Consider the following 45,393-nt stretch of genomic DNA (forward strand, 5'->3'; position numbering starts at 1 on the left):
CCCCCTTGTGCAGGATTGTTCAGGACAGTTCCATGATCCGGACGTCCCGGTACGAGACCACATCGGTCGTGCCGTGCACCTGGAGGCCGATGTACCCGGACGCGAACCGCCGTCCGTCCGTGCCCGGGTCGTCCGAGCGCGGAGGGGTGAAGTCCTGGCCGCCGGCGTTGTCGAACTCGTTGATCAGCACGCCGTTGCGGTACACCGAGTAGTGCTGGTCGACCACCCGGATCTCGTAGTCGTTCCAGGTGCCCTTCTGGGTGACGCCGGCGCCGGCGAGTCCCACCCGGTCGAAGCCGTAGACCGAGCCCGTCTTGTACATGTCGCCGTCGGGCCGGTCGAGCACCTGCACCTCGTGCCCGTACTTGATGGCGACCCACTCCGGCCGCGTCTCCTCCGGGTGGCCGTGGACCCACGGGAACCGCACGAACACACCGGCGTTGGCGTTGCCCGTGCCCGGCGCGTCGTCACGCCACTGGAGCTTCAGCGAGTAGTCGCCGTACTTCCGCTCCGGGAACCACAGCATGCCCATCCCCGCGACCGTCGTGCTGCTGGTGATCGACCCGTCGCCGTTCGGTGTGAACGAACCGCCGCCCACCTGCTGCCACTTGGCGAAGGACGCCGCCGTCCCGTCGAGGATCGTGCGGTAGCCCTCGGTCTGGCCCGGCCTGCCGATACCGGACGCGCGGGCCGCCTCCTCGATCGCCGAGTCCTCGCGGTCGTCGACGGCACCGTCCTTGAGCAGCCGGTCCAGAACCGTCCGGACATGCTTGAGGAACAGGGCGTGCGACGTCCACTCCCGCTCGTCCTCGATCAACTCACCTATCCGGCAACGGCTGTTGGTGACCCGGTTGACCACCCCCGAGTCGACCGTGCCGACGATCACCGTCAACCGCTCGTCGTACTCGGGGCAGTTGGGCGCCGGAACCCCGCCGCCCGCCACGACCGTGAGGCTCACCGAGCGTGCGTCGCTGCTGTTGCCCGCCTTGTCACTCGCCCGGTAGGCCAGGGTGTGCGCCCCCGCTCGGTCGACGACCACCGGCGCGGTGTACGCCAGATAGGGTCCGCCGTCGAGCGAGTACTCGACCGTGGCGACACCCGAACCGCCGTGATCCGTCGCGCTGACGGTCACCCTGGCGCTGTTGACATAGGCGCCGTTCGCGTTCCGGGTGCCCTCGACGCTCACCCCGGTCACGGGCGGAACGGTGTCCTCGGCGGGCTGAGCCACCACGGTGAACGCGACGCTCTTCTCCGGGGAGACGTTGCCCGCCTTGTCGGTGGCGCGGTACCGGACACTGTGACTGCCGACCTGGTGGACCATCACCGGCCCGCTGTACGGCTGCCAACTCCCGCTGTTCACCGCGTACTCGACTGTGTTGACCCCGGACCCGGTGTCCGACGCGGAGACGGTGACCGTCGCCATGTCGAGATACGCCCCGGCCGGGTTCTGCTCACCGCTCACCGTCGCCGAGGTCTCCGGCGGCGCGGTGTCGTCCGTCGGCGGTGGGACCACCGTGAACGTGACGCTCTTCTCGGCGGCCGCGTTGCCCGCCTTGTCGAACGCCCGGTAGCGCACCGAATGACTGCCGACCTGGTCGATCACGACCGGTGCGGTGTACGGCTGCCAGGCGCCGTCCGTGCCGACCGCGTACTCGACCCGGTCGACACCGGAACCCTCGTCACTCGCGCCGATCGCCACGCTCGCCGAACCGACGTACGCACCTTGCGAGTTCTGCGCACCGGTGACGGTCGCCGAGGTCTCCGGGGCCGTCGTGTCGGCGCCGCCGCCCTCCGCGACCACGAGGATGCCCTGCATCTGGCCATGGCCCGGAATCGTGCAGTAGTAGCGGTAGCGGCCGGGGGCGAGCGTGACCTCGGCGGTGTGCCGGCCGCCCTGGTCGTCGTTCGGGTTGGCGAGGATGTTGAGCGGGACGTCGTTGTTGTACTCCGGGTCGGAGACGTCGAACGTCAACGTGTGCGGCATTCCCATGGTGTTGCCGGTCGCCGCACTGTTCTCGAAGACGATCGTCGTCGTACCCGCCACCGCGGTGGCCGGTACGGAGGCGTACTTGGTGATGTCGTCACCCGCCGTCCAGGTGAGCACCTGAGCAGCGGCGGCGGCCGGCGCGGCGGCGGGCTCCGCGGCGGTGCGCGCCCCTGCCGCCGATGTCAGCCCGAGGACCATGAACAGGGACGCCAACAGGGCCGTCCAGAGCTGCCTGCGTCTGCGCACTACTCCGCTCCCCTCGCGAGGTCGCCGGCCGCGGGCGTGGGGCCGCCGCCGGTGTAAGTGATCCGCCACAAAGCCGACTTGGCGTCCGAGGTGAAGAAGCCCCGGCCGTAGTCGAGGACGTAGAGCGCGCCGTCGGGGCCGAACTTCCAGTCCATGAGGTTCTTGATGCCGTCGTTGCCGACCGGCACGATCTTCTTCAACGACTCGGAGTGGACGGGCAGTCCGCCGTCGCCCTGGGTCTTCGGGTCGGTGAGCACCGCGTTGCGCGGCTGGTCGGCGTCGTAGAAGTCGCCGACGAACCACTTGCCGTCCCAGTAGGCCGGCCACTTGGTGGTGCTCGCGCTCGCCGCGTCGTAGCGGTACACCGGCCCGTTCATCGCGGCCTGGCCGCCGCCCTTCAGCCACGGCAGCAGATACGTGCTCTCGGCCTGCTTGTAGGAGGGGACACCGTTCGCGTCGCGCGGGAAGTCGGGGGCGCCGCCCTGGGGCGAGTACCAGATGTTGTTGCCGGTGACGGGCGGCAGGTTGACGAGTCCGTCGTTGTTCGGTGACTCGTTCTTCGGGTGGTCGCAGTCGTACCAGCCCAGCGGCTTCGTCGGATCGGGCAGATTGCGGTCCCGATAGGGCTGCTTGTTGCCCATGCAGTACGGCCAACCGCGGTTGCCCGCGCGGGTGATGGTGGCGAACGTGTCGTACTTCGCCGGGCCCCAGGTCGTCGAGGGCGCACTCGCGTCCGGACCGACCCAGCCCGCGTAAAGGGTGTCGGTCGCCTTGTCGACGGAGATACGGGCCGGGTTCCTGACCCCCATCACATAGATCTCGCCGCGCGTCTTTCCGCCGCCCTCGTCGGTCTCCCGGCCGGTGAAGAGGTTGCCCGCGGGAAGTGTGTACGTTCCGTCGGACTCCGGATGGATGCGCAGGATCTTGCCGTTGAGGTTGTTGGTGTTGCCGGCGGTGCGCCGCGCGTCCGCGAACGAGACGCCCTTGTAGGCGGGTTGGGGGTTGTTGCCGGAGTAACCGTCGCTGAACTGGCTGGAGTTGTTGTCACCGGTCGCGATGTACAGGTTGCCCTTGGAGTCCCAGGCCATCCCGCCGCCCGCATGGCAGCAACTGTGGATCTGCACCGGCCACTTGAGCAGCACCTTCTCGCTGTTCAGGTCGAGCCGGTTCGTCGCGAGGTCGAGCGTGAAGCGCGAGACGTACCGCTCGGCCATCCTCGTGTCGCGGTTGATCCGCGAGTGGGGCGTGTAGTGGAGATACACCCAGCCGTTGCGCTCGAAGGACGGATCCAGCTCGATGCCGAGCAGCCCCTCCTCGACCTTGATCAGCTCGTCTCCGCCGCCCTTGTTGCCGAAGACGGTCAACTCGCCTGCCAGAGTGACCTTTTTGGTCCTCGGGTCGTAGACGTGGATCTGCCCCGTGCCCTTGCCGACGGCCGGGTTGTTCCAGTCCGTGACCACCGGCTGGGAGGAGTCGGCGCCGCCCCGCCCGATGTAGAACACCCGCCCGTCGGGCGCGGTCACCAGCCCGTGCGGCTCACCGATCTGGTCGCTCCGCCCCGGCTGGTTGGGCACGGTCAGCCGCTCCGCCTTGTAACTGGCGTTGATGGTGGCCATGCAGTCGGCCTGCGCCAGCCGGGTCGTCCACAGCAGTGCCCCGCGCAGATGCCCGCGGAAGTCCACCTCGTCGTACGACGACACCGTGCCGCCCATGCCGGTGTAGAAGGAACGTCCGCCGTCGTAGTCACGGCACCAACTCACCGGGTGGTCCCAGCCGTTGGCGCTCGCACCGGGTTTGTACGTCGACTCGCGCACCCGGGCCACGGTGTGCACGTCACCGGAGGGGTTCTTCACCCAGTTCAGCCACTGGTCCGGCCGCTTCCACTGGACGGGCAGTTCCCTGGTGGCCGGATGCCGCCGGTCGCCGACCTCGACGGTGGCCCGCTGGACGGTTGTCGGGCTGGTGGCCGCCGGCCGGGCGCCCACCAGGCCGGTGAACCAGTCGGAGTACGGTTCCGCCCGGGCCGCGTTATGGATGCCGACGAAACCGCCGCCGGCCTCCATGTACGTCTCCAGCCCGGCCTCCTGCTCCGGGTCGAGGACGTCCCCGCCCCCCGTCAGGAAGACGATGGCGTTGAAGGTTCCGAGCCGGGGCCCGTCCGTGAACACGGAGGCGTCGTCCGTCGCCTCGACGTCGAAGCGCTGTTCCGCCGGGCCGGACAGCCCGATCCGCTCGATCGCCTCGATCCCGGCGTTGACGACCGGCGACTCGTCCCCGGCCGCCGCCGAACCGTGGAAGACGAGGACGCGTACCCCGCTGCCACCGGGCGGCGATGTGACGGACATCGTTGTCGCGGAGGGTTCGGGTGCCGGCCGGGCGCTCGCGGCGGGCCCCGACAGCAGCCCGGCGGTGACGACCGACGCGGCGACCGTGGCCGCCCAGGCCCGTCTCCGTCCGCTCCCGTTCCTTCCTCCGCTCCTCGCGCTCAACTCCCGTGAACGCCTGGATTCCTGATGCGATGTGAACCGCACGTGGCCACCCACCCCTCCTCGGTCACAGCAAACGCAAAGGAAGTTAGACCCCTTTGGGCGGCCCGCCAAGAGGTATGACCGGGATGGGACGAACTTTGTCCTGGGTGTGGATAAACGGTCTCCATGCCGCTACCGTCACACCCGTTCCTCTCGTTCCCGCTGCGCATCTTCCGTACCAGACTGGGGAGTTCGGCATGGACAGGCGTGACTTCAACCGGCGGGTGCTGCTGGGAGGCGCGGCCGTCGCGACATCGTTGTCCGTGGCGCCGGAGGCCGGTGGTGCGACCGCCGCTACCGCCGCACCCGCGAGGACCGCGCCGGCCGGCGGCGAGGTGCGACACCTCCAGCTGTACGCCGAGCGACTCCCCGACGGGCAGATGGGCTACGGCTTCGCGAAGGGTACGGCCTCGGTCCCCGGCCCGCTGATCGAGCTGAACGAGGGCGACACGGCGCACATCACCCTGGAGAACACGACGGACGTGGCCGTGAGCCTGCACGTCCACGGCCTGGACTACGAGATCTCCAGCGACGGCACGAAACTGAGCCGCAGCGACGTCGAACCCGGCGGAACCCGCACCTACACCTGGCGCACCCACGCCCCGGGCCGCCGCACGGACGGCACCTGGCGGGCGGGCAGCGCCGGTTATTGGCACTACCACGACCATGTCGTCGGCACCGAACACGGCACCGGCGGCATCCGCAAGGGCCTCTACGGCTCGGTGATCGTCCGACGCAAGGGGGACATCCTCCCGGACACCACGTACACGATCGTCTTCAACGACATGACGATCAACAACCGGCCCGGCCACCAGAGCCCGAACTTCGAGGCCACGGTGGGTGATCGCGTCGAGTTCGTGATGATCACCCACGGCGAGTACTACCACACCTTCCATATGCACGGTCACCGCTGGGCGGACAACCGCACCGGCCTGCTCACCGGCCCCGACGACCCGAGCCAGGTCCTCGACAACAAGATCGTGGGCCCGGCGGACTCCTTCGGTTTCCAGGTGATCGCGGGGGAGGGGGTCGGTGCGGGCGCGTGGATGTACCACTGCCATGTGCAGAGCCACTCGGACATGGGAATGGCGGGTCTCTTCCTGGTGCGCAGGGCGGACGGGACGATTCCGGGCTACGAGCCTCATGGGGCGAGCGGGACAGGAGAGGCGCGGTCGTCGCACGAGCACTGACGGGATCGGAGAGCGCTCTCATCCGGTGCCGGGCCGGGACTATCCTGATCGGCAACCGCCGGATGAGGAGCCCCGAAGTGACCGAGACCGCGTCGCGTCCCACCCTGGAGGCCGTGGCCGCGAGGGCCGGAGTCTCCCGGGCCACCGCGTCACGCGTCGTGAACGGCGGGGACGGTGTGCGCGAACCCCTCGTCGAACGGGTCAGACAGGCCGTGGAGGAACTCGGGTACGTGCCCAACCAGGCGGCCCGCTCCCTGGTGACGAGACGGCACGACGCCATCGCCGTCGTCATCGCCGAACCGGAGACCCGGGTCTTCGCAGACCCCTTCTTCGCTCTCCAGCTCCGGGGAATCAGCAAGGAGTTGACCGCCCACGACTCCCAACTCGTGCTGCTGCTCACCGAAGGCCGCGACGACCACACCCGGGTCGGCCGGTATCTCGCCGGCGGGCATGTCGACGGCGCCCTCGTCTTCTCCCTGCACCTCGACGACCCGCTGCCCGAACTGGTCCGGGGCGCGGGCGTGCCCACCGTGTTCGGCGGCCGGCCCGGCTGGAGCGACGGCACCCGCGACGCCGTGTACGTCGACAGCGACAACCGGGGCGGTGCCCGGACCGCCGTACGGCACCTCGTCGGCCTCGGGCGGACCCGGATCGCGCACATCACGGGCGCCCTCGACCAGACCTCGGCGGCGGACCGCCTCGACGGGTTCCGGGACGTCGTGCCCGACGCCGACCCACGGCTGATCGCCGAAGGCGACTTCACACCGGCGGGCGGGGAACGGGCGATGCGCCAACTCCTGGACCGGTGCCCGGACCTGGACGCCGTGTTCGCCGCCAACGACCTCACCGCCTCGGGCGCCCTGCGTGTCCTGCGCGAACGCGGACGGCGCGTGCCCGAGGACGTCGCCGTCGTCGGCTTCGACGACATGCTGCCGATCGCCGAACAGACCGACCCGCCGCTCACCACGGTCCGCCAGGACATCGAGGAGATGGGCAGGCTCATGGCCCGCCTACTGCTGCGCGACTTCGGCCCCTCGCGCCGGGCCGCCCCGACGGACGCGCCGCCCGGCCTGGTCCTGCCGACGACCCTGATCCGCCGCGCCTCGGCGTAGCGCTCCGCAGGGCGGCCGGTTCGCGTTCGGGGCTGTCGCGAGTGTCGTGGTCCGAGAGGGCTGGTTGCGTGGCCCTCTGCGCGCCCGCGAGGGGCTTGGCCCCTGGCGTCCTCGCGGGGGTGCTCTCCTCAGTTGTCATGGGTGTCGCGAGCTGAAGAGGGCTGGTCGCGTGGTCCGAGAGGGCTGGTTGCGTGGCTCTCTGCGCGCCCGCGAGGGGCTCGGCCCCTGGCGTCCTCGCGGGGGTGCTCTCCTCAGTTGTCATGGGTGTCGCGAGCTGAAGAGGGCTGGTCGCGCGGTCTGAGAGGGCTGGTTGCGTGGCCCTCTGCGCGCCCGCGAGGGGCTCGGCCCCTGGCGTCCTCGCGGGGGTGCTCTCCTCAGTTGTCATGGGTGTCGCGAGCTGAACAGGGCTGGCCACGTGGTCCGAGAGGGCTGGTTGCGTGGCCCTCTGCGTCCCCGCGAGGGGCTCGGCCCCTGGCGTCCTCGCGGGGGTGCTCTCCTCGGTTGTCACGGTGTCGCGAGCCGAAGAGGGATGGCGCGCGGCCTGAGAGGGCTGGTCGCGCGGCCCCTGCGCCCCCGTAAGGGCTGGACCCCCGCGCCTGTGCGGGGACACCCCCCTCACGTCTGTGCCGACGCGCTCCTGATCACCGCGAACCGCGCCCCGTACGGGTCCGTCAGTCTGGCGACGCGGCCGACGCCCTCGATGTCCGTGGCCGGCATCCGGACCTGCCCGCCGTGTGCCTGGGCCGTCGCCACCGTCGCGTCGGTGTCGGCGACCTCGAAGTACGGCAGCCAGTACGGCGTGGTCTCGATGCCCGTCGGGTCCTCGTCCACGTCGACGACGCCGCCGAACATCCCGTCGTCCCCGGTATCCGCCGGATTCACGCACGTGTACGAGCCGCCCGGGAACGGCACCGCCGAGGTCTCCAGGCCCAGCACGGTGGCGTAGAACGCGGCGACCTTGGGCACGTCCGTCGTGTAGAGCTCCACCCAGCACAGGGAACCGGGGTCGCCGGCCACCTCGAGACCCTTGATCCGGCCGGGCTGCCAGAGGCCGAAGACGGCGCCGGTGGTGTCGGTGAGGATGGCCATCCGGCCCGCGTCCATGACGTCCATGGGCGGCGCCGGTGTGCCGCCCCCGGCCTGCTCGGCAGCCTTGGCGGTGGCGTCGGCGTCCGGGGTCTGGAAGGACACCGTCCAGGACGGTGGGCCCTGTTCCTCGGCCATCTGCATGCCGCCCGCGGCGGTCCGCCCGTCCATCTGGAAGAAGCCGTACCCGCCGGCCTCGGGGCCCGCCGACCGGAAGTCCCAGCCGAAGAGCGCCCGGTAGAAGGTGGTGGCGCCCTCGATGTCGGGGGTGCCGAGATCGATCCAGTTCGGAGCGCCGGTCACGAAACGGGTGGTGAGCATCATTGCCCTCCTTCGTGGGCCCCGCCCGCTGCGAGGGACCCGTTGCCTGCTCTGCCGAGTCTCGCACCGCCCACTGACAATCGCTGCCGTAGCGCTTCCGCGGGCCGCCGGGTGCCGGCGTTCCGCGCGCCGCCGTGCGCTCGTACCTCCGGCGGGAGCATCATCGGGCGAACCGGCGGGACACCCCGGGCCGCTCGCCGGGCGGCTCCGACGGCCGTCGTTGTTGACCGGCGTTGATCGGACGTTGAGCGAACGTTTTTCGCAGTCCGGCACGCTCTCACGCATGTACTACGAGACGATCACCCCGATGGACAGCGCCTGGCAGGCGCAGGCCCTGTGTGCGCAGACCGGGGCCGACTTCTTCTTCCCCGAGCCGGGCAGCTCGGTCCGTGAGGCGAAGCGCATCTGCGGGATGTGCGAGATGCGCCCCGCCTGCCTGGAGTACGCACTCAGCAACGACGAACGCTTCGGCGTCTGGGGCGGCCTCTCCGAGAAGGAGCGGCTCCACCTCCGCCGCGCCTCGCACACCACCCTCTGACGTCCGGCGCGAGGGGCCGACAACACCGCGCCGCCACCCCGGGGCCGGCGTTCGGGACGCGGCGCAGGCCGGGGTGACGGCGTACGAGTGGGACGAGCCAGTGGTGTTCCGGGGGCCGGTCAGCCGGCGGCGCGGGCCGCCATACGGGCCTTGCGGGCCGCGAGCTTCACGTCGAACTTGGAGGCTTCCGCGTCCAGGCCGCCCATGAACATGCCCAGTTCCTCCTGAGCCTGCAGGCCCTCGGGACCGAGGTCGCCCATGTCCATGACCTTCAGGTGGCGCAGGACGGGCTGGAGCACGTCGTCGTGGTGGATGCGCATGTTGTAGACCTCGCCGATCGCCATCTGCGCGGCGGCCCGCTCGAAGCCGGGCATGCCGTGACCGGGCATCCGGAAGTTGACGATCACGTCCCGTACCGCCTGCATGGTCAGGTCGGGCGCGAGTTCGAAGGCGGCCTTCAGCAGGTTGCGGTAGAAGACCATGTGCAGGTTCTCGTCGGTCGCGATGCGGGCCAGCATGCGGTCGCACACGGGGTCGCCGGACTGGTGGCCGGTGTTGCGGTGCGAGACGCGGGTGGCCAGCTCCTGGAAGGCGACGTACGCCACCGAGTGCAGCATCGAGTGCCGGTTGTCCGACTCGAAGCCCTCGGCCATGTGCTGCATACGGAACGCTTCGAGCTTGTCCGGGTCGACCGCGCGGGAGGCGAGCAGGTAGTCGCGCATCACGATGCCGTGGCGGCCCTCCTCGGCCGTCCAGCGGTGCACCCAGGTGCCCCAGGCGCCGTCGCGGCCGAACAGGCTGGCGATCTCGTGGTGGTAGCTGGGGAGGTTGTCCTCGGTGAGAAGGTTGACGACCAGGGCGATCCGGCCCAGCTCGGTGACCTTGGACTGCTCCTTGTCCCAGGCCTCGCCGTCCTCGAAGATGCCGGGGAAGTTGCGGGCGTCGCTCCACGGCACGTACTCGTGCGGCATCCAGTCCTTGGCGACCTTCAGGTGACGGTTGAGCTCCGTCTCGACCACTTCCTCCAGGGCGTACAGCAGCCGAGCGTCGGTCCATTCGCTGGACGGGCTGCCGAGGTGCGGAGAAGTGATCGTCATGAATGCTCCAGAATGACGTGCGAGCGGGTGCGCGGACTGCAGGGGACTCGACCTACGGCATCGTAGGCTACGTTCCCGTAGGTTACGCCACCGTAGGTTAAGAGCGTTGTAAACATCCCTGATCAGCGGGTTCAAGCCAGGGTGCGGCGTGCCGCCCGGACCCGCAGGTCAAGGGCTGAACGAGTATCTCCGTCACCTGTCAGGCGTACAGCTCCCGCAACCGCACCGAGAGGCATGTCACACAGCCTTCGAGCTTCTCGAACTCGCTGATGTCGACGAGCACCGGCTCGTGCCCCAGACCGGCGAGCAACTCGGCCGTCTTCGGCGCGCTCGCCGCCATCAGCAGCTTCCCGCCGTCCAGCAGGACCACGTGCGCCCCGGACTCCTCCGGCACCGGCAGGAAGCGCGGGAAGAGGGTCGGGGTGTCCACCAGGGGCGCGTACCCGATGACGGTCCCGTCGGGCAGCGCGGTGACCGCCGACTTCAGGTGCAGCACCTTGCTCACCGGCACGGCGACGACCCGGGCACCGAGCGGTTCGAACACGGCTCTGAGCTGCTGCACCCCGGCGGCGTTGGTCCGCCCGCCCCGGCCGACGTAGAGGGTGTCGCCGACCTTGAGGACGTCACCACCCTCCAGGGTGCCCGGCTCCCAGACCCAGTTCACCGAGCAGCCGAGGCGGGCCACCGCCTCCTCGACACCGCCGGTCTCACCGCGCCGGGACTCGGCGCCGGGCCGCGCGATCAGCGCGACGTTCCGGTAGACCACAACCGCGTCCTCGACGAACACCGAGTCCGGGCAGTCGTCCTCCGGATCCACCTCGACGGTCTCCCAGCCGTGCGCGCGCAACGCCTCCGCGTACGCCTCCCACTGCCGGTCGGCGAGGTCGGCGTCGATCTCCTCACGCTCGATGTGCGTGACGAGACCCTCGGCCAGGCGCGGGCTGGGGCGGCGTATGAGGGCCTTCTTGCTGGGCACGAGGCGAACTCCGTATCGGAAGGGGGCGTCCGCGCACATCATGCAGGGCGGGCCTGTGCGGACAAAAGCCCCGGAGGTCATTCCGGTGGCCGTACCCCCGTGTCGATCAGCCCACCTCCTCCGGATCGATCTCCCTCAGCTCCCCGTCCAGCAGCAGCCACCGGGTGATCCCGATCGACTCCAGGAACGGCAGGTCGTGGCTGGCCACGATCAGTGCGCCCTCGTACGAGTCCAGAGCCGTCGTGAGCTGTCGCGCGCTCGCCATGTCCAGGTTGTTGGTCGGCTCGTCCAGCATCAGGAGCTGCGGCGCGGGCTCCGCCAGCATCAGGGCAGCCAGGGCGGCGCGGAACCGCTCGCCGCCCGACAGGGTCGCCGCCCGCTGGTCGGCGCGGGCACCCCGGAACAGGAAGCGGGCCAGCCGGGCGCGGACCCGGTTGTTGGTGGCGCCCGGGGCGAACCGGGCCACGTTCTGAGCGACGGTCAGGTCGTCGTCGAGCACATCGAGCCGCTGCGGCAGAAAACGCGGCGGTACGTGCGCCTGCGCCTCCCCGGAGACCGGGGCCAGCTCCCCGGCGATCGTCCGCAGCAGGGTCGTCTTCCCCGCCCCGTTGCGCCCGATCAGCGCGACCCGCTCGGGCCCGCGCAGATCGAAGGAGCCGACGCTCGCTCCGTACGCCAACTCCAGGTCCAGGAGCGTGAGTACGTTACGGCCCGGCGGCACCGCCGTGTACGGCAGGTCGACGCGGATCTCGTCGTCGTCCCGTACGGCGTCCACCGCCTCGTCCAGCCGCTCCTTCGCGCCGGCGAGCCGTTCCTCGTGCAGGATGCGGTGCTTGCCCGCCGACTCCTGGGCGGACCGTTTGCGCGCCCCCATGACGATCTTCGGCTCACGCTTCTGCTCGAACATCTTCTGCCCGTACTTCTTGCGGCGGGCCAACTTGACCTGGGCGTCGGCCAGTTCGCGTTTCTGCTTCTTCAGGTCGGCCTCGGCGACGCGCACCATGCGTGTCGCCGCCTCCTGTTCGGTGGCCAGCGCCTCCTCGTACGCCGAGAAGTTGCCGCCGTACCAGGTGACCTCTCCGGAGCGCAGGTCGGCGATCTGGTCGACCAGGTCCAGGAGTTCGCGGTCGTGGCTGACCACGATCATCACTCCGGGCCAGGACGAGACGGCCGTGTACAGGCGCCGTCGTGCGTACAGGTCGAGGTTGTTGGTCGGTTCGTCCAGCAGGAGCACGTCCGGACGGTCGAGGAGCAGCGCGGCCAGCCTCAGGAGGACAGCCTCGCCGCCCGAGACCTCGCCGACCGTGCGGTCCAGATCGATGTGGCCGAGCCCGAGTTCGCCGAGCGTGACCAGGGCGCGTTCTTCCACGTCCCAGTCGTCGCCGATCGTCTCGAAGTGCTCCTCGCCCACGTCACCCGTCTCGATGGCGTGCAGCGCCGCCCGCTGCGCGGAGATGCCGAGGACGTCCTCGACGCGCAGCGTGGTGTCGAGGGTGACGGACTGCGGGAGGTAGCCGACGTCGCCCGCGACGCGGACGGTGCCGTCGGCGGGCCGGAGCTGTCCGGCGATCAGCTTCAGCAGGGTTGATTTTCCTGATCCGTTGACACCGACGAGCCCGGTGCGGCCGGGACCCACGGCGACGTCGAGAGCGTCGAAGACGGCGGTGCCGTCGGGCCAGGCGAAGGACAGGGAGGTGACGGCGACGGAAGTGGTGGCTGACATGTGGCCTCGCGGTTGCTTGATTCGGTGGGGGCAAACGCGTGTCGAGACACCGACGGGCGGCGGGGAATCCTGGAGGCACGGACAAGGCCCTGTTCCGGAGGGAGGAACGGACGGCTCGCACACCGAGGTCGCACGCTGCGCGGACACACCACTGGAGGGTGTGCGGCGCGGTGTCTCAGGACCTCAGTAGAGCAACGTCCTTCTCCATTCGACGGCAACAGGACCGCTGCAAGCGTAGGAAGAGGCGTTTCGGGCTGTCAAAGCATTTAAAGCGGGGCTGCCACCGCCGCGGCGGCGGGAACACCTCTCACGGGACCTCTCACAGGGCGTCGCGCATCAGCTCCGCGAGGTCGCGGTCCAGGTCGGTCTGGAGGTGCTCCAGGCCGACGGGCACCAGCTCGGTGGTCGACGCCAGGAAGCGCCGCAGCTCGCCCGAGCGGACATGCACGACCGCGGTGCCCTCGGGGGCGTGGAACTCCAGGACCGTGCGGTCGTAGCCGTAGGGCCGCACCCGCACGTCGCCGTGGCCCTGCGGCTCCGTCAAACCGTCGGCGAGGAGCTCGCGGGCGAAGGTCCAGCAGACCTCCACGCCCTCCAGCGTGGCCGGCGCGGGGAAGGTCATCCGGACCGCGAACGGGTCGCTCCGGTCGTAGGTGAGCGTTGCGGGAATGCTCGTCACCCGCGGTGCGGCGGCGACGAGACGGGCCTGTACGAGCTGCTCGATGACGGTGAACAACGCCTTGCTCCCTTGTGACGGTTGGCCGGACTCCTGGATGGAACGGTCCGCACACTGAGAGAGACGCTGGAATGAGCCAATCAGTGCACCTGAATTTCTAGTGACCTCTGTCACCGAGTTCATTCACTGCTACCTTCGCCCGCCATGAGGATCATGGGGATGCAGCGACAGAACAGGCGTACGAGTCGGATGCGGCGGGCGATGGTGACAGGGGCCTACGGGGCCGCACTCGCCGCCGTCGCCGCCGGACTGGCGGCCCCCGCCCAGGCCGCACAGACCTACGAGGGGTCGGGCCCCGGACACCGGGCGCCGCACTGGGCGGCGAAGGACAGCGGCACCACGGACGTCCGCTTCCGCGGACTGGCCGCCGTCAGCCGGGGCACCGCCTGGCTCGCCGGTACCCAGGGCACCGTCCTGCGCACCACCGACGGGGGCAGGAGCTGGCGAAACGTCTCTCCGCCGGGCGCGGCCGAGCTCCAGTTCCGGGACATCGAGGCGTTCGACGCGCGGCGCGCCGTGGTCCTGGCCATCGGAGAAGGCGAGGACTCCCGCGTCTACCGCACCGACGACGGAGGCGGCACCTGGACCGAGTCCTTCCGCAACACCGACGCCAGGGCCTTCTACGACTGCCTCACCTTCTTCGACAGCCGCCACGGACTGGCGATGAGCGACCCGGTGGACGGCAGGTTCCGCATCCTCTCCACCGGCGACGGCGGACGCTCCTGGACCGTGCTGCCGAGCGACGGCATGCCGGCCGCGCTGGAGGGCGAGGCGGGCTTCGCGGCGAGCGGGCAGTGCCTGGTGAGCTCGGGGCCGCGTGACGTGTGGCTGGCCACCGGCGGGGGTGCACGCGCGCGTGTGCTGCACTCCGCCGACCGCGGGCTCACCTGGACGGCCTCCGACGCACCGATACCTGCGGGCGACCCGGCCCGCGGTGTCTTCGCGCTCGCCTTCCGCGACCGCACGCACGGACTCGCGGTCGGCGGTGACTACCGCGCCGACCAGACCTCACCGCGCGCGGGAGCGGTCACCACGGACGGCGGCCGCACCTGGACGGCGGCCGCCACCTCCCCGCCCGCCTACCGCTCCGGCGTCGCCTGGCTCCCGTACAGCCGCACGGCGGCGCTCGCGGTCGGCCCCACGGGCACCGACCTCACCACGGACGCGGGGCGCACCTGGAAGACCGTCGACACGGGCTCGTACGACACCGTGGACTGCGCGCCCGACCTCGGCTGCTGGGCCGCCGGTGAGAAGGGGCGGGTGGCACGGCTCGAATCGTGAGGCGCGGGTACCCGTTCACCGACACGAGCCCGAGAGGACAGCGCGAGCGAAGGAAGTGAACGGCCATGCCACGTGGTGCGAGCCCGAAGCGGGAACGTCAGTACGAGCACATCAAGGACAGCGCGCTGGACCGTGGCGAGAGCGAGAAGCGCGCCGAGGAGATCGCCGCGCGGACCGTCAACAAGGAACGCGCCCGCTCCGGCGAGTCGAAGACCGCCAGCCGTACGTCAACCCAGGACATGTCGGCCGGCAAGCGCGGCGGGCAGCGCTCGCACAAGGGCGCCCAGGGACCGACGTACGACCAGCTCTACCAGGAGGCCAGGAAGCGCAACGTCCAGGGCCGCTCGGACATGAACAAGGCGCAGCTGAAGAAGGCCCTCGGCGACAACTGAGGACAGGGGACCTGCGGCGGGGGGCCGGCCGACGGGCCCGTACGCTCGTCGTCACCATGGCGATCACGACGACCGTACCCATTCCGGCGGACTGGCCCGCGACCGAGGAGCGGGCCCGAGCGGTCCAGGACGAGCTACGGCTGCGGGTGGTCCTGGACGAGCCGGGCCCGCCGCCCGGAACCGGACACGTCACGGGCGTCGACGTGGCCTACGACGACGAGCGCGACCTGGTCGTGGCCGCCGCGGTCGTTCTCGACGCGGCGAGCCTGGACGTCGTCGCCGAGGCCACGGCCGCCGGGCACGTCCCGTTCCCCTACGTGCCCGGCCTGCTCGCGTTCCGGGAGATCCCGGCGGTCCTGGCCGCCCTGGAGGCGCTTCCCGTCCCACCCGGCATCGTCGTCTGCGACGGCTACGGGGTGGCCCACCCCCGCCGCTTCGGCCTCGCCAGCCACCTGGGCGTCCTCACCCGGCTCCCCACGATCGGCGTCGCGAAGAACCCCTTCGCGTTCACGTACGAGGAGCCGGGCGGCCGGCGCGGATCGGCGTCCCCGCTCCTGGCGGGCACGGAGGAGGTGGGCCGCGCCCTGCGCACCCGGGACGCGGTCAAACCGGTGTTCGTCTCGGTCGGCCACCGCGTCTCCCTCGACACGGCCTGCGCCCACACCCTCGCGCTCACCCCGGAGTACCGCCTCCCGGAGACGACCCGCCGGGCGGACGCCCTGTGCAGACGCGCCCTGAAGGAAGCGACCGACTGAGTGATCATCTGAGTACCTGATCTGAGTACTTGTACGGATGTCGGCAGGCCGGAGCTGTCGGCAGGCTGTGCCCATGACCACGCACCGAGCACCGAAGCCCGTCGCCAGCCCCGCCCAGCCCGTCGAGCGCGCCGTCACGGCGGCGCTGGTCGTCGCCGTCCTGGTGGGACTCGCCTGGATCGGCGGCATGATCTACACGGTCACGGGCTGGGCCCAGTAAGCCTCCGGAAGCCCGCCCGCGGCCCGGCCGGTCACCTGCTGGCCGCGACCCGGAACGTGATCCCAGCCTTGCGCAGGCGTTCGATCAGCGCGTCACCCATCGCCACGGCGGTGGTGACCTGCCCGGACGTCGCCGGGAGGTCGTCGAAGGCCAGGGAGAGCGCCGACTCGGCGAACATCTTCGCCGTCTCGTCGTAGCCGGGGTCGCCGCCCGCGACCTCCGTGAACACCCGCTGTCCACCGCCCTCGCCCACGAACCGCACCGAGAACCAGCTCTTCGCCCGGCGCTCCGCGCTCGGTCCGTCCCCCGGCTGCAGCCGCCCGGACAGCCAGCGCCGCGCGGGCGGCGCCTGGGCCGCCGCGAACACCGCGCCGGCGAAGGCGACCCCGCCCACCGCGAACGGCAGCCGTCGGACCGCCGCGTAGTGGCGGTACCGGAAATCGGGGCCGTAGCGTTCCAGCGCGCGTGCCGAACGCACCACGACCTGCGGGTCGATGGTGGGCAGCGGCAGCGCCCAGGCGCCGACCTCCCCGGCGAACCGGGGCGGGCCCGCGGGGGCGGTCGCCCGGCGGCCCAGCAGTCGCGGCTCATGGCGCCGTCGGTCGCGTGCGGCGGCCAGCATCCGGGGCCCCCGGGAGAACTGGTTGAGAGCCGAGGCGAACGTGCCGCCCGAGAACATCGCGTCGGAGCGCACGAACCCGTCCACCGTCAGGGGCACCCCCTCGGGCAGCTGCGCGACCGTGAAGTACGCGCCCAGATCGTGCGGGATCGAGTCGAAGCCGCAGGCGTGGACCAGCCGCGCGCCGGTCTCCCGCGCGCGTGTGTCGTGCCGGACGTACATCAGGTCGACGAACTCGGGCTCACCGCTGAGGTCGAGGTAGTCGGTGCCGGCGTCCGCGCAGGCGGCGACGAGCTCCTCGCCGTACGTCAGATAGGGGCCCACCGTCGTGGCCAGCACGCGCGCGTGCCCCGCGAGGGCGCGCAGCGAGTCCGGATCGGACACGTCCGCCCGCAACACCCCGATCTCGGCTGCCCCGCCCGTGCCCGCGAGGCGCTCGCGCAGCCGCTCCAGCTTGTCCGCGCTGCGGCCGGCGACCGCCCAGCGCAGACCCTCGGGCGCGTGCGCGGCGAGGTATTCGGCGGTGAGTGCGCCGACGAAGCCCGTGGCTCCGAACAGCACGATGTCGTACGGACGTTCCACCCTGCTCGACCTGCTCATGACACCCCTCATCGCGCGTCCCGCGCCGTTGTCGGTGGTCGAGGCTAGCGTGAGGGGGAGTGGAGTCCCGCAGCCGGGCGGTGTCCGGATCGGGGTGCTTGGCCAAGCGCTTGCTTAATCTGTGCCCGGCAAAGCCTTGTGCGGAGTCGAACGCGTTTCTAGCATCGCGAGTGTCACATCGGTTCGGTCACGGGAGCGGGGGCGCGATGTCAGTGGCGGGGACGGCGGGAAGCGGTCCGCTCACCGGAGTGCGCGTGGTCGAGCTGGCGGGCATCGGGCCCGGACCGTTCGCCGCGATGCTCCTCGCCGACCTGGGCGCCGACGTGGTCCGGGTGGACCGCCCGGGCGGCACAGGACTCGCCGTCGACCCCGAGTACGACGTGACCAACCGCAACAAACGGTCGGTGATCGTCGACCTGAAGGCAGCCGACGGCCCCTCCCGCGTCCTCGACCTGGCCGCCCGTGCCGACATCCTGGTCGAGGGCTACCGTCCAGGCGTCGCCGAGCGCCTCGGCATCGGCCCCGAGCCCTGTCACGCCCGCAACCCGAGGCTCGTCTACGGCCGGATGACCGGCTGGGGCCAGGAAGGGCCGCTCGCCCGCCGCTCCGGGCACGACATCGCCTACCTCGCCCCGACCGGCGTCCTCGGCATGATCGGCAACCCACAGGAACCGCCGCCCGTACCGGCCAACCTCCTCGGCGACTTCGCGGGAGGCTCCCTCTACCTCGTCGTCGGCGTGCTCGCCGCCCTCCACCACGCGCGCGCGACGGGTACCGGCCAGGTCGTGGACGCCGCGATCGTCGACGGCGCGGCCCACCTCGCCACGATGATCCACGGCATGCTCGCGGCGGGCGGCTGGCAGGACCGGCGCGGCGCCAACCTCCTCGACGGAGGCTGCCCGTACTACGGGACGTACGAGACCGCCGACGGCCGCTACATGGCGGTCGGCGCGCTCGAACCGCAGTTCTATAAGGAGTTCCTTGACCTGCTCGGCCTCCCGGAGCACGCTGCCGCCCGCAAGGACATCACCCGCTGGAACGACCTGCGCGAGGCCGTCACCGCCCGCTTCGCCACCCGTACGAGGGACGAGTGGACGGCCGTCTTCGAGGGCTCCGACGCCTGCGTGGCGCCCGTCCTCTCCCTGCGGGAGGCTCCGCACCACCCGCACCTGGCCGCCCGCGGCACCTTCACCGACCACGGCGGCATCACCCAGCCCGCCCCCGCGCCCCGTTTCTCCGTCAGCCACACGTCGATCCGCGGCGGCCCGGCGCGGCCCGGCGCCGACACGGCGGACGTGGCGCGCGACTGGGACGTGCCCCGACTCCTGCAGGATGGCGGCTGACCTCGGTCGACGCCCGCTCGCCCACCCTCCCCGAAAGGCCCACCAGTGAGCACCGAAGCGTACGTGTACGACGCGATCCGCACCCCGCGCGGACGCGGCAAGGCGAACGGAGCCCTGCACGGCACCAAGCCCGTCGATCTCGTCGTCGGCCTCATCCACGAGATCAGGAACCGCTTCCCCGACCTCGACCCGGCCGCGATCGACGACGTCGTGCTCGGCGTCGTCGGACCGGTCGGCGACCAGGGTTCCGACATCGCGCGGGTCGCCGCGGTCGTCGCCGGGCTGCCCGACACCGTGGCCGGCGTCCAGGAGAACCGCTTCTGTGCGTCGGGCCTGGAGGCCGTCAACATGGCCGCCGCCAAGGTGCGTTCGGGCTGGGAGGACCTCGTCCTCGCGGGGGGCGTCGAATCGATGTCACGGGTGCCGATGGCCTCGGACGGCGGCGCCTGGTTCAACGACCCGATGACCAACCTCGCCGTCAACTTCGTGCCGCAGGGCATCGGCGCCGACCTCATCGCCACCATCGAGGGCTTCTCACGGCGCGACGTCGACGAGTACGCGGCCCTGTCCCAGGAGCGCGCCGCGACGGCGACGAAGGAGGGCCGCTTCGAACGGTCCCTCGTCCCGGTGAAGGACCGCAACGGCCTCGTCGTCCTCGACCACGACGAGCACCTGCGCCCCGGCACCACCGCCGACTCCCTGGCGCGGCTCAAGCCGTCGTTCGCGGACATCGGCGACCTGGGCGGCTTCGACGCCGTGGCGCTCCAGACGTACCACTGGGTCGAGAAGATCGACCACGTCCACCACGCGGGCAACTCGTCCGGCATCGTGGACGGTGCCTCGCTGGTCGCCATCGGCTCGAAGGAGGTCGGCGAGCGCTACGGGCTGCGTCCGCGCGCGCGGATCGTCTGCGCCGCGGTCTCCGGCTCCGAGCCCACCATCATGCTCACCGGTCCGGCGCCCGCCACCCGCAAGGCCCTCGCCAAGGCCGGGCTGACCATCGACGACATCGACCTCGTCGAGATCAACGAGGCGTTCGCAGCCGTGGTCCTGCGCTTCGCACGGGACATGGGCCTGTCCCTCGACAAGATCAACGTCAACGGCGGCGCCATCGCGCTGGGCCACCCGCTGGGCGCCACCGGCGCGATGATCCTCGGCACGCTCGTCGACGAACTGGAGCGCCAGGACAAGCGGTACGGCCTCGCCACGCTGTGCGTGGGCGGCGGAATGGGCATCGCGACGATCGTCGAGCGGCTCTGACCTCCCGGCGACTTCCCGGCGACTTTTCGGCGGAATCAGCCGGGTCGGCCGAACCCGGCCAGTCGTTCACGGCCCCGGCTCCGGCGGCACCACGAGACTTCTGAGCTTCTACGGAGATCCCCGTCATGACACAGAGCACCACCATCCGCTGGGAACAGGACCGCACCGGTCTCGTCACCCTCGTCCTCGACGACCCGGCCCAGTCCGCGAACACCATGAACCAGGCGTTCCGCGACTCCCTCGCGGTGGTCACCGACCGCCTGGAGGCCGAGAAGGACACCATCCGCGGCATCATCATCACCTCCGCCAAGAAGACGTTCTTCGCGGGCGGCGACCTGCGCGACCTGATCCGGGTCACCCCCGAAACGGCCCAGGAACTGTTCGAGGGCGGCCTCGCCATCAAGCGCGACCTGCGCCGCATCGAGACCCTGGGCAAACCGGTGGTCGCGGCGATGAACGGCGCGGCCCTGGGCGGCGGTTACGAGCTCGCGCTGGCCTGTCACCACCGGGTCGCGCTCGACACACCGGGTACGAAGATCGGCTGCCCCGAGGTCACCCTCGGCCTGCTCCCCGGAGGTGGCGGAATCGTCCGTACGGTACGCATGCTGGGCATCGCCGACGCGCTGCTCAAGGTGCTCCTCCAGGGCACCCAGTACAGTCCCCAGCGCGCCTTGAAGAACGGCCTGATCGACGAAGTGGCCGCCACCCAGGCCGAGTTGATGGCCAAGGCCGTCGCCTTCATCGACGCCAACCCCGAGTCACAGCAGCCCTGGGACAAACCGGGCTACCGCATCCCGGGCGGCACCCCGGCCAGCCCCAGGTTCGCGGCGAACCTGCCCGCCTTCCCCGCCAACCTGCGCAAGCAGACGAACGGCGCGCCCTACCCCGCCCCGCGCGCCATCCTCGCGGCGGCCGTCGAGGGCGCCCAGGTCGACTTCGAGACCGCGCAGGTCATCGAGGCCCGCTACTTCGTGGAACTGGCCGCCGGGCAGACGTCGAAGAACATGATCCAGGCGTTCTTCTTCGACCTCCAGGCCGTCAACTCGGGCGCCAACCGCCCCAAGGGCGTCGAGCCGCGCCCGGTCCGCAAGGTGGCCGTCCTCGGCGCGGGGATGATGGGCGCGGGCATCGCGTACTCGTGCGCCCGCGCGGGCATCGACGTCGTCCTCAAGGACGTGTCGGCCGAAGCGGCGGCCCGGGGGAAGAACTACTCCGAGAAACTGTGTGCGAAGGCTGTCTCCAGGGGGCGTACGACCCAGGAGAAGGCGGACGAGCTGCTTGCCCGCATCACTCCGACCGCGGATCCGCAGGACGTGGCCGGCTGCGACGCGGTCATCGAGGCGGTCTTCGAGGACCCGGCCCTGAAGCACAAGGTGTTCCAGGAGATCCAGCACCTCGTCGAACCGGACGCCCTGCTGTGCTCCAACACCTCGACGCTGCCCATCTCCGCCCTCGCCGAAGGCGTCGAACGCCAGGCCGACTTCGTCGGACTGCACTTCTTCTCGCCGGTCGACAAGATGCCGCTCGTCGAGATCATCAAGGGCGAGCGGACGGGGGACGAGGCGCTGGCACGGGCCTTCGACCTGGTCCGCCAGATCAGGAAGACCCCGATCGTCGTCAACGACTCGCGCGGCTTCTTCACCTCACGGGTGATCGGGCACTTCATCAACGAGGGCGTGGCGATGGTCGGCGAGGGCATCGAGCCCGCGTCGATCGAACAGGCGGCGGCGCAGGCCGGCTACCCGGCGAAGGTGCTGTCCCTGATGGACGAACTGACGCTGACGCTGCCCCGCAAGATCCGGGCGGAGTCCAGGCGGGCGGTGGAGGAGGTCGGCGGTACGTGGACGACGCACCCCGCGGAGGCGGTGATCGACCGCATGGTGGACGAGTTCGGCCGCACCGGGCGGAGCGGCGGCGGGGGCTTCTACGAGTACGGGGAGGACGGCCGGCGGACCGGGCTGTGGCCGGGACTGCGGGAGCACTTCGGGCGTCAGGGCGCGGAAGGCGCGGAGGGCACGCGGATCCCCTTCAAGGACATGCAGGAACGCATGCTGTTCTCGGAGGCGCTGGACACGGTGAGGCTGCTGGAGGAGGGCGTGCTGACGTCGGTCGCCGACGCCAACATCGGCTCCATCTTCGGTATCGGATTCCCCGGGTGGACAGGCGGTGTCCTGCAGTACGTCAACGGCTACGAGGGCGGCCTGCCGGGCTTCGTGGCACGGGCACGTGAGCTGGCCGACCGGTACGGGGAGCGGTTCGCACCGCCGGCGCTGCTGCTGGAGAAGGCGGAGAAGGGGGAGGGGTTCGGGGACGGCTAGGGTTCCGCCCCCGCCGCCCCCGTCCTGGGGGCGGCGCCCCCAGACCCCCGCTACGGCCCTGAACGGGCCTCGTCCTCAAGCTCCCCCAGAGGGGGGACCCCCAGACGGGCTGAAGATGCCCGCCGGCGCTTGAGGGGTGCCGTGAGCGGCTGAGTGAGTAGCTCAACGTCGCCCCCACCCCACAGGCACTTCTCAGCCACCTCACGGTCGTTTCACACCCTCCTGCCCCTCAGCTGCCCTCTTCTGTACGGGAGTTGACCGAGGTACCGTCCGGCGCATGCCGATACGCACGCGCCTCAAGGCCTGGAGAACCCTCGCCACGGCGGCCACCGTCGCCCTCACGGCCGCCCTGCTCACCCCGGCCGTCGCCCACAGCACCCCACGTGAGCCACGGGAGAGCAGACCCGTCTACTCCTACGACAACGCGATCCGCGAGGCCGTCTGGGTGGACACCGGACTCGACGGTGACAGCGACGGGAAGACCGACCGGGTGGCCGTCGACATCGTTCGGCCGCGCGAACCCGCCGCGCAGGGCCGCAAGATACCCGTGATCATGGACGCCAGCCCCTACTACTCCTGCTGCGGACGCGGCAACGAGAGCCAGCGCAAGACGTACGACGCGAGGGGCAACGTCGTCCAGATGCCGCTGTTCTACGACAACTACTTCGTGCCGCGCGGCTACGCCTTCGTCGGTGTGGACCTGGCCGGTACCAACCGCTCCGACGGCTGCGTCGACGTCGGCGGACGCTCCGACGTCCAGTCCGCGGAGGCCGTCGTCGACTGGCTGAACGGCCGCGCCAGGGGCTACACGAGCCGCACCGGCACCGACCGGGCCAAGGCGACCTGGACCAACGGCAGGACGGGCATGATCGGCAAGTCCTACGACGGCACGATCGCCAACGGCGTCGCCGCCACCGGGGTCAAGGGTCTGAAGACGATCGTCCCGATCAGCGCCATCTCCTCCTGGTACGACTACTACTTCGCCCAGGGTGCCCCGCTCTACGACTCCGGCCCCGAATGGCTGTCGGACTACGTCGAGAGCCCAGCCGCCCGCGCCAAGTGCGCCGCCGTGCAGCAGAAGATCGTCGACGGAGCCCCTCGCACCGGCGACCGGACCTCGTTCTGGACGGAGCGGGACTACGCGAAGGACGCCCGGAAGGTCAGGGCCAGCGTCTTCGTCATCCACGGCCAGCAGGACCTCAACGTCCGCCCCAAGCACTTCGGCCAGTGGTGGGACGCCCTCGCGAAGCACGGCGTCGAGCGCAAGATCTGGCTCTCCCAGACCGGCCACGTCGACCCCTTCGACTTCCGCCGCGCCGCCTGGGCCGACACCCTGCACCGCTGGTTCGACCACGAACTCCTCGGCTACGACAACGGCATCGACGACGAGCCCATGGCCGACATCGAACGCCACCCCGACCAGTGGGTCACCTCGGCCACCTGGCCGCCCCGCTCCACGCACACAGTGAGCCTGCGCCCCGGCACCGGCGCACAGCCCGGCGTCGGCACCCTGGGGCTGCGCAAGCACTCCGGCACGGAGAAGTTCACCGACGACCCGAGCCTGAGCGAGACCGACTGGTCCGCGCGGATCGACAGCCCGACACCCGGCAAGGCCGGTTTCATCACCAAGCCCCTCACCAAGAACCTGCGCGTGTCCGGCTCGTCCACGGTGACCGTCACGGCAACCCCGAGCACCTCGACGGCCCACCTCACCGCCGTCCTGGTCGACCTCGGCCCCGACACCATCCGCGACTACGCCGACGGCGCCGAGGGCATCACCACGCTCACCGACCGCACCTGCTGGGGCCCTGGCACCACCGGCGACAGCTCCTGCTTCCGCTCGACGCAGGCGAAGACGACAGCCGTCGACTACACGATCTTCAGCCGGGGCTGGGCCGACCTGGGCAACCACGCCTCCGCCACCAAGGGCGTCCCGCTCACCCCGGGCAAGCCCTACACGATCACCCTCGCCCTGCACGCGAGCGACCACGTGATCCCGGCGGGCCACCGCCTCGCCCTGATCGTCGCGGGGACCGACAAGGACCTCATCGACCCCCCGTCGACCACCCCGACCCTGACGCTCGACCTGTCCCGTACGACGGCCAGGGTCCCGCTCGTCGGCGGTGCCGGCGCGTTCGCGCGGGCCACGGCGGGCGCCGTCGCGGCCACCCCGGGCCCGTTCCTCCTCGACGGTGTCCGTGACCCGCGCGGCGCCCACCGCATACCGGGGGCCGTATGAAACCGCGCCTGACCGCGGTGCTGGCCGCCGCCCTCGCCGCGCCTCTGCTGTCAGCCCCCGCCTACGCGGCCGAGGGCCGAAGCGGGCCTCCGCGCACGGGATTCGAGCAGACGAACGGCGCCCGCTGGACCAGTCAGCCCGAGGAGCAGGACTTCCTCGCCGCCGTCGACCGGGGGAGCGCCCGCGTGACGCTCACCCGCGTCGGCACCACCGAGCAGAACCGCCCGTTGCAACTCGTACGCATAGGGGAACGCCCCACCACCCGCACCGTGCTGCTCATCTGCAGCCAGCACGGTGACGAGCCGTCCGGCCGCGAGGCGTGTCTCACGACAATCCGCGATCTCGCCTACGCGAAGGACGCGCGGACGAAGGCGTTCCTGTCCCGCACGACGCTGCTCGTCGTCCCCACCGCCAACCCCGACGGGCGGGCCGCCGACACCCGGGGCAACAGCGACGGCGTCGACATCAACCGCGACCATCTGGCCCTGCGGACGGCGGAAGCGCGCGCCATGGCGGCGATCCTCCGCGACCGCAAGCCGGACGTGGTCTACGACCTGCACGAGTACGGGGCCACACCCCTGTACTACGACAAGGATCTGTTCGACCTCTGGCCGCGCAACCTCAACACCGACGCGGCCGTGCACGACGAGGCACAGACGCTGTCGCAGTCGTACGTACGTCCGGCCGCCCGGAGCGCCGGGTTCACGACCGGCACGTACGGCATCTGGACCGACCCCGTCACCGGCGACCCGATCAAGCAGGTCGCCGGGGACGGCCAGGAGCGCATCCTGCGGAACATGTCCGGGGTGAAGCACTCGGTCGGGCTGCTGATCGAGAGCCGGGTCGAGCCGGCGGCGGAAGGAACCCCGGAGCCGGACAACAACCGGCGCCGGGTGAACTCCCAACTCGCCGCGCTGAAGGGGCTGTTCAGCTTCGCCGGGGAGCGGGGCCGACAGCTCGACGCGGCCGCCGGCGCCGCGCGGCTGGCCGGGTACCGGGACACCGGGCCGGTCTACCTCGGCGGCGCGGACAACGACCCCGCCGAACCCGCCGAGGTGATCGCGAACCCGGCATGCGGCTACCGGCTCACGGGCGACCAGTACACGGAGGTGGCCGACGAACTGGCGTTGCACGGAGTGCGGGTACGGCGCGACATCCACGGGGCCGGGGCCTACGTTCCCCTGCGCCAGTCGCTGCGCGCCCTCGTACCGCTGCTGCTCGACGAGCGGGCGCCGTACCACCTGGCGGCGGGGGAGGCGGTCAAGGACTGCTGAACGGGCGGGCCGACCGGGGCCGCCCTGTCGGTCGGGCGGTCGTGATCGGCGCCGCGTGCGCCCCGCGCCCCGTCAGGGGCGCGGGGAACCGCGCCACCAGCCCCCACCCGCCCGCGGCAGATGAACCGCCCGACCGGCGCAGCGACTAGGACCCGGCAAGCCGCGCAGCGTCCTGCGCACACCCCCACGCGACCGTGACGCCGGCGCCGCCGTGTCCGTAGTTGTGGACCAACACCCGCCCATCAGCGAGCAGTTCGCGGTCCAGCCGCACCGAGTCGCGGGTGGGCCGCAGTCCGACGCGGTGGCCGAGCACCCGTGCCCCGGCGATCTCCGGCCGTACCTCCGCACACCTCCGCACGATCTCCTCCGCCACCGCCGGATCGGGCACGAGCGACCACTCGTCCTCCTCGGCCGTGCCGCCCAGGATCAGCCCGCCCGGCTGCGGAAAGAAGTACGTGGTCTTCGCGTCGGAGTGCCCCGCCGCCGTGAACCACGTGGTGATCCCCGGGTTCTCCACGACGACCAACTGCCCCCGCACGGGGCGCACCGCCGGATCGGGCACCAGTTCGCGCGCACCGATCCCCGTGCAGTTGACGACGGCATCCACCGCGTCCGACTCGGCGGCTTCGGCGAGGTCCCTGACGGATCGTTCCTCCACGACCCCGCCCGCCGCGAGGAACCGCTCCCGCAGCCAGCCCAGATGGACCGGCATGTCGACCAACGGCAGCCGCGCCCGAAGTCCTTCAGCCGTCTCCCGCAACTCCGGTACCCGGGCCGCCCACGGCCCCAGCTCGTCCAGCCGCAGCCCGGTCTGTACACCCTCGACCATGCGTACGCCCGTCTCGCCGGGCCGCTGAGCCAACTCCTCGTACACGGACAGCGACGCGAGCGCCCATTCCCCGGCCGACGCCTCCGGCTCGATCCGGTACGGCCACCACAGCGCGCCCGCAACCGCCGAGGTCGTCAGCTCGGCCGGCTCCCGCGTCCAGACCCGGACCCGCCTGCCGCGCTCGGCCAGCACCAGCGCCGTCGTCAGGCCGATGACCCCGCCACCGACCACGATCACTTCACCACTCAGTCGCGTCTCCACGCCGGGACCGTAGCGGAATATGTCATGCCGTGCTCAGATCGGTCCCGGTCTGGGGATACTCACAACATGTCTGCCGAGTACGCGACCTTCGGCCTGGCACCGGCGATACGTGCCGGTGGAGTCCTGGCCAACGGTGACTACCAGGTCCACCGGGACTTCCTCGACTTCATCGTCGACGGACGCCCCCTCCTCCACCAGCTCTCCGACCTCGACGCGGTCTCCCCGCTCGCCTCCGACGTCCCGCCCGCGATCTTCACCGCGCAGGTCCGCGGCCTGCTCCTGGAGGCCGACGCACCCCTGGCGGGCGGCCGGTACGTCATCTACGGCTGTCCCGAGTGCGCCGACCTCGCGTGCGGCGCCGTGACGGCGGCCATCGAGAGAGAGGGCGACGACTACGTGTGGCGCGACTTCGCCTGGCAGACGGACACCCACGCCGACCTGGAGCTCAACGGCTACCACGGCATCGGGCCCTTCCGTTTCCCCGGCGCCGAGTACCGGGACACGCTCGGCTCCCTCCTCGACACCGCCGAGGCCGCCGAGGCGGTGGGCTCCGCCGAGGCCGGCGCGGCCCGCCGCCGGGTCCTGCTGATCGGCGCCCGCGCCGCCGGCCTCGCCAAGCTCGCCGCCGCGCTGCGCATCATCGGCATCGGCGCGGACATCACCCGGGACGCCGCGGACGTCCCCGCCGACGAACTGCGGGGCTACGGCGCCGTCGCCTTCGGCCGCGCGATCGACGAGGAGGAACGCGCCGCGGTACGCCGCTCCTTCGACCACGCGGGTGTCGAAGTGGCGTACGTGGACGGTCTCGCCCCGATCGTCCCGCTCCTCGTCGCCCAGATCGAACACGCCCTGGACCGAAGCCCGCCGGTACAGCGCCGCCTCACCCGCCTGGTCGCCGCCGACGGCGAGGCGGGCATAGAGGTCACCTCCACCTGCCGCGTCCACCTCACCGCGTACCGGCTGGACCGTCTGTACCGCACCCACACCCTGGAGGTCTTCGACGGCATCCTCGACCCCGGCCGGCACCGCATCCCGCTGGAGGCGAAGGCGGTGAAGGGGGAGTCGTTCATCGTGGCGCGTACGTCGGGAACCGTGCTGGTGGAGCCGATGGCCAGGTGACATCCGGGAGGCCGGGCCGCCGCCCGCGGCAGCTAGGATCGGCCTCCTGATGACTGCCACTCTCGTCGCCAAGAACCTCGCCGCCGGCCACGGCGACCGCTCCCTCTTCGCCGGGCTCGACCTCGTCGTCGCGCCCGGCGACGTGATCGGGCTCGTCGGTGCCAACGGCGCGGGCAAGTCCACCCTCCTCAAGATGCTGGCCGGGCTGCTCCCGCCCGAGCAGGGCGAGCTGCGCCTCTCCCCGCCGAGCGCGAGCGTCGGCCATCTCCCGCAGGAGCCGGAGCGCCGGGAGGGCGAGACCGTCCGCGAGTTCCTCGCCCGCCGCACGGGCGTGGCCGAGGCGCAGCGTGTGATGGACGAGGCGACGCAGGCGCTGGTGGACGGAGCCCCGGGCGCGGACGACGCGTACTCGGTGAGCCTGGAGCGCTGGCTCGACCTCGGCGGCGCCGACCTGGACGAGCGGGCGGACGAGGTCGCCGGTTCCCTGGCCCTGACCGTTGACCTGGACCAGCCGATGACCTCCCTGTCGGGCGGCCAGGCGGCGAGGGCGGGCCTCGCCTCCCTGCTCCTCTCCCGCTACGACGTCTTCCTCCTCGACGAGCCGACGAACGACCTGGACCTCGACGGCCTCGAACGCCTGGAGCGCTTCGTCAAGGGCCTGCGCGCCGGCACGCTCGTCGTCAGCCACGACCGCGAGTTCCTCACCCGCACGGTCACCAAGGTCCTCGAACTCGACCTCGCCCAGCAGCAGATCAGGCTCTACGGCGGCGGCTACGAGGCCTACCTGGAGGAGCGGGACGTCGCCCGCAGGCACGCCCGCGACGACTTCGAGGAGTACGCCGACAAACGCTCCGCGCTCCAGGACCGGGCCCAGATGCAGCGCGGCTGGATGGACAAGGGCGTCAAGAACGCCCGGCGCAAGGCGAACAACGACAACGACAAGATCGGCCGCAAGTTCCGCAGCGAGGCCAGCGAGAAGCAGGCCGCGAAGGCCCGCCAGACCCAGCGCATGATCGAACGCCTGGACGTGGTCGAAGAGCCGCGCAAGGAGTGGGAACTGCGGATGGAGATCGCGGCGGCCCCGCGTTCCGGCTCGGTGGTCGCGACCCTCCGGGACGCGGAGGTGCGCCGCGCGGGCTTCACGCTCGGCCCGGTGACCGTACAGATCGACTGGGCGGACCGCATCGCGGTCACGGGCGCGAACGGGGCCGGCAAGTCGACGTTCCTGGCCGCGCTGCTGGGCCGGATCCCGCTCGACGAGGGTCACGCCGCGCTCGGTTCGGGTGTGGTGGTCGGCGAGGTGGACCAGGCCCGCAAGCTCTTCCACGGCCCCGAGGCGCTGCTGGACGCGTTCTGCGAGGCGGTACCCGACACGGAGCCGGCGGAAGTCCGCACGCTCCTGGCCAAGTTCGGCCTGAAGGCGGAGCACGTCCTACGCCCGGCGGCGACCCTGTCCCCCGGCGAACGCACCCGCTCGGCCCTGGCCCTGCTCCAGGGCAGGGGCGTGAACCTCCTGGTCCTGGACGAGCCGACCAACCACCTCGACCTCCCGGCCATCGAACAACTGGAACAGGCCCTCGACTCCTACGAGGGCACGCTGCTCCTGGTGACCCACGACCGCAGAATGCTGGACGCGGTACGGGTGACGCGGCGCTTCGAGGTGACGGCCGGCAAGGTGAGGGAGCTGGCGTAGGGCTGCGCTGGGCTGCGTCGGCTGGGTTGTGCGTGCGGGTCGGTGGGGGCTGGTCGCGCAGTTCCCCGCGCCCCTGGAACGGGCTGCGCCCGATCAGCCTCAGTTGCGGGCAGTCGTGCCGCTGGGGCGGCACGGGTGGGCGCAGCGGCACCCCGTAAGCGCCGGGCCGCGCGACCCACCCGCCCGCCGGCATCAGCGCCTCTTGGGATCCACCAGCCCCGCCTTCCGCAGCGCGTCCGCCATCGCACTGTTCCCCGGCGCGGGCGCCGCCTGCCGAGACGCACCGTTCCCCTGACCCTGACCCTGACCCTGACCCTGACCCTGCCCCTGGCGCTGCCGAGGCTGAGGTGCACGCCCCCCACGCTGAGGCCGCCCCCCACCCCCCTGCTGCTGACCTTCGCCGGAGGCCACCGCCTCGTCGTCCAACCGCAGCGTCAGGGAGATCCGCTTCCGCGGAATGTCGACGTCGAGCACCTTCACCTTGACGATGTCACCGGACTTCACGACGTCGTGCGGGTCCTTGACGAACGTCTTCGACATCGCGGACACATGCACCAGCCCGTCCTGGTGGACGCCGACATCCACGAACGCCCCGAACGCCGCCACGTTCGTGACCACACCCTCCAGCACCATCCCGGAGGCCAGGTCGCCGATCTTCTCGACCCCCTCCTTGAACGTGGCCGTCGCGAAGGCGGGCCGCGGGTCGCGCCCGGGCTTCTCCAGCTCGCGCAGAATGTCCGTCACCGTCGGCAGACCGAACTTCTCGTCGACGAAGTCGTCGGGCCGCAGCGACCGCAGCACCGCCGTGTTCCCGACCAGCGAAGCCACCTGACTACCGGCCGACTTCACCATCCGCCGCACCACCGGATAAGCCTCCGGGTGCACACTGGACGCGTCCAGCGGATCGTCCCCGCCCCGGATCCGCAGGAACCCCGCACACTGCTCGTACGCCTTCGGCCCGAGCCGCGGGACACTCTTCAGCTGGGACCGTGACGTGAACGGCCCGTTCGCGTCCCGGTGCGCCACGATGTTCTCCGCGAGCCCGGAGGAGATGCCGGAGACCCGCGAAAGGAGCGGCGTGGACGCCGTGTTGACGTCGACACCGACACCGTTCACGCAGTCCTCGACCACCGCGTCCAGCGACCGCGACAGTTTCACCTCGGACAGGTCGTGCTGGTACTGCCCGACCCCGATCGACTTCGGGTCGATCTTCACCAGCTCGGCCAGCGGGTCCTGCAGCCGCCGGGCGATCGACACCGCCCCGCGCAGCGACACGTCCATGCCCGGCAGCTCCTGCGAGGCGAACGCCGACGCCGAGTACACCGACGCGCCCGCCTCGGACACCATCACCTTGGTGAGCTTCAACTCGGGGTGCTTGGCGATGAGTTCACCGGCGAGCTTGTCCGTCTCGCGCGACGCCGTACCGTTGCCGATGGCGATCAGGTCGACCGAGTGCTCCTTGGCGAGCCGGGCCAGCTTGGCGAGCGCCTCGTCCCACTTGTTCGCCGGAACATGCGGATAGATCACGTCCGTGGCGACGGCCTTGCCCGTCGCGTCCACCACGGCCACCTTGACGCCTGTCCGGAACCCGGGGTCCAGTCCCAGCGTCGCGCGTGTGCCGGCCGGGGCGGCGAGCAGCAGGTCGCGCAGGTTCGCCGCGAACACGTTGACCGCCTCGTCCTCGGCGACCGTACGCAGCCGAAGGCGCACGTCGATGCCGAGGTGCACCAGGATCCGGGTCCGCCAGGCCCAACGCACCGTTTCCTTCAGCCACTTGTCGCCCGGACGGCCGCGCTCGGCGATCCCGAAACGGTGGGCGATGATCCCCTCGTACGAGGAAGGGCCATCCGTCGGCTCCTCCGGCTCCAGGACCAGGTCGAGGACGTCCTCCTTCTCGCCGCGCAGCATCGCGAGGATGCGGTGCGAGGGCAGGGCGGTGAAGGGCTCGGCGAAGTCGAAGTAGTCGGCGAACTTGGCGCCCGCCTCCTCCTTGCCCTCCTTCACCTTGGCGGCCAGCCGCCCGCGCACCCACATGCGTTCACGCACCTCGCCGATCAGGTCGGCGTCCTCCGAGAACCGCTCGGTGAGGATCGAGCGCGCGCCGTCCAGCGCGGCCTGCGGATCGGCGACGCCCTTGTCGGCGTCGACGAAGGCCGCCGCCGCGGCGAGCGGGTCCACGGACGGGTCCCCAAGCAGCCCCTCGGCCAGCGGTTCGAGGCCCGCCTCGCGCGCGATCTGGGCCTTCGTCCGCCGCTTCGGCTTGAACGGCAGGTAGATGTCCTCCAGGCGCGCCTTCGTCTCGGCCCCGCGGATCTGCGCCTCGACCTCGGGCGTCAGCTTGCCCTGCTCGCGCACCGACTCGAGGATCGCGGCCCGCCGCTCCTCCAGCTCCCGCAGATAGCGCAGCCGCTCCTCCAACGTGCGCAGCTGCGCATCGTCGAGCATCTCGGTCGCTTCCTTGCGGTAGCGGGCGATGAAGGGCACTGTCGAACCCCCGTCGAGCAACTCGACGGCGGCCCTCACCTGCCGCTCCCGTACGCCGAGTTCCTCGGCGATCCTGCCTTCGATGGACCCTACTTCGATGGACCCGGGTGTCGTCACGATCCCGTACCGCCTTCTCCACTGAGGTTGCGCGGCAATTGTGGCAGGTGGCACCGACATCCGGGCAGCAGGGCGCCACACGCCCGCAAGTCACCTGCCATCGGGCCACCCCGCACAGGGAATGGCAGGAAAGGTGGGAAACTCGTCATTGCGGCCATCACCCGCGCCGCCGAGAATCCGGGGTATGGCGCAGCGAACCGTCCTCGTCGTCCTCTTCGACGACGTCCAGATCCTCGATGTCACCGGCCCCGTCGAGGTGCTCGCCCAGGCATCCGCGGGACACCCGGGCGGCTACCTCATCCGTACCGCCTCGCTGACCGGCGAACCGGTCCGCTCCTCCAGCGGCCTCACCCTCGTCCCGGACGGCGCACTCGCCGACGCCCCCGTACCGCACACCCTTCTGGTCCCCGGCGGACCGGGCTCCCGGGCCGCCGACCCGCGCCTGGTCGACTGGCTGCGCGCGCACGGCCCGCGTCCCGAACGGCTGGTGTCCGTGTGCACGGGAGCACTGCTGCTCGCCGCCGCCGGTCTGCTGGACGGTCTGCGCGCGACCACGCACTGGGGGTACTGCGACCGGCTCGCCCGCGACCACCCGGCCGTCGACGTCGACCCCGAGCCCATCTACGTACGCGACGGACGAGTGCTGACGTCGGCCGGTGTCACCGCCGGCATCGATCTCGCCCTCGCTCTCGTGGAGGAGGACCTCGGCCGTGACACCGCGCTCACCGTCGCCCGTCATCTGGTCGTCTTTCTGCGCCGGCCGGGAAACCAGGCCCAGTTCAGCGCCCAGCTCGCCGCACAGACCGCCAGGCGCGAGCCGCTGCGCGCGGTCCAGCACTGGATCTCCGAGCACCCGGACGGTGACCTGAGCGTCGAGTCCCTCGCCGCCCGTGCCCGTCTCTCACCCCGGCACTTCGCCCGCGCCTTCCGCACCGAGACCGGCATCACGCCCGGCCGCTACGTCGACCGGGTCCGCCTCGAACATGCCCGGCGCCTGCTGGAGGACACGTCGGACAGCGTCGAGGGGATTTCACGCGTCAGCGGTTACGCCACCCCGGAGGCCATGCGCCGGGCCTTCGTCAGAAGCCTCGGCACGGCCCCGGCCGAGTACCGCCGCCGCTTCCGCCCCGCCTCCGCCCCCTGACCACTGTCACGCCGTGACACACCGCACCGGAAGGCCCGCCATGCAGATCGCCCTGCTGCTCTTCGACCGCTTCACCGCCCTCGACACGGTCGGCCCGTACGAGATCCTCAGCCGGCTCCCGGACACGGAGACCGTCTTCGTCGCCGAGGAGACCGGGCCCGTCCGCAACGACAGCGGCAGCCTCGCGCTCATCGCCGACCGCGCCCTGGCCGACGTACCGAACCCCGGCATCGTGGTCGTGCCCGGCGGCCCCGGGCAGTCCGCGCAGATGGACAACGAGGCTCTGCTCGGCTGGCTGCGCCGCGCGGACGCCACCACCACCTGGACGACCTCCGTGTGCACCGGCTCGCTGCTCCTGGCCGCCGCCGGACTGCTCACCGGCCGCCGCGCCACCTCGCACTGGCTGGCCCTGGAGCAGCTCCCGAAGTACGGCGCACAGCCCACGGGGGAGCGGGTGGTGACGGACGGCAAGTACGTCACCTCCGCCGGGGTCTCCTCCGGCATCGACATGGCGCTCACCCTGACCGGCCGCATCGCGGGCGACGAGCACGCCAGGACCGTACAGCTCGCGACGGAGTACGACCCGCAGCCGCCCTACGACGCCGGCGCCCCGCACAAGGCACCCGCACACCTGGTGGAACTCCTGCGCTCCCGCAGCCGGTTCACCGGGCGGTAGGAGACACCGGTCCGGTCCAGGAGAAGTCCGGGGGACGGCGTTCCAGGAACGCGGCGACCCCCTCCGCGGCCTCGCCGCTCTCCCGCGCCTGCCCGGCCCAGTAGGTGTCCCGGTCGGTGCGCCCGTCCGCGAACTCCTTCGCCGCCGCCTGGGTGAGCCGCGAGCGTGAGGTGAGGACGCGGGCGAACTCCGTCACCCGCTTGTCGAGTTCGCCCGCAGGCAGCATCTCGTCGAGGAACCCGGTGCGCAACGCGCGCTCCGCGTCGATCAACTCGCCCGAGAACAGAAGGTACTTGGCGGTCGCCGGACCTACCAGGGCCGCCAACCGCCGGGTGGACGACGCCGGGTAGACGAGACCCAGCTTCGCCGGAGTCACCCCGAACAGCGCCCCCTCCTCGGCGAACCGCAGATCGCAGGCCGCCGCGAGCTGCGCGCCGCCGCCCACACAGTGGCCGCGGATCGCCGCGAGGACCGGCTTCGGAAAGGCCGCGAGGGCGTCCTCCGCCCGCACGGCCAGCCGCTGCGCCTCCTCCGGCGAACCCTGGAGTGTCGAGATGTCGGCGCCGGCGCAGAACGTCCCGTCCGCTCCCGTGAGCACCAGGACGCGGACGTCCGGGTCGGCGGCCAGGCCCGCGAGCAGCGGCGGCAGCGCGCGCCACATGCCGGCCGTCATGGCGTTGCGCTTGGCCGGGTGGCGGATGACGACGGTGGCGACCCCGTCGGCGGCACTGTGGGTCAGCTGCGGCTCCATGGGCGGGATGCTATCCGCCGGATCCGGGCGCCCCGACGACGGCGGCAGCAAACCCGTACAACCCGAATAGTTCACGAAGTCGACACGAGATGACCAGGTCCGGCCTCATGTGGGCTCATGGCGTGCTTGATCAGTCGAAAGTGCTCGATACGTGCTGACTTCTGTTCAGTTCTCCGGTGGCGACCCTTCGTTACCAACACTCGTCCCGTGGTGACAATCGAGCGCGAGGGCGGCGACCGAACGATGGATGACCATGGGCGCGAGTCAGGCTCACGCCCAGCGGACGACGGAGTGCCGGCGGAGACGGAGCGGAGACCCCCGGACCCGCTTCCCTATGAAGGGGTCTGGAGGTTCACCGCGCCCGCCGTCGACGCCTCCGTACCGCAGGCGCGGCACGCCGTCCGGGACCTGCTGTACCGGCAGGGAGTACCGGCCGCACCGGACGTGGTGCACGGGCTGCTGCTGATCGTCTCGGAACTGGCGACGAACGCCGTCCGGCACGCGGCGCTCCTCTCCCCGACCCTCGCCGTGGAGGTCGCCGTCGGCGCCGAGTGGGTCCGGGTGTCGGTGGAGGACAACCACCCCTACCGCCCCAGCGCACTTGAGGCCGACCACGGCCGGACCGGCGGGCGCGGGCTGCTTCTGGTCCGGGAGATCACCAGGGAGGCGGGCGGCGTCTGCGACATCGAGCACACGGCGAGCGGCGGCAAGGTCGTCTGGGCGGCCCTGCCGCTCACCCCCGTACAGGTGCGGCCTTAGGCCCTCACCAGCCGGCCGACGGACCCGTCAGCTCCCGCACCGCCGGGCGCGCCGCGTCCAGCACGGTCATGAACCAGGCCGAGAACGGGTCCTTCGCATGCCGCTCCGCCAGCTCGGCCGGGGTGACGTACGCCGTGTCCCCGACCTCCTCCGGGTCCGGCGCGAGCGCCGACTGCGCCATGCCGACGAACAGGTGGTTGTACTCCTGCTCCACCAGTCCCGACTCCGGGTCCGGGTGGTTGTAGCGGACCGTGCCCGCCTCGGCCAGCAGCGACGGGGAGATGCCCAGCTCCTCGTACGTCCGCCGGGCCGCCGCCGCGAAGGGCGCCTCACCGGGGTAGGGGTGGCCGCAGCAGGTGTTGGACCAGACGCCGGGGGAGTGGTACTTACCCAACGCGCGCTGTTGCAGGAGCAGTCGGCCCTGCTCGTCGAAGAGGAAAACGGAGAACGCCCGGTGCAGCCGGCCCGGTGGCTGGTGGGCGGAGAGCTTCTCGGCGGTGCCGATCGTCGTGCCGTTCTCGTCGACCAGTTCGAGCAAGATCGCTTCTGCTGTGCCGTTCGACGAACTGTTGTGCGTCGCGGTGGCAGGTGTGATCGGCATACCCATCCTTCGCCTCGGTCTTCGAGCCCCAAGTCTGCCGTACGAATCCGGCACTCCCGGCACTTCGCGGCGCCCCCCGCATGTCCGGCGCGAAAGCGACCCGCCGGTGACGTGATAGTCCATCGTGCCCGGTTCCCCGGCCGGGGAACCGTCCGAGAGGGGGGCTTGAAGAGGGGGACGCGGGCGCGCGCCGGACGGTCGCGTTCCGTTGACGGCACGTACCGAACGGGCTCGGAGGCGGGGCTCAGAGGCAGAGTTTCGACTCGTGCTCGGCGTGCCCGCCGGGCTCCAGCTGGAAGGTGCAGTGCTCCACGTCGAAGTGGTCGCCCAGGCAGCCCTGGAGCTCGTGCAGCATCTTCTCGTGCCCGATCCCGCTCAGCACCTCCGAACTGACGACCACGTGCGCCGACAGCACCGGCATCCCCGAGGTGATCGTCCAGGCGTGCAGATCGTGTACGTCCTCCACGCCGGGCAGCGCCAGTATGTGGGCCCGTACGTCCGCCATGTCGACGTCCCGGGGAGCGGCCTCCAGGAGCACGTTCAGGGTCTCGCGCAGCAGCTTCCAAGTGCGCGGGACGATCATCACACCGATGACGACCGAGGCGATGGGGTCGGCCCGCTGCCATCCCGTCGCCATGATGACCGCCGCCGAGATCAGCACCGCCACCGAGCCCAGCGCGTCCGCGGCGACCTCCAGGAAGGCGCCCCGCACGTTCAGGCTCTCCTTCTGGCCGCGCATCAGCATCGCCAGCGAGATCATGTTCGCCACCAGGCCGATCAGGCCGAAGACGACGGTCACCCCGCCCTCGGTCTCCGCGGGCGTGACGAACCGCTGGATCGCCTCGTACAGGACGTAGCCGCCGACGCCGAGCAGCAGCAGACAGTTGGCGAGCGCGGCGAGGATCTCGGCGCGGGCGTACCCGAAGGTGCGGTTGCCGCTCGGCGGGCGGTTCGCGAAGTGGATCGCGAGCAGCGCCATGCCGAGGCCCAGCGCGTCCGTCGCCATGTGCGCCGCGTCCGCGATGAGCGCGAGCGAGTCGGCGACGAGCCCGCCGACGATCTCGACGACCATGACGGTGAGCGTGATGGCCAGCGCGAAACGCAGCCGCCCGCGGTACGCCGCTGCCGCCGTACCCGTGGTCGGCGCGCCGTGCGCGTGTCCGTGATCGTGCCCAGCCCCCATGGAAGCCGCCTCCTGGTGTTCGTGCCGAGCCCCGTCCCGGGATCAGTCAACTACGGGTGGGGGGTATGTGGCAACGCGGCACTGAACACCGTTGTCATGTGCCCTGACCTGCGGAAACGAAACGCAGGTCAGGAGGTGCGGAGATCGTGGCCGCCCGTCGGGTGACGCCCGCCGCCCTGGCCGGGGGACCGGGGCCCGTGCGGGGCGCCGACCGGGGCGACGGTTTGTGCGCGGCGGGTGGGGTCGCCCATGATGACCGGGTCGAGGCGGCCGCCGGTCCGCCGGAATCGGACCTGGAACAGCCGGTGAGCACAGGCGAGGCCCCATCCGATAGCCTCTGCCGACATGCTGCCCGGCCACCGTGGGTCAGGGTTCCCCCCACCATCATGTACAGGACCGGCGTGCATGCGTCGGTGTCCAGGGAGTGAGTTCGGTTGCCGACCGCCATCCTCACGGGTCAGCCGGTTCCCGGATCGTCGATCGAGGGCGATCTGCGGTCCCTCGGCTTCGACGTGCGGAGCGCGACCGACGTCGCCGGCACCGAGACCCTCCTCGCCGAGTCACCCTGTGACGAACGGGTCGCCGTCGTGGACGCCCGCTTCGTCGGTCACCTCCACGCGCTGCGCCTCGGCCTCACCGACCCCCGCTTCCCGCTCGCCGCGGTACCGGGCGCCCTGACGGCACAGCCCGGCGCAGGCCGCACCGCCCTGACCCGCGTACTGGCCCGGGAGATCTCCGCGAGCGGCGAAGCCCCGGCGACCCCCGGCACGGCCGCCTCCGCCGCTTCCGCCGTCGCCGTGGACAGCCTCGCCGACCGCATCGCCCTCGCTCTCGAAGCGGACGGTGCCGGCGTCCACCGCCCCGCTCTGGGCAGCCTGACCGCCGCCGTCCCCGCCGGCCCCGAGGCCCGCGACGAGGCACGGCGGGCCGTCGCCGCCGTCGACGACGAGGCCGTACGCCTGAAGTCGGCCGTGAAGTCCCGGGACGGCTTCTTCACCACGTTCTGCGTCAGCCCCTACTCCCGCCATCTGGCCCGCTGGTGCGCCCGCCGGGGCCTCACCCCGAACCAGGTCACCACCGCCTCGCTGCTCACCGCGCTCATCGCGGCCGGCTGCGCGGCCACGGGCACCCGCGGCGGCTACGTCACGGCGGGCGTGCTCCTCCTGGTCTCCTTCGTCCTGGACTGCGCCGACGGCCAGCTCGCCCGCTACTCCCTCCAGTACTCGACGCTCGGCGCCTGGCTGGACGCCACCTTCGACCGCGCCAAGGAGTACGCCTTCTACGCGGGCCTCGCACTCGGGGCGGCGCGCGGCGGCGACGACGTATGGGCGCTCGCCCTCGGCGCGATGATCCTCCAGAGCTGCCGGCACGTCGTCGACTTCGCCTTCAACGAGGCGAACGCCGGAGACCCGGCCGCGACGGCGAACACCAGCCCCACGGCCGCCCTCTCCGACCGCCTCGACGGCGTCGGCTGGACGGTCTGGGTACGCCGGATGATCGTCCTGCCGATCGGCGAGCGCTGGGCCCTGATCGCCGTCCTCACGGCCCTCACCACCCCCCGGACCACCTTCACCGTGCTGCTCGTCGGCTGCGGCTTCGCGGCCACGTACACCACGGCCGGCCGCGTCCTGCGCTCACTCACCCGAAAGGCCCAGCGTACCGAGCGCGCTGCACAGGCCCTGGCGGACCTCGCGGACAGCGGGCCGCTCGCGGAGCTGGTCGGGCGGGTCCCCGGGCGTACAACGGGTGGCTCGCGCCTCCTCCTCGCGCTGGAAGGTACGGCGGTGCTGATCTTCGCCGTATGGGTGTGCGGGTACGGCAGCCCGATCCCCGTGGCCCTCTCCGTGCTGTACGTGCTCAGCGCGGGTGGCGCGGTCGCACTGCCCCTCACGGGCCGCCTCGACTGGCTCGTCCCCCCGCTCTTCCGGGCCGCCGAATACGGCACAGTCCTCCTTCTCGCGGGCAAAGCGGAGGTAAACGGAGCACTTCCCGCGGCTTTCGGCCTCGTGGCCGCCGTCGCCTACCATCACTACGACACGGTGTACCGCATCCGTGGCAACGCCGGAGCGCCCCCGCGCTGGCTGGTACGGGCGAGCGGAGGGCACGAGGGCCGGACACTGGTGGTCGTCGTCCTGGCCGCGCTGCTCACCTCCTCGCAGTTCGTGGTCGCGCTCACGGTCCTCGCCGTGGCCGTGGCCCTGCTGGTGCTCGCCGAGAGCATCCGCTACTGGGTGATCGCCCACCAGGGCGGCGCCCCCGCCGTACACGACGAAGGAGTACCCGCATGATCGGCCTCGTGCTGGCGGCCGGCGCCGGAAGGCGTCTGCGCCCCTACACCGACAGCCTGCCAAAGGCTCTCGTGCCGGTCGGCCCCGCGGGCGACGAGGACGGCCCCACCGTGCTCGACCTCACCCTCGCCAACTTCGCCGAGATCGGCCTCACCGAGGCCGCGATCATCGTCGGCTACCGCAAGGAAGCCGTGTACGAGCGGCAGACGGCCCTGGAGAAGAAGTACGGGCTGAAGCTCACTCTCATCGACAACGACCGCGCCGAGGAGTGGAACAACGCCTACTCCCTCTGGTGCGGCCGGGACGCCCTCACCGACGGGGTCATCCTCGCGAACGGCGACACCGTGCACCCCGTCTCAGTCGAGCGGACGCTCCTCGCCGCGCGCGGTGACGGGAAGCGCATCATCCTGGCCCTCGACACGGTGAAGGATCTCGCCGACGAGGAGATGAAGGTGATCGTGGACCCGGAGCAGGGCGTGCGGAAGATCACCAAGCTGATGGACCCCGCGGAGGCCACCGGCGAGTACATCGGCGTCACCCTCATCGAGGGCGCCGCCGCGGCCGACCTGGCCGACGCGCTGAAGACCGTGTGGGAGACCGACCCCCAGCAGTTCTACGAGCACGGCTACCAGGAACTGGTCGACCGTGGTTTCCGTATCGACGTGGCACCCATCGGCGAGGTCCCGTGGGTCGAGATAGACAACCACGACGATCTCGCCCGAGGACGGGAGATCGCGTGCCGGTACTGACGAGGCTGATCCCCTCGCCGGTCGTCGTCGACATCCGCCGGGGGGCCCTGGACCATCTGGCGGACGTCCTGTTCGACCAGCGGATCTCCCACTCCGGGAAGATCGCCGTCGCGGTCAGCGCCGGTTCCGGCGCCAAGCTGCGCGCGCGGCTCACCCCCGCGCTGCCCGGCGCCACCTGGTACGAGGTCGCCGGCGGCACCATCGACGACGCGATCCGGCTGGCCGACGCCATCAAGTCCGGCCACTACGACGCCGTGGTCGGCCTCGGCGGCGGCCGGATCATCGACTGCGCCAAGTTCGCCGCCGCCCGCGTCGGGCTGCCCCTCGTCGCCGTCGCCACCAACCTCGCGCACGACGGCCTGTGCTCCCCGGTCGCCACCCTCGACAACGACGCGGGGCGCGGCTCGTACGGCGTACCCAACCCGATCGCCGTCGTCATCGACCTCGACGTGATCCGCGAGGCCCCGGCGCGGTTCGTGCGCTCCGGGATCGGCGACGCCATGTCGAACATCTCCGCGGTCGCCGACTGGGAGCTGGCCGGTCAGGTCAACGGCGAGAAGATCGACGGCCTCGCCGCCGCGATGGCCCGCCAGGCCGGTGAGGCCGTGCTGCGCCACCCCGGCGGGGTCGGCGACAACGCCTTCCTCCAGGTGCTGGCCGAGGCCCTGGTCCTCACCGGTATCGCCATGTCGGTGTCGGGCGACTCCCGCCCGTCCTCCGGCGCCTGCCACGAGATCAACCACGCCTTCGACCTGCTGTATCCCAAGCGTGCCGCGAGCCACGGCGAACAGTGCGGCCTCGGCGCCGCCTTCGCCATGTATCTGCGGGGCGCGCACGACGAGTCGGCGTACATGGCCGAGGTGCTGCGCCGGCACGGGCTGCCGGTGCTGCCGGAGGAGATCGGCTTCACCACGGACGAGTTCGTACGGGTCGTCGAGTACGCCCCGCAGACCAGACCCGGTCGCTACACGATCCTGGAACACCTCGACCTCAGATACGACCAGATCAAGGACACGTACGCGGACTATGTCAAGGCCATCGGTAGCTGAACTACGCCCTGTCGTCCACCCCGAAGGGGTGAAGGACCGGCGCAGCGGCGAGCACTGGGCGGGACGCCTCTACATGCGCGAGGTGTCCCTGCGGGTCGACCCGTACCTGGTGAACACCAGGATCACGCCCAACCAGCTCACGTACCTGATGGTCGTCGCGGGCGGCCTGGCGGGCGCGGCCCTCCTGGTGCCCGGCCTCACCGGGGCGATCCTCGGTGCCGTACTGATCCAGCTGTACCTGCTCCTCGACTGCGTCGACGGCGAGATCGCCCGCTGGCGGAACCAGACCTCGATCACCGGTGTGTACCTCGACCGCATCGGCCACTACCTCTCCGAGTCGGCCCTGCTGATCGGCTTCGGGCTGCGCGGCGCCGACCTGTGGGACGGCTCCGGGGGACCCGAGTGGCTGTGGGCGTTCCTCGGCACCCTGGCCGCCCTCGGCGCGATCCTGATCAAGGCCGAGACCGACCTGGTGGACGTGGCCCGGTCCCGCAGCGGACTGGAGGCCGCCAAGGAGGAACTGTCGGTGCCGCGCTCAGAGGGGCTCGCCCTGGCGCGTAAGGCCGCCGCCGCGCTCAAGTTCCACCGGCTGATCGGCGGCATCGAGGCGAGCCTGTTCATCCTCTTCCTGGCGGTCCTCGACGCCATCGGCGGCGACCTGTTCTGGACCCGCCTGGGCATCGCGGTCCTGGCCGGCATCGCGATCCTGCAGACCGCGCTGCACCTCGTGTCCATCCTCGCGTCCAGCAGGCTGCGGTGAGTACGGCGATGAGAGTCGGCGCGGTGATCATCACCATGGGCAACCGCCCCGACGAACTGCGCGCCCTCGTCGACTCGATCGCCAAACAGGAGGGCGACCCGGTCCAGATCGTCGTGGTCGGCAACGGCTCGCCCGTCCCGGACCTCCCCGAGGGCGTACGGAGCATCGAGCTGCCCGAGAACCTCGGCATCCCCGGCGGACGCAACGTCGGCATCGAGGCGTTCGGCCCGGCCGGCGGCGACGTCGACATCCTGATGTTCCTGGACGACGACGGCCTCCTCGGCCACCAGGACACCGCCGAACTGTGCCGCCGGGCCTTCACCGCCGACCCCCGCCTGGGCATCATCAGCTTCCGCATCGCCGACCCCGACACCGGCCTCACCCAGCGCCGCCACGTGCCCCGCCCGGGCACCACGGACCCGATGCGCAGCTCCCGCGTCACCAGCTTCCTCGGCGGCGCCAACGCCGTCCGTACGAAGGTCTTCGCCCAAGTGGGCATCCTCCCCGAGGAGTTCTTCTACGCCCACGAGGAGACCGACCTCGCCTGGCGGGCCCTCGACGCGGGCTGGATGATCGACTACCGGGCCGACATGCTGCTCTACCATCCGGCGACCGCGCCCTCGCGGCACGCGGTCTACCACCGCATGGTCGCACGCAACCGCGTCTGGCTCGCCCGCCGCAACCTCCCCGCCCCCCTGGTGCCCGTCTACCTGGGGGACTGGCTGCTCCTCACACTTCTCCGCCGACCCTCCCGCCCGGCGCTCAGAGCCTGGTGGGGCGGGTTCAAGGAGGGGCTGACCACCCCGTGCGGACCCCGCCGGCCCATCCGGTGGCGTACGGTGTGGCGGCTGACCCGACTGGGCCGCCCCCCAGTGATCTGACAAGCTCTCCCTGAGAGCCCCGCGGGCCGGCCGGATCTTGGACCCGGCCCGCGCTCTGCCCCGTTCAGCTGCGCATATTGAAGACGAAAGTTTCCATTTGTGAGTGAGACAACGCATGACGGCGGTGTCGCGGTGAGCGACCGACCGTCACCCGACGACGGCCTCTCCGCGGCCGAACTCGCCGCGAAGTACGGGCTGGCCGTGAGCGGCGCCCGCCCCCGACTCGTCGAGTACGTCCGCCAGCTCTGGGGACGGCGTCACTTCATCCTCGCCTTCTCGCAGGCGAAACTGACCGCCCAGTACAGCCAGGCCAAACTCGGCCAGCTGTGGCAGGTGGCCACACCGCTGCTGAACGCGGCCGTGTACTTCTTCATCTTCGGCGTGATCCTCAAAGCCGACCGAGGCATGCCCCGCGAGGTGTACATCCCGTTCCTCGTCACTGGCGTCTTCGTGTTCACCTTCACGCAGAGCTCGGTGATGGCGGGCGTCCGCGCGATCTCCGGGAACCTCGGCCTGGTGCGCGCCCTGCACTTCCCGCGCGCCGCCCTGCCGGTCTCCTTCGCGCTGCAGCAGCTCCAGCAGCTGCTCTTCTCGATGCTCGTGCTGTTCGTCGTGTCGATCGGCTTCGGCAGCTACCCCAAGGCGTCCTGGCTGCTGATCATCCCGGCACTGGCACTCCAGTTCCTCTTCAACACCGGCCTCGCGCTGATCATGGCCCGGTGGGGCTCGGCTACTCCCGACCTCGCCCAGCTGATGCCGTTCGTGATGCGTACGTGGATGTACGCGTCCGGCGTGATGTTCTCCATCCCGGTCATGCTCGCCGACAAACCCCAGTGGGTCGCCGACGCCCTCCAGTGGAACCCGGCCGCCATCTACATGGACCTGATGCGCTTCGCGCTCATCGACGGCTACGGCCCGGAGAACCTGCCGCCGCACGTCTGGGCGGTCGCCGGCGCCTGGGCCGCGCTCTTCGCCGTCGGCGGATTCGTGTACTTTTGGCAGTCGGAGGAGAGGTACGGCCGTGGCTGACCCGATCCCCGGGGACAAGATCCCCACCGTCATCGCGGACGAACTCCACATCGTCTACCGCGTCAACGGCGCCAAGACCGGCAAGGGCAGCGCCACCTCCGCCCTCAGCCGCATCATCAGACGCGGCGAGTCACCCGGCGTACGCAAGGTGCACGCCGTACGGGGCGTCTCCTTCGTCTCCTACCGGGGTGAGGCCGTCGGTCTGATCGGCTCCAACGGTTCCGGCAAGTCGACCCTGCTGCGCGCCATCGCCGGTCTGCTCCCCGCCGAGAGCGGCTATGTGTACACGGACGGGCAGCCTTCCCTCCTCGGCGTCAACGCCGCCCTGATGAACGACCTCACGGGCGAACGGAACGTCATATTGGGCGGCCTCGCGATGGGTATGTCCCGCGAGGAGATCAAGGAGCGCTACCAGCAGATCGTCGACTTCTCCGGCATCAACGAGAAGGGCGACTTCATCACCCTGCCGATGCGCACCTACTCCTCCGGCATGGCGGCGCGGCTGCGGTTCTCCATCGCCGCCGCCAAGGACCATGACGTACTGATGATCGACGAGGCCCTGGCGACGGGCGACCGGTCCTTCCAGAAGCGCTCCGAGGACCGCATCCGCGAGCTGCGCAAGCACGCCGGCACGGTGTTCCTCGTCAGCCACAACAACAAGTCCATCCGCGACACCTGCGACCGCGTCCTGTGGCTGGAACGCGGCGAACTGCGCATGGACGGGCCGACGGACGAGGTCCTCAAGGAGTACGAGAAGTTCACCGGCAAGTAGCCGGGCGCTACACCGGCGTGTCGCCGGGCGAGTCGGGGGGGGCAGAACTGCAACGACGTGGTCTCCACCGAAGCGCTGGTGATGCTCAAGGAGCACTTCGTCGAGAACTACGGCCCGATCCGCTACACCATCGGGCAAGGCTGCTCCGGCGGTTCCATGCAGCAGCACTGGATCACCTCCAACTACCCCGGTCTGTTGGACGGCATCCTGCCCTCCTGCAGCTTCCCCGACGTCTGGTCCACGCTGCAGGAGGCCGAGGACTGTCACGTACTCGACCACCACTTCGACAGGTCTCCATTGTGGGCGTTGACCACCCACAGAACCGCGGTGACCGGCCACGCGTTCGTGACGGTGTGCCGGACACTCTGGGACAACCCGACAGGCAACGGGCAGTACTCCAAGACCTG

General features: G+C 71.0%; 40 protein-coding genes. 26 read left to right on the plus strand and 14 right to left on the minus strand.

The annotated features are described in order from the left end of the window. Positions 1–19: 19 nt before the first annotated feature. Together STRTUCAR8_RS47525 and STRTUCAR8_RS47530 are read right to left on the minus strand one after the other, a co-directional pair. Positions 20–2,185 (minus strand): OmpL47-type beta-barrel domain-containing protein, encoded by a 2,166-nt coding sequence (locus tag STRTUCAR8_RS47525; protein ID WP_044474143.1) that lies wholly within the window; start codon positions 2,183–2,185, stop codon positions 20–22. Between the two features lie 47 nt (positions 2,186–2,232). Next, positions 2,233–4,578 (minus strand): ThuA domain-containing protein, encoded by a 2,346-nt coding sequence (locus STRTUCAR8_RS47530; RefSeq protein WP_234372646.1) that lies wholly within the window; start codon positions 4,576–4,578, stop codon positions 2,233–2,235. Between STRTUCAR8_RS47530 and STRTUCAR8_RS55015 the strand changes: the two genes are divergently transcribed. The 3 genes from STRTUCAR8_RS55015 to STRTUCAR8_RS47540 all read left to right on the plus strand — a co-directional run bounded on the left by STRTUCAR8_RS55015 (position 4,568) and on the right by STRTUCAR8_RS47540 (position 7,063). Then, positions 4,568–4,747, plus strand: a complete 180-nt coding sequence (locus STRTUCAR8_RS55015; protein WP_234372645.1) for a hypothetical protein — start codon at positions 4,568–4,570, stop codon at positions 4,745–4,747. The genes STRTUCAR8_RS47530 and STRTUCAR8_RS55015 overlap by 11 nt on opposite strands. Positions 4,748–4,958: 211 nt before the next feature. Beyond that, positions 4,959–5,951: a multicopper oxidase domain-containing protein gene (locus STRTUCAR8_RS47535; RefSeq protein WP_006383734.1), complete on the plus strand. Its 993-nt coding sequence runs from the start codon at positions 4,959–4,961 to the stop codon at positions 5,949–5,951. A gap of 77 nt (positions 5,952–6,028) precedes the next feature. Next, positions 6,029–7,063, plus strand: a complete 1,035-nt coding sequence (locus STRTUCAR8_RS47540) for a LacI family DNA-binding transcriptional regulator (protein WP_006383704.1) — start codon at positions 6,029–6,031, stop codon at positions 7,061–7,063. Positions 7,064–7,678: 615 nt separating this feature from the next. Here STRTUCAR8_RS47540 and STRTUCAR8_RS47545 read toward each other — a convergent pair. Continuing rightward, positions 7,679–8,470, minus strand: a complete 792-nt coding sequence (locus STRTUCAR8_RS47545; protein WP_044474144.1) for a VOC family protein — start codon at positions 8,468–8,470, stop codon at positions 7,679–7,681. Between the two features lie 283 nt (positions 8,471–8,753). On the opposite strand from STRTUCAR8_RS47545, the gene STRTUCAR8_RS47550 reads away from it, so the two are divergent. After that, positions 8,754–9,008: a WhiB family transcriptional regulator gene (locus tag STRTUCAR8_RS47550; RefSeq protein ID WP_006383735.1), complete on the plus strand. Its 255-nt coding sequence runs from the start codon at positions 8,754–8,756 to the stop codon at positions 9,006–9,008. Between the two features lie 119 nt (positions 9,009–9,127). Here the strand turns inward: STRTUCAR8_RS47550 and STRTUCAR8_RS47555 are convergent, their stop codons facing one another. From STRTUCAR8_RS47555 to ssgD, 4 genes are all read right to left on the minus strand, one after another. Then, a complete protein-coding gene (locus STRTUCAR8_RS47555; protein ID WP_006383726.1) occupies positions 9,128–10,105 on the minus strand; it encodes an acyl-ACP desaturase in 978 nt (325 codons plus the stop codon). Between the two features lie 199 nt (positions 10,106–10,304). Beyond that, positions 10,305–11,081, minus strand: coding sequence for a dimethylargininase (gene ddaH, locus STRTUCAR8_RS47560; protein WP_006383724.1), 777 nt, complete (start codon positions 11,079–11,081; stop codon positions 10,305–10,307). 106 nt (positions 11,082–11,187) lie between these two features. Continuing rightward, a complete protein-coding gene (locus tag STRTUCAR8_RS47565; protein ID WP_006383733.1) occupies positions 11,188–12,804 on the minus strand; it encodes an ABC-F family ATP-binding cassette domain-containing protein in 1,617 nt (538 codons plus the stop codon). 319 nt (positions 12,805–13,123) lie between these two features. Next, positions 13,124–13,540: a spore wall synthesis regulator SsgD gene (gene ssgD / locus STRTUCAR8_RS47570; RefSeq protein WP_006383713.1), complete on the minus strand. Its 417-nt coding sequence runs from the start codon at positions 13,538–13,540 to the stop codon at positions 13,124–13,126. A 201-nt stretch (positions 13,541–13,741) separates the two neighbouring features. Between ssgD and STRTUCAR8_RS47575 the strand changes: the two genes are divergently transcribed. From STRTUCAR8_RS47575 to mmpA, 4 genes are all read left to right on the plus strand, one after another. Continuing rightward, entirely contained in the window at positions 13,742–14,821 is a 1,080-nt protein-coding gene (locus tag STRTUCAR8_RS47575) for a WD40/YVTN/BNR-like repeat-containing protein (protein WP_044474145.1), read from the plus strand. Positions 14,822–14,886: 65 nt separating this feature from the next. Next, positions 14,887–15,213, plus strand: a complete 327-nt coding sequence (locus STRTUCAR8_RS47580; protein ID WP_006383715.1) for a hypothetical protein — start codon at positions 14,887–14,889, stop codon at positions 15,211–15,213. A gap of 56 nt (positions 15,214–15,269) precedes the next feature. Next, positions 15,270–15,968: an endonuclease V gene (locus tag STRTUCAR8_RS47585; protein ID WP_006383739.1), complete on the plus strand. Its 699-nt coding sequence runs from the start codon at positions 15,270–15,272 to the stop codon at positions 15,966–15,968. Between the two features lie 73 nt (positions 15,969–16,041). After that, positions 16,042–16,188 carry a morphogenic membrane protein MmpA gene (gene mmpA, locus STRTUCAR8_RS53675; protein WP_086025892.1) on the plus strand — a complete coding sequence of 49 codons (147 nt, stop codon included), beginning with the start codon at positions 16,042–16,044 and terminating at the stop codon, positions 16,186–16,188. A 31-nt stretch (positions 16,189–16,219) separates the two neighbouring features. On the opposite strand, the gene STRTUCAR8_RS47595 is transcribed toward mmpA, so the two are convergent. Beyond that, positions 16,220–17,407, minus strand: coding sequence for a saccharopine dehydrogenase family protein (locus STRTUCAR8_RS47595; RefSeq protein ID WP_006383710.1), 1,188 nt, complete (start codon positions 17,405–17,407; stop codon positions 16,220–16,222). Positions 17,408–17,613: 206 nt separating this feature from the next. On the opposite strand from STRTUCAR8_RS47595, the gene STRTUCAR8_RS47600 reads away from it, so the two are divergent. The 5 genes from STRTUCAR8_RS47600 (at position 17,614) to STRTUCAR8_RS47620 (ending at position 25,841) form a co-directional block, all read left to right on the plus strand. Continuing rightward, complete coding sequence (locus STRTUCAR8_RS47600; protein WP_006383728.1) at positions 17,614–18,750, plus strand: CaiB/BaiF CoA transferase family protein; 1,137 nt, start codon at positions 17,614–17,616, stop codon at positions 18,748–18,750. A gap of 45 nt (positions 18,751–18,795) precedes the next feature. Further along, a complete protein-coding gene (locus STRTUCAR8_RS47605) occupies positions 18,796–20,010 on the plus strand; it encodes an acetyl-CoA C-acetyltransferase (protein ID WP_006383721.1) in 1,215 nt (404 codons plus the stop codon). A gap of 125 nt (positions 20,011–20,135) precedes the next feature. Continuing rightward, the gene (locus STRTUCAR8_RS47610; RefSeq protein ID WP_006383731.1) at positions 20,136–22,328 is read left to right on the plus strand and encodes a 3-hydroxyacyl-CoA dehydrogenase NAD-binding domain-containing protein; all 2,193 of its coding nucleotides are present in this window, start codon (positions 20,136–20,138) and stop codon (positions 22,326–22,328) included. A gap of 277 nt (positions 22,329–22,605) precedes the next feature. After that, positions 22,606–24,567: a Xaa-Pro dipeptidyl-peptidase gene (locus STRTUCAR8_RS47615; protein WP_006383738.1), complete on the plus strand. Its 1,962-nt coding sequence runs from the start codon at positions 22,606–22,608 to the stop codon at positions 24,565–24,567. Continuing rightward, positions 24,564–25,841: a M14 family metallopeptidase gene (locus STRTUCAR8_RS47620; RefSeq protein ID WP_044474139.1), complete on the plus strand. Its 1,278-nt coding sequence runs from the start codon at positions 24,564–24,566 to the stop codon at positions 25,839–25,841. The genes STRTUCAR8_RS47615 and STRTUCAR8_RS47620 overlap by 4 nt, the downstream gene beginning before the upstream one ends. A 145-nt stretch (positions 25,842–25,986) precedes the next feature. Here STRTUCAR8_RS47620 and STRTUCAR8_RS47625 read toward each other — a convergent pair whose 3' ends face one another. Next, positions 25,987–26,907, minus strand: a complete 921-nt coding sequence (locus STRTUCAR8_RS47625; RefSeq protein ID WP_006383709.1) for an FAD-dependent oxidoreductase — start codon at positions 26,905–26,907, stop codon at positions 25,987–25,989. Between the two features lie 90 nt (positions 26,908–26,997). Between STRTUCAR8_RS47625 and STRTUCAR8_RS47630 the strand changes: the two genes are divergently transcribed. Further along, positions 26,998–28,050, plus strand: a complete 1,053-nt coding sequence (locus STRTUCAR8_RS47630) for a hypothetical protein (protein ID WP_006383732.1) — start codon at positions 26,998–27,000, stop codon at positions 28,048–28,050. A gap of 49 nt (positions 28,051–28,099) precedes the next feature. Then, positions 28,100–29,743, plus strand: coding sequence for an ABC-F family ATP-binding cassette domain-containing protein (locus STRTUCAR8_RS47635; RefSeq protein WP_006383736.1), 1,644 nt, complete (start codon positions 28,100–28,102; stop codon positions 29,741–29,743). Positions 29,744–29,935: 192 nt separating this feature from the next. Here STRTUCAR8_RS47635 and STRTUCAR8_RS47640 read toward each other — a convergent pair whose 3' ends face one another. Next, positions 29,936–32,344 (minus strand): Tex family protein, encoded by a 2,409-nt coding sequence (locus tag STRTUCAR8_RS47640; RefSeq protein WP_006383723.1) that lies wholly within the window; start codon positions 32,342–32,344, stop codon positions 29,936–29,938. 184 nt (positions 32,345–32,528) lie between these two features. Here STRTUCAR8_RS47640 and STRTUCAR8_RS47645 point away from each other — a divergent pair, with 184 nt between their 5' ends. After that, positions 32,529–33,488, plus strand: a complete 960-nt coding sequence (locus tag STRTUCAR8_RS47645; protein WP_006383717.1) for a GlxA family transcriptional regulator — start codon at positions 32,529–32,531, stop codon at positions 33,486–33,488. Positions 33,489–33,528: 40 nt separating this feature from the next. Continuing rightward, positions 33,529–34,164 (plus strand): DJ-1/PfpI family protein, encoded by a 636-nt coding sequence (locus STRTUCAR8_RS47650; protein ID WP_006383716.1) that lies wholly within the window; start codon positions 33,529–33,531, stop codon positions 34,162–34,164. Here STRTUCAR8_RS47650 and STRTUCAR8_RS47655 read toward each other — a convergent pair. Next, entirely contained in the window at positions 34,151–34,915 is a 765-nt protein-coding gene (locus tag STRTUCAR8_RS47655) for an enoyl-CoA hydratase/isomerase family protein (RefSeq protein WP_006383711.1), read from the minus strand. The genes STRTUCAR8_RS47650 and STRTUCAR8_RS47655 overlap by 14 nt on opposite strands. A 243-nt stretch (positions 34,916–35,158) precedes the next feature. Here STRTUCAR8_RS47655 and STRTUCAR8_RS47660 point away from each other — a divergent pair, with 243 nt between their 5' ends. Beyond that, the gene (locus STRTUCAR8_RS47660; RefSeq protein WP_044474146.1) at positions 35,159–35,674 is read left to right on the plus strand and encodes an ATP-binding protein; all 516 of its coding nucleotides are present in this window, start codon (positions 35,159–35,161) and stop codon (positions 35,672–35,674) included. A 4-nt stretch (positions 35,675–35,678) separates the two neighbouring features. Here the strand turns inward: STRTUCAR8_RS47660 and idi are convergent, their stop codons facing one another. The 3 genes from idi to STRTUCAR8_RS53100 form a co-directional block, all read right to left on the minus strand. After that, positions 35,679–36,275 (minus strand): isopentenyl-diphosphate Delta-isomerase, encoded by a 597-nt coding sequence (gene idi, locus STRTUCAR8_RS47665; protein ID WP_006383707.1) that lies wholly within the window; start codon positions 36,273–36,275, stop codon positions 35,679–35,681. 244 nt (positions 36,276–36,519) lie between these two features. Then, positions 36,520–37,458 carry a cation diffusion facilitator family transporter gene (locus STRTUCAR8_RS47670; protein WP_006383714.1) on the minus strand — a complete coding sequence of 313 codons (939 nt, stop codon included), beginning with the start codon at positions 37,456–37,458 and terminating at the stop codon, positions 36,520–36,522. Positions 37,459–37,586: 128 nt separating this feature from the next. Continuing rightward, positions 37,587–37,805 (minus strand): hypothetical protein, encoded by a 219-nt coding sequence (locus tag STRTUCAR8_RS53100; RefSeq protein WP_006383703.1) that lies wholly within the window; start codon positions 37,803–37,805, stop codon positions 37,587–37,589. Positions 37,806–37,892: 87 nt separating this feature from the next. Between STRTUCAR8_RS53100 and STRTUCAR8_RS47675 the strand changes: the two genes are divergently transcribed. The 8 genes from STRTUCAR8_RS47675 to STRTUCAR8_RS47710 all read left to right on the plus strand — a co-directional run. Beyond that, positions 37,893–39,746 carry a DUF5941 domain-containing protein gene (locus STRTUCAR8_RS47675; protein WP_006383702.1) on the plus strand — a complete coding sequence of 618 codons (1,854 nt, stop codon included), beginning with the start codon at positions 37,893–37,895 and terminating at the stop codon, positions 39,744–39,746. Further along, complete coding sequence (locus STRTUCAR8_RS47680) at positions 39,743–40,495, plus strand: phosphocholine cytidylyltransferase family protein (RefSeq protein WP_006383718.1); 753 nt, start codon at positions 39,743–39,745, stop codon at positions 40,493–40,495. Before STRTUCAR8_RS47675 ends, STRTUCAR8_RS47680 begins: the two co-directional genes overlap by 4 nt. Beyond that, positions 40,483–41,544, plus strand: a complete 1,062-nt coding sequence (locus STRTUCAR8_RS47685; RefSeq protein ID WP_006383705.1) for an iron-containing alcohol dehydrogenase family protein — start codon at positions 40,483–40,485, stop codon at positions 41,542–41,544. Before STRTUCAR8_RS47680 ends, STRTUCAR8_RS47685 begins: the two co-directional genes overlap by 13 nt. Continuing rightward, complete coding sequence (locus STRTUCAR8_RS47690) at positions 41,522–42,304, plus strand: CDP-alcohol phosphatidyltransferase family protein (RefSeq protein ID WP_078507542.1); 783 nt, start codon at positions 41,522–41,524, stop codon at positions 42,302–42,304. The genes STRTUCAR8_RS47685 and STRTUCAR8_RS47690 overlap by 23 nt, the downstream gene beginning before the upstream one ends. Next, positions 42,301–43,185, plus strand: coding sequence for a glycosyltransferase family 2 protein (locus STRTUCAR8_RS47695; RefSeq protein WP_006383720.1), 885 nt, complete (start codon positions 42,301–42,303; stop codon positions 43,183–43,185). The genes STRTUCAR8_RS47690 and STRTUCAR8_RS47695 overlap by 4 nt, the downstream gene beginning before the upstream one ends. A gap of 99 nt (positions 43,186–43,284) precedes the next feature. Next, complete coding sequence (locus tag STRTUCAR8_RS47700) at positions 43,285–44,214, plus strand: ABC transporter permease (protein WP_044474141.1); 930 nt, start codon at positions 43,285–43,287, stop codon at positions 44,212–44,214. Continuing rightward, a complete protein-coding gene (locus STRTUCAR8_RS47705) occupies positions 44,207–44,986 on the plus strand; it encodes an ABC transporter ATP-binding protein (RefSeq protein WP_006383712.1) in 780 nt (259 codons plus the stop codon). The genes STRTUCAR8_RS47700 and STRTUCAR8_RS47705 overlap by 8 nt, the downstream gene beginning before the upstream one ends. Positions 44,987–45,043: 57 nt before the next feature. Then, positions 45,044–45,393: DUF6351 family protein (locus tag STRTUCAR8_RS47710; protein WP_044474142.1), on the plus strand; the 350-nt coding region annotated here is incomplete at its 3' end.

The organism is Streptomyces turgidiscabies Car8 (assembly GCF_000331005.1).
Lineage (GTDB): Bacteria > Actinomycetota > Actinomycetes > Streptomycetales > Streptomycetaceae > Streptomyces > Streptomyces turgidiscabies.

Bases quoted from the DNA above. Each gene is read 5' to 3' on its own strand.
- STRTUCAR8_RS47650 (WP_006383716.1), top strand. From the start codon at position 33,529: ATGCAGATCGCCCTGCTGCTCTTCGACCGCTTCACCGCCCTCGACACG.
- STRTUCAR8_RS47670 (WP_006383714.1), bottom strand. From the start codon at position 37,458: ATGGGGGCTGGGCACGATCACGGACACGCGCACGGCGCGCCGACCACG.
- STRTUCAR8_RS47530 (WP_234372646.1), bottom strand. From the start codon at position 4,578: ATGTCCGTCACATCGCCGCCCGGTGGCAGCGGGGTACGCGTCCTCGTC.
- STRTUCAR8_RS47555 (WP_006383726.1), bottom strand. From the start codon at position 10,105: ATGACGATCACTTCTCCGCACCTCGGCAGCCCGTCCAGCGAATGGACC.
- STRTUCAR8_RS47655 (WP_006383711.1), bottom strand. From the start codon at position 34,915: ATGGAGCCGCAGCTGACCCACAGTGCCGCCGACGGGGTCGCCACCGTC.
- mmpA (WP_086025892.1), top strand. From the start codon at position 16,042: ATGACCACGCACCGAGCACCGAAGCCCGTCGCCAGCCCCGCCCAGCCC.
- STRTUCAR8_RS47680 (WP_006383718.1), top strand. From the start codon at position 39,743: ATGATCGGCCTCGTGCTGGCGGCCGGCGCCGGAAGGCGTCTGCGCCCC.
- STRTUCAR8_RS47550 (WP_006383735.1), top strand. From the start codon at position 8,754: ATGTACTACGAGACGATCACCCCGATGGACAGCGCCTGGCAGGCGCAG.
- STRTUCAR8_RS47565 (WP_006383733.1), bottom strand. From the start codon at position 12,804: ATGTCAGCCACCACTTCCGTCGCCGTCACCTCCCTGTCCTTCGCCTGG.
- STRTUCAR8_RS47595 (WP_006383710.1), bottom strand. From the start codon at position 17,407: ATGAGCAGGTCGAGCAGGGTGGAACGTCCGTACGACATCGTGCTGTTC.
- STRTUCAR8_RS47580 (WP_006383715.1), top strand. From the start codon at position 14,887: ATGCCACGTGGTGCGAGCCCGAAGCGGGAACGTCAGTACGAGCACATC.
- STRTUCAR8_RS47660 (WP_044474146.1), top strand. From the start codon at position 35,159: ATGGATGACCATGGGCGCGAGTCAGGCTCACGCCCAGCGGACGACGGA.
- STRTUCAR8_RS47620 (WP_044474139.1), top strand. From the start codon at position 24,564: ATGAAACCGCGCCTGACCGCGGTGCTGGCCGCCGCCCTCGCCGCGCCT.
- STRTUCAR8_RS47545 (WP_044474144.1), bottom strand. From the start codon at position 8,470: ATGCTCACCACCCGTTTCGTGACCGGCGCTCCGAACTGGATCGATCTC.
- STRTUCAR8_RS47585 (WP_006383739.1), top strand. From the start codon at position 15,270: ATGGCGATCACGACGACCGTACCCATTCCGGCGGACTGGCCCGCGACC.
- STRTUCAR8_RS47690 (WP_078507542.1), top strand. From the start codon at position 41,522: ATGTCAAGGCCATCGGTAGCTGAACTACGCCCTGTCGTCCACCCCGAA.
- STRTUCAR8_RS53100 (WP_006383703.1), bottom strand. From the start codon at position 37,805: ATGTCGGCAGAGGCTATCGGATGGGGCCTCGCCTGTGCTCACCGGCTG.
- STRTUCAR8_RS47610 (WP_006383731.1), top strand. From the start codon at position 20,136: ATGACACAGAGCACCACCATCCGCTGGGAACAGGACCGCACCGGTCTC.
- STRTUCAR8_RS47600 (WP_006383728.1), top strand. From the start codon at position 17,614: ATGTCAGTGGCGGGGACGGCGGGAAGCGGTCCGCTCACCGGAGTGCGC.
- STRTUCAR8_RS47525 (WP_044474143.1), bottom strand. From the start codon at position 2,185: ATGGTCCTCGGGCTGACATCGGCGGCAGGGGCGCGCACCGCCGCGGAG.
- STRTUCAR8_RS47615 (WP_006383738.1), top strand. From the start codon at position 22,606: ATGCCGATACGCACGCGCCTCAAGGCCTGGAGAACCCTCGCCACGGCG.
- STRTUCAR8_RS47635 (WP_006383736.1), top strand. From the start codon at position 28,100: ATGACTGCCACTCTCGTCGCCAAGAACCTCGCCGCCGGCCACGGCGAC.
- idi (WP_006383707.1), bottom strand. From the start codon at position 36,275: ATGCCGATCACACCTGCCACCGCGACGCACAACAGTTCGTCGAACGGC.
- STRTUCAR8_RS47630 (WP_006383732.1), top strand. From the start codon at position 26,998: ATGTCTGCCGAGTACGCGACCTTCGGCCTGGCACCGGCGATACGTGCC.
- STRTUCAR8_RS47535 (WP_006383734.1), top strand. From the start codon at position 4,959: ATGGACAGGCGTGACTTCAACCGGCGGGTGCTGCTGGGAGGCGCGGCC.
- STRTUCAR8_RS47575 (WP_044474145.1), top strand. From the start codon at position 13,742: ATGGTGACAGGGGCCTACGGGGCCGCACTCGCCGCCGTCGCCGCCGGA.
- STRTUCAR8_RS47645 (WP_006383717.1), top strand. From the start codon at position 32,529: ATGGCGCAGCGAACCGTCCTCGTCGTCCTCTTCGACGACGTCCAGATC.